Origin of the sequence: Coleofasciculus sp. (assembly GCF_046565525.1) — a bacterium.
Lineage (GTDB): Bacteria > Cyanobacteriota > Cyanobacteriia > Cyanobacteriales > Coleofasciculaceae > Coleofasciculus.
This window is the reverse complement of record NZ_JBKHUP010000020.1, coordinates 1-57,671: the sequence shown is the minus strand read 5'-3', so window position 1 is coordinate 57,671 and position 57,671 is coordinate 1. Positions and strand designations below refer to the sequence as shown.

Below are 57,671 nucleotides of genomic sequence, written 5' to 3'. Positions count from 1 at the left end.
CTTCGGCGGCTTTATCGATGGCGATCGCTCAACAAGCCCAAGCGATCTCGTTCAACTTTAATTGGCAGGGGGATACGGGTTATTCAGCAACGGGGATGTTCAGCTACGACGAAACCACAGCTCCAACCATTATTTCCGAGAGTGGTGCTGGAGCGACGAACAACCTACAATCCTTAATGGTTTCTTTCTTCGATCCAAACAACAATCCGCTCCAGTCGTTTAATACAGTGACTGACGGAGCATCTGAATCTCCTTTTTTCCAATTTAATTTTGATACTTCGACTCAAACCCTGTTTGGTAATTTTAACGTCGGAGGGGGTACGGGTGTAATCGGAGAACAATTCTTATCTGGAGAGATTGGTAGCTTCTTGGAATTGCGTCAGGATGTCGATCAAATAGCAACTTCAATTCAATTAGATCGAAATTCTGGGGAGATTACAGTTAGTGCCAAAACATCAGTACCAGAGCCTGCTTCTGTTTTGGGTGTATTGGCATTCGGTGCAATGGGAGTCGGTTCAATCCTGAAGAAAAAGCAAGCGTAGAGCGATAAAATGAATGCGATCGCTCTTTTCATAAATCTTGATTAGGAGGAGGCGATCGCAACAAGAACATACCTGTTCAATACGGTTCCCCAAACAACACCAATGAGCAGGTGAGTTCCTTTATCAATTGTGTGGTAATATCGCTCACCGCTAACCCAGCAATAGTACGGCGACGCAAAGAGCGCAAAATTACCATATCCGCTAACTGAGCCACCTTCAGAATCGCCAGCACCACATCGTCACTTTGAATCACTTGCACTGTTGGTTTTACATGATCTCCAGTAACATTCAACACATTAATATACTCGTCTTCAATCGCCGCCATTTCGGAGGATGCTGTTTTAACCGGACAAACGTGTAGCAGTTTCACCTCCCCTTGATGGGTATCAGCCAGGAGTTGAGCAAACCTCACCGTGCGGATTGTCTGCGGCGAGAAGTTTTTCGCGGGCACCAAGATTTTACGCAGGTTGACTGGCTCATCTAAGAGTCGCATCACCGCAACTGGACAGTGAGATGCCCAAAATACCCGGTTAATAATCGTACCAAACAAACGTGCCCGCAATCCTGTATTTTTGCGCCAACTCATGACAATTAAACTGGCATCTTGTTCCCGGGCGGTGTGAACAATTCCAGAGGCGATGTCATTCTCAATTCGCAGTACAGGTTTCGCCTCGGCTTCAAACTCAGAACTAACTGTTAGCGCTTTGTTCAGGAGTCGCCGACTTTGTCGCAGGTTAACCTGCATCTGGGGTTCATCCATGTAGGTATGAGATGGAGAGATAGATAGAGGTATAATTTGACCGGATTGATGATGCGCTAGCAGTGCTGCCATTTCCATCAAATACCCCTTGGTTTGACTTTTGCTAACAGGCACGACTATCGTAAACGGAACCGATTCTTGTTCCTCTAAACGTTCAAAGCGATGATTTTCCCACCACAGTTTAGACTGGTTAGTTTTCGGGCTGGGTTTGGGTAAAGGAAGTTTCGGGGCAAATTTTCCGGTGAGTAGGGGACCGAGGATAGAGGTGATCAGCATTAAAACAATGATGCTGTTAAATACGGTTTCCGTGATTAACCCTACCTGCAAACCAACCAAGGCGGCGGCTAGTGTGGCGGCGACTTGGGGTACAGACAGAGACCACATTACCATCATCTCGTCAAAACTGTAATGATAGAGGAATTTCGCGATCGCGGCAGCGAAAAATTTGCTCCCCAGCAATCCCACGACAATTGCCAGGGTTAGCCAAAAACTGGTGGTGAGGCTTTCGATAAACACGGGAATGTCTAGGAGTAAACCCATGTCTACAAAGAAAAAGGGGATAAATAAAACACTGCCCACAAACTCCACTTTTTCTTTAACGGGTGAGTTTCCCACCACATCATTAACCGCCAAACCCGCCATAAATGCACCAACAATCTGATCAATCTGAATAATCTCCGCCCCCACTGACGCTAGAAACACCGCCAGAAGTACGAACAAAAACTGATTACCCTCATCATCTCCCGTCCGCCGAAAGTGTTCCTTCCCCACCCAGTCAAAGCCAAATAAAACGATGGCTGTGTAAATGGCTAATGAAACCAATTGCTGAATCAAACTATAGAGAGAAAACTCTCCCGCATTAATCGAAACGCATAGTGCTAGGACAAGCAGCGCACTAATATCGGTAAAGATTGTCGCGCCAATGGTAACAATGACTGATTCTTTCTCAACTAAACCCAAGCGCTGGACGATGGGATACCCTAACAGAGTATGGGAGGCAAATAAAGAACCCATCAGCAGGGATGTATTCCACCCAAAACCAAATAATCGTCCAATCATCATACTGGTGACAAGTGGTACGATAAAGGTCATTAATCCAAAAACTAAGGAGCGATGTTTTTTCTTGCGGAACTGCACCAAGTCAATTTCTAGCCCAGCCACAAACATTAGGTAAATTTTGCCGATATCTGATAGCAGCTTCATGGTTTCGCTGTCAGCATCTAATAGCTGCAAACCATTGGAACCCAGAATGACTCCTGCCAACAGCAATCCGACTAACCCAGGCAATCCCAGACGCTCGAACAACGGCGGAATGGTTAAACTGACTAACAGCAGAATAGTAAACGCTACAATTGGACCTTCGGGTAGCCCTGTTTGGAAAAATGCTATCGATTCATTCATTACCTTTTGGCTTAAAAATCGCCGCTATTTTATAGACACAGGTTCTTCAATCAAGTTCTGTTTAACCTATTGCTTCCGAATTATTAGCGTAAAGACGTATAGGTAGATTGACTCGCCCAGGAAACTGCTAAATTGTTATTGTCTATAGAGGATTGATGTATAAAAATATTGTAACCAAAAGGCGCAAAATAAGGAAAAAACTTGTCCGACATCGCCCCTGACATGCTCCCTAGCCCATCCTCCCTCAAACCCATACAACCTTGGCATTGGCGCAAGCTTCCTTTGGCTAAGCGTAGTGGTTCCCACGTCTTCGAGGCGCTATTTCTTCATCCCACAGGAGATTCAGCTCTAGAAAGAAACTTGGCTGAAAATTATCACATTGCTACTCTCCTAGAAAGCCCCGTGACGCCAAATAATACCCATCTAGCTCGATATTCTATTTGTGCGGGTTTTCCTCGCTTTATTAAGCATCAACCTCAGCTCTGGACACCGTCTGTGGGAGACATTCTACCCTTCCTACGCCGCCTGCTTCAAGTGCAAAAGGCTCAATCACTGGTTCCTGCTCTCCTTCCCTTTACAGGGGGTTGGTTAGGATGGCTGGGATATGACTTAGCCTGGGAGATTGAGCAACTCCCCCAACTAAACACCGATCCCCTTCCTTTCCCCATCGCCTACTGGTATGAACCGGAATCCTTTGCTGTGCTAGATCATCACCAGCAAGTTCTCTGGTTAGCGACGACAGATTCGGCTCAACTTGACTCCTTGCAACGTCAGCTAAAACAAGCTGATAGAGAGATAGGAGTACAGGATTTACCAAAACCGGACAAAAGTAATCCCATTACTCCTATTTTTCAAATCTCTCAGCACGATTATATAGCAGCGGTGCAGCAAGCGAAAAACTATATTCAAGCTGGCGATATCTTTCAGGCAAATTTGTCGTTACGGTTTGAAGCACATACCGCTTTGGATAGCTGGTCAATCTATCGAGCGTTGCAACAGATTAATCCTTCCCCTTTTGCCAGTTATTGGCAAACTCCGTGGGGGGCAATGATTAGCTGTTCACCTGAACGATTGATTCAATTATCAGGCAAAAAAGTTGAGACTAGACCGATTGCTGGAACGCGAAAACGCGGTGCTACTTCGACTCAGGATGAACAGTTAGCCCAAGAGTTAATTGCCAATACTAAGGAAAGAGCCGAACATATCATGTTAGTTGACTTAGAGCGCAATGATATCGGCAGAGTTTGTGAATGGGGGACTGTACAAGTGAATGAACTTCTTAGTATTGAACGCTACAGCCACGTCATGCACTTGGTTAGTAATATTATTGGTACACTCAGCCCTAAGTGTGACCCGATAGACTTGATTCGCGGTGTATTTCCTGGGGGAACCATTACGGGTTGTCCTAAAGTTCGCTGTATGGAAATTATTGAAGAGCTTGAACCTGTCAAGCGCAACTTATTTTATGGTTCTTGCGGTTATTTAGATTGGCGGGGAAATCTCGACTTAAATATTTTGATTCGCACGTTGTTGTATCGTAAATCGGGCAATTCTAAACCTGGGGCAACGGTTTGGGGACAAGTTGGTGCTGGCATTGTTGCCGATAGTGATCCGCAAAAGGAATGGTATGAATCTCTACAAAAAGCCCAAGCTCAACTCAATGCGTTGAATCTGGGCAGCAAAAACACCATTGGATAAAGGGCGCACGTCGGTGCGCCCCTACAGATGGGATATTTTCATCATTACATCCTATTAATTAACCAGGGGTTGAGTCGCGATCGCGTCGAGTCCTACCGATTTTAACAAGTCTGCCCAAGCCACTTGAAAGGAGGAATCCTCTGAATTAGATTGTCTAAGTTGAGCCAGGGTTGTCAGAGTATCGAACCAAATACCATTTTCCCCATACCGGAGAGCCTGTTCCAGCAGAGGTTCTCCGTCTAGCTGATTTAATGTTCCATTCGGCTTAATCCGTCTAATCACTCCTTGAACTCCGGGACTATCTGGCATGACTTGCTCGCCACAAATCATCAGAAATGACCAATGATACGTTTTACCAACTTCTAGCCCTGATGCCTCATCCGGGAGGTTTACGCGGAGAATCCCTGCTTGTTTGGGCATGGGCAAGGTTGTTTCGTAATAATAATCTTCATTTTTATCCTTAAGCACAAAGAGTGCCTGCTTCGCCGTGGTTTTAGGAACGTAAACAAAAAAGGTAGGGCGTTCAGCCACGGTCAATCCTTGGTGAGTCGCGGGCATTACAGAAGTAATCGCCAGATTGAGTCCTTTAGCATCTTGAGGACATCCGCCATCACGAGTCCCTCCCCCCTCCCGATTACCGGGTAAGGGTTGCTCACCTGTCGGTGGCGGTGAGAATCTTACCGTCACTATCGAACGACTAGATAGGCTTTTACTCGGCGCAATCTCTTGCGCCTGCACGGATAACCCCTCAATCGGCAGGATGTTCAACAACAGACTGAGGAGAAATAAGCTGATATAAATGTAGTAACGTTGCCAAGTCACGATAATAATCCTCTTCAACAGTGAATGCCTTGGCGAGTGACACTATTATCTTAAACAATTTTGAAGCCCATAAAGGGTTTTTGATGAACCTTAGCTCCAATCTGGCACGATTCTCAATAAAAACCAGGGTATTCGTGAAAAAGCCGGGTTTTTCCATTGGATTATTCCCAATAATCCCCATTGCTCGCTGGAGTGCAAAATTTCAGTTTAACTTGCCCCCCAATGAAATTCCTCATAAAAATCCTTCGTTGTGGGAAACCCTGTGTCCCTTCGCTTCGCTTATCGGGCAAGCTTTAGACCAGGGAGGAACACGCGGTAGCGGTTTAAGAAGCATACCCCTTTCGGGGTGGAGGGGTATGGTTGCCCCTCCGGTTTTCACCCATTTCTGGGGTAAAGTTAGCCTCGCCAAGGTTATCGGTCGGTAACTGTCCAAAAAGCACTGTTTCAGTGACCGATAGACGAATGATCAAGCGGACATGATATTACACCAAGCGCCGCTCTAAAGCCAATTGCCCACCAAAACAAACGGCGCCCAATAATAAGGATGCTCATACTCAGGGTTTTTCAAGATAGAAAGCTGTGCCTGACGCAGAGATTCCGCTTTGCTATTCTCAGATTGAGTCAGGGATTGGTAAAACTCAGCCATGAGTTGAGCCGTTGATTGGTCGCGAACTGACCACAGGGTTGCCAGAGTGCTGCGAGCGCCTGAACGTACCGCAACACCCGCTAATCCCAAGGCGGCTCGCTGATCCCCGGTTGCGGTTTGGCAAGCACTGAGAACCAGTAATTCAATCGGTTGGCTATCCTCTCGTTCTCGAACTTGCAGTAATTGATCCAAATCATTGACATTGACTTGCCCTTCCCACGTCAAGATGAATGTATCTTCCACCTCGGAACTAAACTGACCATGGGTGGCAAGGTGAACTACTGGGAAAGAAACAGCACTAATTTCCTGCTTAAGTGTGGTTGTGGTAAATTCTTGATTGAAAAGCATCTCAGACGGCACTTTATCCGCAATTTTACTCAGTTCTAACTCGACTCCAGGTAAGGCAGAAAACCCCTGACGTTCCTCGCTGAGTCCACCAATTAATGCCTGAAGCCGTTCTCGATCTAGCGCACGCGGTTCTAATAGTTGCAATCCGGGACTCACCGCGATACTGTATTTTTCGATCAGATACTGTTCTCCATCGTAAAGGGCTGCCATGGGCAGATTTCGCAAAGCCCCATCCAGGATAAAGACGAGGGTTTTAATCTCACTGTCAGCTAACTCGACTTCTATGGGTCGAATCAGCCAGTCATAAATGTCTTGGGAAAAGCGTAATCGTTGTTTGTCCGACAACACGGGATTGAGGAATTTGCGGAGCTGGATAAAGGCGTTGTTGACCTCTGTTTCTGGTAATTGGGTTTCATAATGGCGCAGGGGTTGTCCTGGCAATGATAGGATCACGGCTAAACGGTCTGGCAGAATAATTGGATAAATTACCGCCGCCGTGGGATCAACCTGATCAATTTGCTGGGGTTGCGCCTGAATACAGGTGTTGCGAAAAAAGTTATCTAATTCAGCAAGCTGGAGAGATTCAATCACCTCACGGGCTTTTTGCAGGTTTTTCTGACTCGGATCAGATTTTAGGAGTAATCCCACCAGTTGACGATAGACGGGTTCAACCCGTTCTCGAAAGTAAAATTGTAAATTTGGCAGGGCAATCAAATCACTGCGGAGCGATCGCAAGGTTTCAACGGCTACGGTATAAGCGGCGACTGCATCCTGGGTATTTCCCTGCTTTTGCAGAATCCGACCCAGTTGCCACTCCCATAAATAGGCAATATCGCCAGCATTAATTCCTTGAACCAGACTCAGCGCTTGTTGCGTCAGCTTTTGCGCCTCGGCTAACTGCTGCTGCTGTTCGTAAAGTTTGCCTAATTCACCCAGAGCGTAGGATTCAGCTTTAGCGTCTTGAATCTGTCTGGCTTGTTGAATGGCTTTGGCTAATAATTGTGCGATCGCGCCGTTCGTAGTCAGCGCTTTAGCGCTTCCGGGATTGTCGGTTTCTGGGGTAAGGTTATCGGTTAAACCCACTCCTTGACATCCAGAGGTGCCATGGCACGTCTCTACATCGCTTGCCATCCTGATCAGGCTGTCTGCCAAATTCACCTGAGCATAAACAGCCGCCCGACTGGGGGATAGGGTGGCGAGGCGAACTTGGATTTGCGGTAATAGTGCGATCGCGGCGTCCTCTTGTTCCGTATTGATCAACAGACTCAGTTGGTTCAATTGAGCTTTGATTTGGATCAGCGAATCGGTTGCATTTTTAGCTGCTTTCTGGTAATAATCTAATGCTTTGTCATCTTCTTGTAAGTCTCTCGCCACATTCCCTAAGCTCAACAGAATCGCACTCGTATCCGGAGTTGGGTTTAGTGTTTGTGCGATCGCTAAACTTTGGGTTAAAAGGGTTTGGGACGTTTTAAGATCACCCAGCTCTTGCAGGGCAATTCCTAAACTCTGCAATCCTTGAACTTTTAGCAGGGAGTCAGGTTGGGCTTGGAGTTGTTGATTTGCCTGTTTAAGGAGGGTTTGCGCCCGTCGATAGAGTCCTAAGGTTTGCAGGGCTTGGGCTTGGTTAATTTGGCTTCCCAGTTTTCCGGTTTCATCCCCGGCGCGGGTGTAAGCGTCAGTGGCTTGTTTCCAGGTGTCCAAGGCGGCTTCAGCTTGTCCTTTGGTGAGTTGTAGGCGTCCTTGAGTATTCAAGGCTTGACCCAGAATCGCCAACCCCCCTGATCCCCAATTGTTTTGATGCTGCAACAGATCAAGACTTTGGTTAATCGCCTGTTCTGCTTCCTGGACTTGTCCCAAATTTTGATAAGCTAATGATAGATAACTTAAACTTAGGGCTTGATTTAGGCGATCGCTCTTTGCTTCATAGTCTTGGGCGGCTTGTTGCCACAGTTGTACAGCCTCAGCTAAACGTCCTGCTTCAAAGGCGGCAATTCCTTGTTCTAGGGGGGTTGGGGAATTGGCAATTTTGGCGTTTGGGGTTTGGCTTTTTAAGCGGTTGCTAGTATCTCTAAGCTGTAAGCTTTTATCGGTTTGGGCAATACGCCCTTGTTCCCTCTGCCATCTGCCTTCTACCTTGTCTCCACTAATGTGTAGAGATTCAACTGGATATGAGATTCCGGGTAATACACTGGTAACGAGAAACAGGGTTAGCCCAAACAGGATCACAGAGGAAGCATACTGTCTAAAACTCGACCGAACCTGTAGCCCGAAGAATTGACGAACCCACTTCATAGTTTTACCCAATTGTGATCATTCATGGTATTGAGAGGGAGTTTGGCACTGTCTTAACGTTCAGGAGGAAACCTCGAATTTTCCTAAACCCGCCCTGACTAGTCTGTTAGCATCGGAATTATGTTTTTTTAACGCAGAGGGGCGCAGAGGTTTACGCAGAGGGACGCAGAGGTTTTTTGTTTGATTTGAGATGAGCCCCAGTCAGAACTAAGGACATCAGACCAATGACGATTCCCCCCCCATTAATGTTAATTTTTCTACCTCCTTAAGGTGAACAAGTTTGTGGTTTATATCGAGGACTTTGAGGGGAACTTTCTGGTAAATTAGCTACCAATTCAACTTGACCTTTTTCATTGACAATCCAGCCTTGCGCTTCAATAATTTGAGGTTGAGGATTAGGTCGAGAAAATTGGAAATTGTTTTCTGTTTTAGCGACAGGCGATGGAGAAGACGCCACCGATAAATTGCGTACATCTGACCACACCGTCTCACTGGCAAGGGGTTGAGTCGGGTTAGCGGGTAAGCCACCACGTCCAGTTAGGGCGAAGTAATTTCCTTCATCGGCGGCACAGCCAATGGCAATAAGCGTGCTAGTATCTGTGAAATTTTCGGGGAAATCAACTAATCCTTGAGAGGGGTCAATCCCTTGGATAACGATATTCACAGTACCACTGAATTCAGGACCCAATTCAGAGGTGGCGGTAATATCGCTTAGGGGCGTTAGTTGCTCCCGAAACTCCGTACCAAAAATACCTTGAGCCGTAATACTAACCCGCCCGCCTCGACCTTGTTGAGCATTCGCGGTAATATCGCTATTTTCTTGAGCGACTAAGGTATCGGTCATGATGGTAATATTACCCCCATCTGTATTTCCGGCATTGGTGGTAATTTGACTTTCTCGGTTCATTACTAAGTTTTGGGTTTTTAGGGATAAGTTACCGCCTTGACCCGAATCCGTCGCCGCATTAATCGTTCCCTGATTGTCCAATTGAATCAAATCGGCGACAATTTCTAAGGTACCCGCATCCCCAGAACCCAGACTATTCACGGCAACTTGTGCCCCATCTCGGATAATGAGTTGACCTACATTTACGGTTAAAACACCCGCCGCACCCGTGGCTTGCAAGGCGGGAAAGTCAGCACGTCCGGAGGAAGAAACCAAACTACTAGGAATTTCTACGAGGACTCCTCCACCCGTAAAGTTTCCCGTACCAACGAGTTCCAGGGTATCCGACACCTTAACCGTCAATCTGCCTCCATCTCCTGCACTCAGAGTGGTGGTTGAGATATTGCCCCCATTGCGAATGATCATATTTCGGGTGGAAACGGTTGTGTCTCCTGCGGGCGCCCCACTAAAACTGGTGGTTCCTGGACCACTAATAAATTGAGAATCTGGGGATACACCGTCAACTTCAATAAAATCAGTTGCATTTATGACAACATCTCCGGCTGGACCCCCCACCGGGATTAACCCTAATCCCGTTGATGCACCTGTCTGGTTTCCCACTTGCGCCCCTTCGCGCATAATCATCCGGCTTGTATTCACGGTGATGTCGCCGCCTGTCCCTGTACCAAAGATACTGTTGGCAAAAATCCCCGTGGGAGCCAGGGCACCAATGGGTGTACTGTCCATTTGTACAGACTCAGAGGCGTTCACCTGCAAACTTCCGCCATCGCCTTGACCAAAGGTAATCGTTTGCAGGAGTCCCCCATTTTTTAGGGTTAGGCGTTGCGTATTCAACCTGATATTCCCCGCATCGCCTGTTGTTCCTTGAAACGCCCCAGTAACAAACGCCGAACCGGATATTTCCACGGATTCAGAAGCGTTGACCAAGACATCTCCCCCTCTCCCCGCACCGCCTGTGGGTGTAGACGCGATCGCGCCATTCCGCATCACCAAGCGAGTTGTATCAATGGTTAAACGACCGGCTGATGCTGATGCACTACTTCCTTGAGTACCCGCTAAAAGTCCGCCTCCAACAAATCCTTCTATATCGGACACTTGTAAGGGTGGGGGGGGTAAACCTAATACCTTTAGTAGTGCTGATAGTTCGGGTGTCAATGAGTCGGGTGTGGCTAACGCCCTTAAGATAATGCTGAATTGCAAAGCCTCAAATCCCGAACCACTCAGTTCTACGGAGTCTGAAGCCCGAATCGTTAGATCTCCTCCTGTTCCACCTCCAAAGGTTGAGGCGGAGACTAAGCCTCTACCCTGTACCCGCAGTTGTCCTGTGTTTATGGTTAAATCTCCCCCTGAGCCAGCACCGACTGTATTTGCCTTGATACTACTGATGGGAAAACCATTGGGGGAAGCGCCGACGACTTCGACTAACTCAGAAGCGTTTATGGTTAAATTACCTCCAGGTTGAGATCCTTGGGTAATTGACAGAATTTGTGACCCATCCTGGACGGAAACTTGTCGCCCTTGTACGAGGATCTCACCCCCGCCTTCACCACTCGCGTTAACAGTAGCTTGTTCTATTAGTTGAATCGTTCCTAATGTTGAACTTGTCGCATTGGGGAATGAGGATTGGGGAGAATTTAGGTTCCACTCTCCATTAAAAACAGAACCGAGTTCAATTTTTCCCCCAGGTGCGGTTAGATGACCCCCTGCTAACTCCACATCTCCACCAATTAAGGATAAGGTTTGACCAGTTTGCACAGCCAGTCCCACGACTTCACCCCCACTTTGGGCAACGGATTGATTGACAATAGTGCCGGGATTAAGTCCAAATTGCAAACCGATGGGAACATTAACGGTGAGCAAAGGGGACGGGGTTTGAGGATTTGTGGCGCTGAACTCCAGCCCATTCTCAAAAATAATGCTATCTGCTGTCGTGGCTCGAAATGCACCGGACACATCTAATCGAGCATTTTCGCCAAAAAAGATACCATTGGGATTCAGCAGAATCAGGTTCGCGGCTCCATCGACGCCTAAGGTTCCCAGAATATTAGTCGGATTGTTTTCACCGGTGACGCGAGTGAAAATGGTTTCAATCCCGCCAGGATTAGCGAAATCAACTCGTTGTCCATTTTCCACATTGAACTGTTCAAAACTGTGGAATAGGTGAGAATCCCGTTGAGCGCCGCCTTGAATCATAATGTCTATTGGGTTATCGCCCGGTGTCAATACCGACGTTTCATCACCCAAAGTAGTATCGGGAGTAATTTGCGCGATCGCAGGCTGATTTAAAACAACGCCAATCCAGCATCCCAACAGGCTTGTCGCTGTCCATGCCATTAACGGGAAGCTCATGCGATCGCGGCTTTTCTGATTCAAGTTTCGTGCCACTGCTACTCTACATTCTAAGTAACACCAAACAAGTTATCACTGTATTTGGCTACAATAGCATCTTTCTATAGGTAGATGCTAAAGACTAGAATAGGGGCACTACATCATATCGTGTCCCTACAAATAGTGATACCCCTGATCGCGGCGGTCAATTTATCTGCGACTTTGGCGTAGCGCGGCTAGCTGCTGTATTTGTTGGCTTTGCTGCTCCACTTGCAGGGAGAGAGTATCACAGACGAGATCGCACAATTCAAACAGAAACGGGTTAGCAATCTTATAGTAGACACAAACTCCTTGCTGTTCACGGGAAACAATTCCCGCCTGGTTAAGTATTTTGAGGTGCTTCGATACGTTAGCTTGTCCCAGTCCGGTTTCTTCAATAATCTCCGTGACGTTCTTTGCACCTGCTTTCAAGCAGCAGACAATCTGTAGCCGACTGACTTCCGAGAGTACCTTGAAAAAATCTGCCATCAAGGTCAACGCCACAGGAGAGAGTTGGGAGATTCCGCAATCGGATACTGAATTGGCTTTCTTGGTCTTGGTCGCTGTGCGATTAGGCATAAGGGGTAATGTTCTGCGGTTCGGTATCGTTGACTGATTAATCATATTATTACATAACACACATTTTCTTCGCCATTAGGCTGAGAGAGCAGGGGAGTAGGGGGAGCAAGGAGAAATCAGCCAGATGAGCGAAATCGGAGAGATAGGGTAGATAGGGGATGCGGTGAAGAGCAAGGGAAAGAAGGGGAAACTTTGTCACCCGAAAAAAATTTTTGAGTCAAAGCCTTAACATTATATAATTAATTACTCATATAATACACTCATCGACGATAGGCGTCACTCAGTCGCGCCAGTCAAATCGCGATCGCGCTCACGCAACGGTGGAAACCTTGGCGAACTATCAGGTTCAGGTATTAGGGGCAAATCACTGTACCGGAACAGCCGCGATCGCGTTTTTGTGGCATCATTTTCTCGGCAACTGTATAAGCTGCCATGTTGGTACTCGCTTAGGGTTTGACAGCTGAAGGTTGGCACTTTTTTTGCCGAGTGTGTGATGCGATCGCCTCGTAATCACCTCTAATTTAGAACGTCTGCCCCGTGTAAACCGAGCGAACTTCTCCATTACGTCGAATAATGGCTTCTCCGTTGTTGATATCAACTAACATCCAGCCACTTGTGCCAATGGCTTCACCCATGTTAATTCGCTGAGTGATCCCATCAATTTCAAATAAGGCAGCAGAACGTTCGCCTAACTCTAGCACTCCCACTAGAGTATGTTTGACCGGAGGCGGCGGTGGCGGTGCTGGTGGCGTTGGCGGTGCTGGTGGCGTTGGCGGTGCTGATGCTGTTGGCGGTGCTGATGCTGTAGGTGAGGTTGGAGCAACCGTTGGAGGCGGTAGTGGCGGTGTTGGGATAGTGACTTGAGGTGGTGGTGGGGTGGGTAATGGCGGATTGGCAGCAGGTGAAGGGGCTGGGGCTGGCGGAGAGGCTACCGAGGAGTTGGCGGGGGGTACAGGCGGTATCCAGGAATTTTGGGGTGGATAAACCGGATAGTAGATTCTTTCCAAAATTGTACCCGGTGGATTCGCACCTGAGTTGGTCGAAACTGGAGGATTTCCACCACCTGCGATCGCGGCTTGTTGTCTGTCTTTAGCTTTACTGTCAATTTTTTTTAGCGCATCCAAAGCATAATCTCCAAACTCGGAATCCGCTTCTGAGGGGAGTTGGGTTTCAGGAGACGATGAGGTGATAAAGTTGGGCAACCAGGGTGCAAACCGTTGTTTCTGGGTAATCAGTAGCAACAGTGCGGTTAGACCCACTGAAATCAGAGCCATTACCAATAAAAATTTATCAATAGACCAACCTGATCCTTTGCCATGGGAACGGCTATTCTTTGTCCCTTTCGTCTCTGAAGACTGGGTTTGGGACGTTTCCTTTTTCTCTCCAGATGGCTGTTCCACCAAGTCTTGAGCAGGTATCACGGCGGGAGGCGCGGTGATGGGGGGAATCACAATCGACTGTAAAGATACATAGTCTGGCTTAGTCGGTTCCGTCGGTAATTTGCTACTCCCTTCCAAGATACGGTCAAGATCTGCAAATAAATCATCCATTAACTTATCCGCATCGGCTTCGGCTGACCAAGCCGGGATAGTAGTGGAGGTGGTTGATGGCTTGTTTGCCTTTTCGTGAGTACTGACGTCCTGAGACATAATGGCTCGCCCTTATGGCTATAGAATTCTCTATATTAAGATGCTCTAAAGCATTTCCTATCGCTTAGATTAGCAATCAAATTACCGATCTGAGAAAAAATTCTCATCTTTTTACCAAAATTCTGTACGATCTTAAGTCCAATGGCGACATTGTTGGTCTACTTCTGTTGATTGGCTTTAGCGTTACGTCGCCACATCTGGGGTTTGATGCGTCGCAAGGCTGATGCCGGAAATCGTTGATGCCATTGGTGATCTGAAAGTGTCGCCAGTTCCGCTAACTTGGGCGCTACATTCCCAGGATAGGGTTCAAAGTCGGCTACATCCGTCCCTTGAGCAAAGCGTTGGTTCCAAGGACAAACATCCTGACAGATATCACACCCAGCTACCCAACCCTCTAAATGAGGGGTGATGGATGGGGGGAGTTCCTCCGCTCGATTTTCAATTGTATGATAAGCGATACAACGATTGGCATCTACGACAAAGGGTTTAACAATTGCTCCAGTCGGACAAGCCTCCAGGCAACGGGTACAGGTTCCGCAATGTTGGGTATGGGGAGTATCGGGTGTCAAAGATAAATTGGTTAAAACTTCTCCTAAAAACACCCAACTGCCATACTCTCGCGTAATTACATTACCATTTTTAGCGATCCAACCAATTCCGGCACGTTCTGCCCACACTTTATCTTGTACTGGACCTGTGTCTACATAGTAACGAGCTTGGATTCCTTCCCCTTGGGCTTGTAGCCAGTGGGTCAATGCTTTGAGTTTTTTGAGCATTACCTTATGGTAATCTCGTCCCCAAGCGTAACGGGATATCTTCGCGTAGTCGTTTCCCTGAGGACGTTGGTGAGGTGTGTAGTAGTTTAGGGCAACTGAAATAACTGATTTAACCCCTGGCATACAGGTATGGATATCCAAGCGGCGAGGATTCTGCATCCAGTCCATGTCAGCATGATTTCCCTGAGCGAACCAGGTTTTTAGGTGTTGAGTGGCTTGTTCGTCAGCATTCCCCTCTACCGCCGCAATACCACAGCGATGAAATCCTAGCGATCGCGCTTTTTGCTTAATTTGATTGCTTTTGTCATCTGTCATTGGTCATTGGTCATTTTTTATGGACAGAGGCGCAACAGCTACCGCCTACTTTGGCAAGTTTCTATATTATGAATGAATGAAAGTCATACCGTTACTCCCCCCTACCAACAACCTGAAATGACTATAGAGGGCATTACCCAGTCCGTGATTTTGCGTTACTTTGAAACGATGAATGCTAGCGATTATGAAGCAACAGCCGCCTTGTTTACTGATAACGGCGTGATGCAGCCGCCGTTTGAGGAACCCATTGAAGGAAAAGCCGCGATCGCAACCTATCTAAAGGCTGAAGCCATTGATATGCAGCTGTTGCCCAAAACGGGAGTTGTGGAACCCCAAGAAAGCGGGGATACTCAAATTCAAGTCAAGGGCAAAGTAAAGACACCGCTCTTTAGTGTCAATGTGGGCTGGATATTTATTCTCACTCCTGAACAAACGATTAGTTTCGTCAGAATTAAGCTGTTAGCGTCACCTCAAGAACTCCTCAGCTTCAGACGATCAACCAATGACCAATGTACTAATGACTAATGACTAATTAAGCCGCCACTTGCTCCCAGGAACGAGCTAGCCGTTGACGCCCCAACTCAATATCTCTGGGTGCACAAAGCCAATCGGGATGAGCTGTCATCAACAAACTCTCTAATGCTTCTTGGTCAAATAAATGCCAGACCGCCGCGCCGTCACTTTCAGTCGCGATCGCGTAGCAGTTGGCGCTGATACACTCAATGGTCAAGGTATTGGCAATTCGCACTACTTCCATGCGAGCGCCCGGTTGAAGACTTCGGAACCGCCGAATGCTTTGCTTCCATTCCTTGAGTGATGACACCGTTAATCCTGGAATCGCTACCTGGATATCCGGATCACCATTGATGGCAATCCAGTAGTGGCGTGATGGATCAATTCCTTCCAACCATGGGGAATCGTCATCTAGTCGGTAGCGGGGAGACAAGATAAACGGCTGTGTCATAGGAACAAAATTTTTGATTGCACTAAACTTAACGGCTAACTCTCGTTTAAAAATGCTCACCAGCAAGAGAACAAGGGGCATCCTTAAACAGATAGGTCAACTCGCTCTTGAGACTTAACTATTTAAAATCCTATATATTAAGATATCTAAATCAAGCAAATTTAACAAAGCTTATAGATTTCATTAGAAATATCGGCTTTTTTGTAAATTATTGTAACAATCACTGCCCCACATTCGATAAAGTGTTATATTTATACGTCTCAAAAAAATAGGGGCGATCAGCAATCATTCGTCAGCTTTAGGCAAGCTCGTTTCCATCTTGAGACAGTTGCGACCGTTGATCTGCAAGCGATACTCGACTCTATCCATAAGCTTTTGCATAATCAGCCAGCCATATCCGCTTTCCTGTTTAGCTTCTGGAGAGGGTTGATTATAGTTAGTGATGTCATACCCTTTGCCGTGATCCCAAATTTCCAAAGCAATGTCTCGCTCTTTGAGTTCCAAGCGAATCAAGATGGGTAAATTGGGTTGATCGCGATGAGCATGACGCACAACATTGGAATAGGCTTCCACTAACGCCAGTCTTAACCGACTCGATTGACATTGCCAATCCACTGAATCTCCTAATGCCACTTCCAAACTTCCCAGTAACCAGCTTTCGACAATGGTCAAAAACTTCAAGTCACTTGGTACATGCAGCTCCGTTTTCATCAACTATAGAACCTCCATCGAGAGAATCGTTTGATCATCTTCCTGAACATTGTTAGTCTCCTCGCGGATGCGAACTAATAAATGGGGTAGACTAAAGGGAGCTGGCTCCTGAAGCAGAAGTTGCCAAAGACCTAATGTTCCCAGCATTGAATTCGTCAGGGATTGACTAGATTTATGGTTTTGAGAATCAGAGCAATGCTTAACCTCCTTCACCGTTGCTTCTGTAATACCATCACTGATCAGCAGCAAAACATCACCTGTATGTAACGTCAAAGTTCCAGCTTTTGCCTGCCATTCAGGTAGAATACCCAAAGGAATCCCCCTAGCTTTTAGGTAATCCGGTTCTACTGTTACAGATGATTCCGGTGAAGATTGCTGTTGGGCAACTAAACGATGAGCCCAAACCAAAGGATAAATGTGACCTGCGTTAGCATAGACAAGCTGCCGCGAGGTTGGCGTATATCGTGCTAAAACCATCGTGATAAAACAGTTGGTACTGAACAGATCATCTGACATAATGCTGTTAAGATTTCCCATTACCACCTCAGGTTCTGGAGATATTTCTTGAGCCAATTCTCGGCGCAAAATAGAAATCGCACTTGCCATAAATAAAGCAGCCGGCACTCCCTTTCCCGACACATCACCCACGGCTAGCCAAATATCTCCCTGGGGATGCACGTATACTTCAAAAAAATCACCGCCAACTTCTCGTGCTGGGTAGCAGTGGGCTTGTACTCTAACCCCTTCCACATCGGGTAAACTTTGGCGCAACAAATTATTTTGAATTTGGCGAGCCACCTCCAATTCAGCCCGCATCTGTTCGGCTTGTAACTGGGTGCGTTGGTAAAGTTTTGCCTGAGAAATTGCTAAAGCTGCCTGTTCAGCGACAGCTTCAATGAGTTGAATGTCCTCTGACATCCAGGGATGATCACACTGTTGCTTATAAAGAGATAACACTCCCAATAGTTGTTGTTGCCAGATCAGAGGAACAACCAGATGCACCGCATGATTACCATCACTGAGTTGTTGAACAAGCTGAGTTTTCCGGAACTCCAGAACATTTTGAACAATCGGTTCAACATCAGGTAAAGATTTAGAGTCTTTTGTTGGCTCAGCTTGGTAAGAGAATGATTCTGAAATCAGGTGATTACCATCGACAGGTTGCAGGATACAACTCGTCGCCTCGAACGTTTGACCAATCGTGGTGACAACAGTTTGCAACATACTGCTATAGTCTAGCGATTCGCGAATGGCTGTTGTCACGACATTAAAGAGTTCTTCGCGACGTAAAGCGCGGCTCAGTTCATTGGTTCTTTGTTTGAGGACTCGGTAGGTATCCGCCGCCTGTTGAACGATGACTTTCAGGCTTTCCGGATTCCAGGGTTTGGTAATATACTTAAATACTTTGCCCGAGTTAATTGCTTCTACTAAATCTTCAACGTCTGTATACCCCGTTAAGAGAATACGAATTGTATCGGGGAAGCGATTAACTGTTTTCCCCAAGAATTCTGTACCATTCATCAGGGGCATCCGCTGATCAGAGATAATGATTGCCATTTCTCCCTGTTCATCCAAAATGCTTAGAGCGCTCATTGCTCCATCGGCTTTATAAACCCGGAACTCTCGCCGAAACGTTCTATATAATAAATCTAAATTGTCAGGCTCATCGTCCACTATCAATAATTTGAGTTTATCTGCCTGACTCATTCTGTTTACTCCGGTTTCTGCTTTAGTTAGAAACAATAAGTTAAGGGGATTAAAAGTTATTACCTTATTGAACTCAAAACTGGCTTTTTTTCTCTAGCTTAACCTTCTTCTGGGGCAACGTGGTTGCTACTCAGATTATACTTTCTCGTTTAAGGCAGGGGTGCAGGGGTGCAGGAGTGCAGGGGTGCAGGGTGTAGGAGTGCAGGAGTGCAGGGTGTAGGGAAAATCTTTTGTGAGTTAACTCAAGACTCTACCTTACCCTGTTCCCTATTCCCTGACAAATGACCGTTAGCGAGTTACTCCCTGCACGACTGGGCGAATGGCAGAACCATCAAAAAGTCCTGGATTCCCTGTCCAATTAAAATCATTAATCCGGAAGCTAATCGACCCTAACTCCTGAACTGGGTTGTAGCGCAGGAGAATACTGTAAGTACGACGGCTATATTCCAAAAATAAATCCGTACTGATTTCCTCACCCGTGTCCAAGTTGTAAGATGTCTGAAAACCAGCAAGAAACGGACCATAGATTTGTTGGGTGATGCCAGCAGAAAGAACAATTCGATCAGCAACTCGGTCAAAAGGAAATGGGGATAAGTTACCGCGTGCGATCTGAGTGTAGCTGAGGTTAAATCGAGTGTAGTCGAGATAGGGTCGAGAAAAATGCCCTAGCTGACCCACAAGCCCAATTGTACCACTGAGGGATTCCTGGGTATCGCCACTACTATAGGCACTAGCAACCCCTGTTGCTACTCCCTGTAGTGCCAAGAAAGGAACCACGGGTGTTGGCGTATATCGTAATCCTTCGGTGGGGGTTAAGGGTAACGCTTCACCTCGCCAGAGTGTAAAACTTCGGCTTAACGATGCACTGGCTTGATAGCGTGTCAGGTCGATCCGATTATTATTTCGTGGAGGGGGGGGTAGCAAGTCTGGTCGGTCTGTATCGGCTTTGATCGCCTGAATACCTGCTTGATAGAAGAGATTGATACCCGTGTCACCTAAGGGAATCACTGGGGAGGTGACCACAGCTCCCAGACTCTGTTGCACGGTTTGAAAGCCCAAGGAACCGTTAAAGAGGCGATCGCGAAAGCTATATTCCAGATTCAAGTTATGGGGTAAACCTGTACCGATAACCTGCTGGAGTCGTACACTAGCTCTGAGTTCTTCTTCAAACTCATCCGGATCAAGACTGGTGAAGATGGCTGAAGCCCGTAGGGTTGTCCGAGGGGTAAAGGTGGCATCCAGTCGGGCTTTGAGACCGAAAGACGAGGGGTCTAAAAGACTGCCACTATCATTTTCTGGGGTATTGGGGTTATTTTCACCCAAGATGGCTCTCTGGAGAAAGTATTGGGGAGTGACTTGAAATCGTACCCCTGGAGTGTTGACAATATTAAAGGGTCGCTCGATAAATAAACCGCCGCGATCATCATCATCGAAGCCAAACTGGATTAAACCAGGTTCCCGTTCGCGACGATCAATAATCACGCGATCGCGAAATGTTGGTACCGATAAACCTTGATCAAATACCAACCGTGGACGAGTGGCAACGATTTCATCCACTAAGGGTGAAATCCGGCGAAATCGAGCCGTTTGAGCTTGTAATTCTAGTTCAGGTGGGGAAAAGGGATCATTGGTGATCCGTACATTTTGGGCGATCGCTTCTGAACCCTCAAAATCAATGCGATCAGCTTCATAGCGGAATCGGTTGATTGTCCCTGCAGGAGGCGCACCCGAAACTACATTTGAGAGATTTCCGGTAGTTGTTGTGCCAAAACCTCCTCCAATTAAGAAGGAATAAAAGCCTGGATTGGTTACGCCTTGAAGGGGTTGATTGCTGATAATGCGATCGCTGATCGGTCGTTGTTCTTCTGGAGCATTCGGATCAGCCGGGGAGGGTAAGATCGTCAAATCAGTACCTGATGTCGGGACGTATAATTCACCACTGGCATCAAAAATCACGCCGCTATCCTGGACAAAGGAATACTCAAAGCGTTGACCCCGTAAAACCTGATTCCCTCGCGTCAAGGCTACATTATCCTCAGCCACCAAAATCCGATTCGGTAGGTTAACCTGGACGCGATCCGCTTCCAGCAAAGCACCGCGAAACTGCAACCTGACATCTCCCTGAGCGGTAATCACCTGTCGCTGTTGATCATATTCTTGTTGATCAGCAGTCAGTTCCAGCACCCCCGTGATTGGACCTGGAGCCGCCGATTCAGGAGTTTGTGAAGCAGAAGGATTGGGGGTTGGCTCGGAGGGAAGCGATCGCGGCTGTCGCTCATGGACATCTGGTACAGGGACTAGCTCTGGGTTAGGTATCGATGGAGTATCGGGTTGGGGGATAGTAAATTCAAACTCTCTCATCTCTCCTCCCCGCTCTTGAGTGATGATACGTTCAACGTTTGAGAGTTCCAGGGTTACGGCGGAAGAACCTATTGGGTTTCCATTCGTTGTCTTTGAGGCTAAGCTCACTGAAGTTTCTTCAGTGGAGGATTGAAACCCTTGCTCCTTATCAGTCGCGCTAACAAGAGTACTCAAGGCATCAGGAGCAATCCCTTGTGCCATCTGTTCTCGCGTTGAAGCCTTTGTTTGATCATTTATCCTTGGTGGTTGACCAATGGTCAATGACGGAGCTGGCGTAGTTGAAGTAGGGCTAAACTGGCCATGTTCATTTAGACTTGTGACAGGCTGCGGCAAATCCTCACCCGCTAAACCCTTGCTGACATCTTTGCTCCCCGACTCCTCGGCTCCCTGGCTCTGTGTGGGGGCATAACGGACAGAAATCGGTGGTCCGAGCAAGGCAGCCTGTGAGGATGTTATATCATAAGAAAACTCCGGTGCTAACGTTTCTGGTGAGGTTGGTGTCGCCAATCCCTTTGGAATTTCCTGGGGAAGGTGAGTCGATACTGAACTCACAGGTGAGGACGAAAGGGGAACAACAGCGTCCTCAGTTGTTAACGATTGAATAATGGCAGGAGTTTCAGGCGGCTGAACGGGTTGGGGCATTTTTCAACAATAACGGTCGAAGGAACAAATCCGAAGCGTACCCCCTTACCGCGCCTAATCAAAGCGGGGCGAGGTACGCCTCGCCCCTTTGAAAAATTCAGGGATGAAGCAAGTACAATTTACTCCAGATCCCGTCGCTTGGGGTTACGAGCCGGATCGTTTGACAGGAAGCCAAACACAAATAAAGCAACGAAAATACTAACAACGATATAGACCACAATCTTGAGTGTCAGCATCTTGAATATCTCCCAGAGGTATGAATCATCGAATTGGCGGTTGTGTTGCGTTTTGCAACAACTTTTTTAATCATACCCAATGGTGGTCTCCTTGTTGATAGGCAAAGTCTACTCACGCTCAGGATAAAGGTACGATACCCAACCGGGTTTTATCCTACGTCCTAATACACATCAGACTTTTTTAGTCAAGACTTTTTAGTCAGCAAGTGAGTTCCCTTACCTATAGCGTTTTTGCCGTCATCGAAAAATGAGCCTAAACCTTTTGCTGATGGGATTTTAGCCTTAAGCTGACACCGATACACCGAAGTCTGTCACTAAAACAGTATTAAAAGTCTCATCCTTTGTGTAAAAGTATGTACACAATGTTATCCGTGTAAGACTTGAAATTTTGTCGCTCTATGCAGCCTATTCGCACTTTTAACGTTTCTCCCGCTTTGCCAGAAGCCTTGGAACCCTTACGTAAGCTGGCATACAACCTGCATTGGGATTGGAATGTAGAAACGAAAGATTTGTTCCGACGCCTAGACCGTAAACTGTGGGAATCCACCCGTCATAATCCTGTTTTGATGTTGGGGATGATTAGCCAAGCCCGTCTGGAAGAAGTGGCTGAAGATGATGGGTTTCTGGCACAAATGGAACGGGCATCTCGACAGTTAGACGATTACCTCAAGGAACGAACCTGGTATCGTAAACATCGTGGCAACAGCGATGAAAAGGAATGCTATGCCTACTTCTGTGCCGAGTATGGATTAGTCGATTGCCTGCCCATTTATTCCGGGGGCTTGGGTGTCTTGGCTGGCGATCATCTCAAATCAGCCTCTGACCTCGGTTTGCCTTTAGTGGCGGTCGGTTTACTCTATCAAGAAGGATACTGCGCCCAATACCTGAATGCGGATGGTTGGCAACAAGAGCGCTATCCCATTAATGACTTTTACAATATGCCGCTGCACTTAGAGCGCAATGGTGATGGTGAACAAGTGCGGATTGCCGTAGAGTATCCAGGTCGTACTGTTTATGCTCGCGTCTGGCGCGTGCAAGTGGGAACGGTTCCCCTGTACCTGCTTGATACCAACATTGAACCAAATAATCCCTACGACCAAGATATCACCGACAGACTCTATGGAGGTGATCTGGATATGCGGATTCACCAAGAGATGATGTTGGGGATTGGTGGGATGAGAGCCTTAAAAGCCTTGGGATACAAGGTCAATGTTTATCATCTCAACGAAGGTCACTCCGCTTTCTTAATTCTGGAACGCATCCGTCGGTATATTGAGGAAGAAGGGTTAAGCTTTGCCGAAGCGAAACAATTGGCTCAGTCAACCCAACTGTTCACCACCCATACCCCTGTCTCGGCGGGATTTGACCTATTTCCTCCCGATAAGGCAATGTACTATGTGGGTCATTATGCGAATATCTTTGGTTTATCCCGGGAAGAATTTCTGGGGTTGGGACGAGAAGATACGGGCGATTTGGAATCCCCCTTCAGCATGGCAGCTTTGGCAATTAAAACCTCTAGTTTTATTAATGGCGTTAGTCGGTTGCATGGGGATGTGTCACGCCAGATGTTCCATGGACTGTGGCCCAATCTGCCTCTTGATGAAGTCCCCATTACCTCGATTACCAATGGGGTTCATGCTCGCAGCGTAGTGGCAAAGGCAAATCAGGAACTGTATGACCGCTACTTAGGTCCGAACTGGTCAAGCCGCAAAGCAGAAGATCCCTTATGGGATCGGGTGGCTTCGATTCCGGATGAGGAGTTGTGGCGCAATCACCAAGCCTGTCGTTCTGAAATGGTCATGTCTGTACGGGAATGCTTGCAGTACCATTTGCGCGATCGCGGCGCTACACCTGCCGAAATTGATCGGGCGCGTGAGGTCTTAGATCCCAGCATTTTGACGATTGGCTTTGCCCGTCGGTTTGCCACATACAAGCGGGCAAACTTATTCCTGCGGGATCTGGATCGGATTAAAAAAATTATCCAAGGCAATAAAGAACGCAAAGTTCAGTTTGTCATTTCGGGTAAAGCTCACCCCAAAGATATGCCTGGGAAAGATTTAATCCGCCAGATTCTTCATACGATTCGCGAAGCGGGATTGGATAACTCTGTCGTCTTTGTGCCAAACTACGACATTCACATCGCCCGACTGATGGTCTCTGGTTGTGATATCTGGTTAAATACTCCCCGTCGTCCCCGGGAGGCATCGGGAACCTCTGGGATGAAGGGTTCGATGAATGGTCTAATGAATGTCAGTATCCTTGATGGATGGTGGGACGAAGCAGATTACGTGCGAACAGGTTGGCCCATCGGACATGGGGAAGAATATGATAATCCTGAGTACGAAGATGAGGTAGAAGCTAACGCCCTTTACGACTTACTAGAACAGGAAATCGTCCCCCTGTTCTATAATCGCGACAATGAAGGATTACCGCGTGGGTGGATTGCCAAGATGAAAGATGCAATTCGGCTCAACTGTCCTGTGTTTAATACCGCTCGTATGCTCCGAGATTATGCGATGCGTGGTTATTTCCCAGCGAGCGAACGCTACAAGGCGATGACTAGCGAGGGATATCAACCGGTGAAAGAACTCGCTCAGTGGAAGCAACACTTATTTGAACACTGGTACAGTATTAAAGTTGAAGACATTGACATTGCTGCTCCCAGCGATCTCATGGTCAATCAATCGGTTGCTGTGAAAAGCCGCATCAACCTAGCTGGATTAACGGCTGATGATGTACAGATAGAACTCTACCAAGGTTCAGTCAATGCCAATGGGCAAATTGTTAATGGCGTACCAGTAGTGATGGATTACCAGGGAACTGACGCACATAATGTCAGTATTTATACGGCTGATATCAGTTATAGTGCCAGTGGATTACAGGGTTTGTCTCTCCGGGTATTTCCCAAACACCAAAACCTTTCTAGTCTCTATGAACCCGGCTTAGTCCTCTGGGCTTCCTAGTATTAGGGATGGGGGGAGTATGAAGTTTTAAGTTTTGAATTAACTCACAACTTTCTTATATCTTTCATCTCCCCCTACGTTTGGTTGAGAGTGCGTTCATTCTTGGTTTTCTCAATTTCGATGATTCCAGCAATGGTTTTTATACAGGTTTCTAGGGCATTTGATCCGGCTTTCAGGGTTTGAGGAATATTTACATAACTTAACATAGTTGATTTTATTTCCACCAACCGACTGACTCCAATTTGAAGTGCTGAATGTGGACTCTAAGATTGAGGTGACAATGTGCGTAAATCTTCTAACACCTTTGTCACAGACTGATATCTATCCATGAAGTAGTAGCGCACCATCTTTTCTAATATCTCAGCTAATTCATCACTCACATTTGCCAAATGACGCCAGCTAATTTCCCCTGTCTCTGAATCCAGGACTAACTGGTGAGGAGGAATACCTGTCAGCGCTTGAATCCCAATCACCCCAACAGCATAAATATCGCTACTCAGAGTCGGGTGTCCAGCGTATTGTTCTGACGGTGCATAGCCACGAGTACCAACCGCCACCGTATTGTGTTCTTGTGTATCGTGTTCCTGATCAAGCTTTTGTTGGGGTTGAATCTGTTTGACCGCCCCAAAATCAATTAACACCAATTGTTCATCGGCTTGGCGACGAATAATGTTACTGGGTTTGATATCCCGATGAATAACATGATGCTCATGGATAAACACCATAATTTCTAAGAGTCCTTTGAGTAACTCGACGACTTTCCCTTCTGGCATACGCTTATCCACAGGTAGCTCGTCGCTGAGTGATTCTCCTTTAATGTATTCTTCGACAAGGTAGAATTCCCGACTTTCTTCAAAATATGCCAGCAATTGGGGAATGTGAGGATGTCTGCCCAACTTTTCTAAGATTTCTGCTTCTGTGTGGAAGAGGCGTCTGGCAATGGCAAGAAATCGTTCATCACGACGGGCTGGTTTTAAATGCTTAACCACACATTTGGGTTTACCAGGTCTTTGGGTATCTTCAGCTAAATAGGTCAGACCAAATCCTCCAGAACCGAGAACTCGATTAATCTTATAGCGTCCGGCTAAGAGGTTGGGATTGTCTGAGGGTTTAACCGTTGGCGCGGGTTGGCTCGGAACTGCATCAGGCGTCCAAATTGCCGTTGAATCCCCTTCCTGGTGCGATGGGGCAATAGCCGTTTCTTCACTGAGGGTTACCTCTTGCTGTTGTGCAATCAGAGTCTTATCCTCATCTTCCTGAATGGTTATAGGAGCGCTGGTTCTACTATCCTGTAACATACCCTGAAGGGCGATGAGGTTATTTTCCTGTTCTTGGAGTAGACGGGCAAAATGGGCGCGTTCTTGCTGATTTTGGTAGGCGTTGTAAGCCAAGACACCCGTAGATGCCATCACCAATCCCAAGGCTGGTGTCATTACGGGTATCCAACCCGCCTCCAGAAAAACGATAAAGGATACGCCGCCCAAAAGACCCACCGCTAGCGTTTCAGCCAGGAGCAGTTGCCAGATATTGCGGGTGACTCGTACCAGAATAGCGCCTGTGAACGACCAACCCCAAATCCAGCTCACTTCGACCCAATTGGGCCAAAACCAAAAAAGCTGGCGTCCATTTAGAACAGTACTGAGCAGTTGACTAATGATTTGACCATGTATGACAACTCCCGGCATTGTCTTGATAATTAGCCCTTGTGAACTATAAGGAGTAGAAAATCTATCTTTTTCACTGGGGGCGGCGATTCCAATTAAGACAATGCGGTCTCGAACCAAGCTGGGATCAAGGCGACCTTCGAGAACCTCAGTCAAGGTCACGGTATCGGCTAGCTCGTCCGGAGAGCGATAATTCAATAAAATTTGATAGCCACCAGTATCAGCCTGTTGGTAACCTCCTGATGTTGGCTTTAGAGGCTTGAAAACCACATCACCCCATTTCAGGTACTCTTGCTCGTCTGGCGTAATAGTTGGTTCGATTCCTTTTTGTTCCAGATAGTGCTTGGCTAGCTGAAAGCTAAAGGAAAGTTGGGTTGTACAACCTGCGGGAATATCGACAGAGTGAAACAACAGCGCTCGGCGCACGACACCGCCTTTATCAATGGCTAAATCGGCAAAGCCAACCCGTGAATCGGGAACGCCTGGGGGTGGGAGAGTACCTCGATTCTCACTTTCACTAATTTGACAGATGGGGATAATATTATCACTCGTTTGCAGGAGCTGGGATAACTCAGCATGACCGGGGGGTATGGCAATATCCCGATAAATATCTAGACCAATCACCGCTGGCTCATACTGCTGTAGGGTTTGCAGTAGCTGCGTCATCACCGCATCGCTCATGGGCCACTGCTTTAGGGATTGAATATCTTTCTCAGTCACCTCGACCACCAACAGACGTGGGTCTGGCGGCAATGAGGGTCGCAACTGCATCAACCCATCATAGGCACTTATCTCTGCCTGTTCCAACTGATCGAGTAGAATCTTCAGTGCTTCAATTCTGAGCTGAACTCCGAGTACGTCAACATTTATCTGAGATCCTAGCTGAATCCCCACAAACAAACCTGTAATGGCTAAACTGGTCAGCCATTCTGGATATTTCAACGCAAAACTACCAATGCGCTTAAAGCGCGACCACAAGGCAGAGAGCTTTGACCCTTCGCTTCGCTTAAGGGCATGGTTTTGAGCTAACTCCCCACTAGTCTCTTTCACGTATCTGATTACTCACAACTAACACCTTAACGCTAGCAAGAATTTCCCTGAACTGTAACTGACATCAACACAGAATTGACGCAGACGCTGGTATCCATTATGACTCAAGCTTAGTTGAGCAATAATTCTCTGAAGAACGATAAATCAATAGGATGGGCAATGCCCATCCTATCCAAACGTTCAACCTTGTTTTTAGTCCTCATCCTTGAGGTGCTAGCTGTTTGATTTACTTTTCGGTCATCGTGTAAGCCCCATCCCACTCAGGAGGAGGTGGGTCTTGGAGAAAATGTTGACACCGATTCAGGTGTAACGCAGCGGCTTTGTCATTGTTGTCAAATTCTTCCAGAATAATGCCAAATTCACCCATTGCCCGGGTAAACTTCCGACTGAGATAATACTCCCGTCCTTTGTGGTAATGTTCGATAATTTCCTCTTTTTCGGCGGAAATGGGATCAGAACGCAGTCCCACCAATTCGTAAATTCTCACAGGCTTATTCTTGCCTTTGACACGAATGCAATCGAGTTCCCGATACCAAATCCTATCCTGGCAGGGAGCAAAGGTATATTCGCTAATGATAATGTCACAGCCGTATTGCTTGGTGGCACCTTCGAGTCGAGAGCCTAAGTTCACACCATCGCCAATAGCAGTGAACTCCATCCGCTTACTCGAACCAATATTGCCACTAATCACGCTGTCAGAGTTAATCCCAATACCAATGCGGATTTCTTCTTTTTTCTGGGCTAAACGACGGGCATTAAAATCTACCAGCCGATGACGCATTTCCACTGCCGTTTGTACCGCTTTCCAGGCATGATCCGGTAGGGGTAAAGGCGAACCAAACACCGCCATAATCGCATCACCGATATATTTGTCGAGGGTGCCTTTGTGCTTAAAAATAGCCTCGACCATCGATTCAAAATAGTCATTAAGCATACCCACCACTTCTTCGGCTTGGAGTTTTTCGGTCAAAGAGGTGTAGCTGCGAATATCAGAAAACAGCACCGAAACTTCTTTGCGATCGCCTCCCATCTTAGCATCGCCCAGTTTCAGCAGTTCTTCTGCCAACTCCTGAGTCATGTACCGATACATTGTACTCTTGAGCCGCTTTTCATCACTGATGTCGTCCATGACCACCAGTGCCCCATACACATTGGTCAAATCACTTGTATCGGCAATGGAGTTAATAGAAAGATGCACGCTATGTTCTTCATTGCTCGGCGTCAGCAATATCTGATCAGGGTAGTACTGATTACGGTCTTTCTCATTTTTCGCGTCTAAGGCATTCTGTAGCAATTTGGCAAAGCTGGCAAAACTGCCCTCTTTTTCTTTAATTTTGACCAACTCTGATACCGATTGCCCTTCGATACTATATCCCTTACTAAACCCCAACAGTTTCTTGGCACTTTCATTCGCCGCGATCACTTTACCAGCTTTGTCTGTCGAAATTACACCATTGGTCAGACTGCGAAGGATATCCCGCTGCATTTGCTCCTGCTGTTTCACCGTGGCAAACAGTTTGGCGTTTTGCAGCGCCACACCCGCTTGGATATTAAATGCTTCCATAAAGGCGATATCGCTTTGATCGAAACTCGCCTTCCAGCATTCGGGTGCGTCTTGTTCCTCCTTATTGGGATCGGGATTGTAAGTGGGAAAATCTCCCTTCTTTTTCTTGTTCACCAATTGGGTGACGCCAATTAACTCGCCATCGGCGTTATAGACTGGCATACACAGTAAGCTACAGGTGCGATACCCGGTATTGCGATCGGTTTCCCTAGCTTTCTCTGAATCGGGATGATTGTACAGGTCAAAGGGGATATTGAGAATTTCACCGGTCAGTCCGACTCGACCCGCAAAACCCGCTCCGATGGGAACCCGGAGTTCTTTCATCGAACCCCCAGCCTGAGGAATCTTCGTCCATAAATCATTGCGTTCGTGATCAATCAACCACAAGGTCGAGCGATCCGCATTCATCAGCTCCTTGGCTTCCTCCATCACCCGTTTGAGCGTTTCTTCCAAGTCTAAACTGCTCTTACTCAGGGATTCAGTCGCCTTCATCAGAGCATTCGCCGCTCGCTGTTGCTGAGTTGCCAAGTAAAATGATTTAGACGACTCCAGAATCAGGCGAATAGAGGGGGCAAATTCTTCAAAAAGTTTCTGATCGGTTTCGCTAAAACCTTGTTTATCGATTTTTTCTTCTAAGGGTAAAGAATCCTCTGGATCATGAGAGGGCTTAAGTTTATTCAACAGCTGAACCACAGCCACCAAGTCTCCCTTGTCATTGAGTAAGGGGAGCGTCAGCATTGTATAAGTTCGGTAGCCGGTTGTTTTATAGAGCTTTTTCGACCCTTCAGAACGCGGATCATCGAAGAAATCGTAGCGATTATTGACCACATTTTTAAATGTTGCCACTTGCCCAGCGATTCCCTGATCAGCAGGAATCCGCAGTTCTATGGTTTTGCCATTCTCACCCTCGGCGACAATCGAAAATAATTCATTCTTGTTTTCATCCAGTAAAAATATCGTTGTCCGGTCTGCACCCAAAAGCTCTGCGGTCTTCAGGGTGATAGCATTGAGCATCTCCTGGAGAATTGTCTCAAACCCTTGGCTGTCGAGGAGCATGGACAGGGTTTGATGAACCACTTCGAGCTTCTTTTCCACCCCCGTAACAACTTCTTTAAAACTGTCTTGGGTTAGGGGAGCAAGAAACGCCGTAAACGTTCCATTGGTGGTCGCTAGGGCACCATCAGACGCGGGTTGATGTTCATGCACGACTTGGTCTTCGGTATAGATCGGCTGTACTTCAATGGTGTTTCCATTGTTAGCCGCAGACCCGGTGGGCGATGTAGCTGTCATATCTCTTGTTAGGGTCAGAGAACGTTCCTGGCATACGAATAAGAGTACTCTATCAGTTAAAGTTTTACCACTCAGGTTAATTTAATCAGTGAGCTACGATTTAGACTACTCTGCTGTTGAGCTTAACGTTTGATTCGTTCTCTCAGCAAGTCGAGGACTCGGAAGCGGGGGAAGTTGGGGAAGCTGGGGAAGTTGGGGAAGCTGGGGGAGCTGGGGGAGCGGGGGGAGCTGGGGGAGCTGGGGGAGACGTGACCGTGGAACGTCTGGGAGATGAGGGAGAGCATTTAAAACTGGCTTGGGGCGGGCGCGAGTCGCATCCCTGGTGAGGGAAAAAAACGATAATCGTCAAAAGAGCCCCGACAAACCCGTTTCTACTCGCCAAACGCAGGATCAACACTCAATCCTCAAAACTAATTCTGACGCCAATGACGGGCTTGAGTCAGGAGCGAATCGGCAAAAGTCATGGCTTCCTGACCGGATTGCCCACCAGCTAGCTGGGCGATTTCTTCCTGGCGGTGAGAATGATGATCGAGGAGACTGACGCGAATGACTGTACGCAGGTCAATTTCAGGCATTTCTTCATCGGCTAGAGTATTCGTCTGGCTGTTTTTGATTAAGGGGGTTTGATCGATCACCTGTTTATCGACGCGGAAATGTCGATCTGCCATGGCGGCGATGATGGGTTGGTGCGTTACACACAACACTTGATTTTGCTGACTCAGGTGATGAAGTCGTTCTGCGATCGCACTCGCTACTCGCCCTGATACCCCGGCGTCAATTTCATCAAAAATTAAGCTTACTCCTTGATCCCCACTGCTGGAAAAACAGGCTTTCAACGCCAGTAAAAAACGGCTCATTTCCCCACCCGATGCCGTTGCTGCCAACGGTTGCAGGGGTTCGCCCGGATTTGGAGATAAATAGAACGTGACTTGATCAGCACCCGTCGCTGTCGGCGCGATGGGCGTGATTGCCACCTGAAATTGTACCTTGGACATGGCTAGAGGCTTCAGTTGCTCCACTAGACGATGTTCCAGTTCCTCCGCCGCGACTCGACGCAACTGGGTGAGCTGAGTACAAGCTGCTGTTAAGGTTTCCTGACATTGGCGGTAAGTTTTTTCCAACTCATCCAAGGATTGACCGTTACCCCTGAGTTCAGCCAATTCTGAGTTAAGTTTTTCGTAGTGCGCGATCGCATCGGTTAGAGTCGGTCCATATTTACGGCAAATTTGTTTAAGGGCGCGGATACGTTCTTCGACTTCTTCTAGGCGTTCGGGATCAGTTTCGAGTCCATCCCCATAAGCATTAATTTGGTGACTTGCTTGCACCACCTGCGCCAAGGCGCCACTGACTAACTCCAGGATCGGTTGTAACTGGGTGTCATATTGCGCCATATCATTCAACGTGGTTTCAGCTTCCCCTAGTAAATCGGCACAGGCAAATGCACCACTATCATTTTGGTAAAGTGACTGATAGATCTGATAACTGTGTTGTTGGAGTTCCACGACATGAGTTAACCGCTGAGATTCTTGTTCGAGTTCGGTCAGTTCTTCGGAATCAGTAAGATTAGCGGCGCTCAGTTCCTGAATTTGATAATCTAGCCAGTCAAGGCGTTGTAAGCGCTGCTGTTCTGACTGACGCCGTTTTTGCAGTGCTTGGAAGGTTTCCTGAGACGCCAGATAAGCCGTAGCGACAAGATCAAGTTGTTTGTTGAGGGGAAAACCACCGTAAAGATCCAGGAGTCGCCGCTGGCGGGTTGAGGCGAAAAGCTGTACCGTTTGACCTTGGGCGGTAATTTCCACCAAGCGATCGCGCAATTGTTCCATTAAGCGACGGTTTACTAAAATACCATTAATTCGCGATCGCGATCGCAGCGAGTTCTGTTTTGCCGTAATCTCTCGACTACAGACCAAATCCGCTTCATCGAACAAATCAATTTCCTGTTCACTCAACCAAGCCATCAACGTCGCATCGATGCGAAACGTCGCCTCAACCAGCGCCCGTTTTTCCCCCGTGCGAATCAGACGATGGGTGACTTTTCCTCCCAACGCCACATCAATGGCATCCAGAATAATTGATTTACCAGCACCCGTTTCGCCCGTCAAGACATTCAGACCCGCCGCAAATTCCAGTTCCAAGTGGTCAACTAAGGCAAAGTTTTGAATCCGTAATGATAGCAACATAGTATTTAAAGTAATAAGTCATAAGTAATAAGTCATAAATCAACCGTCCGGAAAAAAATTCACCGGGAAGGAAGAGGCGACAACAGCTAATCCAGAGAGATACTGGGATGTAGTAGATATACCCAATTGGTGCGAGCGTACCCCGTCTCGTCACCGATATGGTGACCCTTTCACAAAATACTACCTTGCTTGTCGAGCCAGCCAACCTTGTTGCTTAAGCCTACGCCCTAATCAGGATAAACTGAGTGGCGTGGTATCTCAATCATTTTTTGTTACAATTCTTTACATAGTCGCTCCTGCTGGTAAAATCCTGAATTAATATGAATCTTAAAACAATTCCCCCATCCACTCCCCACCGAGATTCAATCACCGAACTCAATCCCTCAGTTGTTCCCTTACCCCCTGAGCCAATTGTGGTTGAGTATGAACAGACGCCTTCTTCTTCATCAGCGCTACCACAGGAGTACTGCGAAAACAAAACAGAAGCGCTGCGCTATGATCCAGTGGCGATTGAAGCCCAATATGGACGAGCGCCGCTACAAGTCCTAGGACGGCTACTCAGGATTACTTTACCGACAGCCGCCTTTGCCATCAATCTATGGTGGGATCGCAAGTGGGGGCGCCGACCGATCAAAGAACGGCGACGAGCGATTCAGTTGCGGGAACTCTTAACCCAACTCGGACCTGCGTATATTAAGGTAGGGCAGGCACTTTCGACGCGACCTGACTTAGTGCCACCCATTTACCTGGAAGAGTTGGCGTTGCTACAAGATCAACTCCCTCCCTTTGCCAATGAAGTCGCTTTTCAATTCATTGAGGAAGAATTAGGCGCTCGCCCTGAAGAAATTTATGCCGAACTTACCCCATCACCAGTAGCCGCCGCCTCTTTAGGACAGGTTTACAAAGGGAAACTCAAAACTGGAGAAACCGTCGCCGTAAAAGTGCAGCGACCTGGCTTAGCACGGCGCATTGCCCTAGACGTTTATATTTTACGCCGCTTAGCTCAGTGGGTACAAAAGAATATCAAGCGGGTGCGGAGTGACTTGGTTGCGATTATGGATGAGTTTGGTACCCGCATCTTTGAAGAAATGAATTATACCCAAGAAGGGTGTAATGCAGAACGCTTTGCCAATCTTTACGGACACCTTCAGGATATTTATGTACCCAAAATTTACTGGGAATATACAGGACGGCGTGTCTTGACAATGGAGTGGATCAGTGGTACTAAACTGACTAATCTGGAAGCGATTAAAGCTCAAGGAATTGATGCCAAGTATTTGATTGAAGTTGGCGTGCAATGTTCGCTACGCCAGTTGTTGGAACATGGATTTTTCCATGCTGATCCCCATCCTGGAAATTTATTAGCTACACCAGAAGGTAAACTGGCTTATCTAGATTTTGGGATGATGAGCGAAGTCAAACCCTATCAACGCTATGGGTTGATTGAGGCGGTTGTTCATTTAGTTAACCGGGACTTCGCGGGTTTGGCTCATGACTATGTAAATTTAGAGTTTCTCACGCCGGATACAGATTTAACCCCGATTATTCCAGCGCTGGCTAATGTATTTAGCAATGCTTTAGGCGCTAGTGTTGCCGAACTCAATTTCAAGAGCATCACAGATCAACTCTCGGAAGTGATGTATGAATATCCATTTCGAGTTCCAGCCTACTACGCTCTGATTATTCGTTCCTTGGTCACTTTAGAAGGGATTGCGATTAATGTTGATCCGAACTTCAAGGTTCTCAGTAAAGCCTATCCTTATGTGGCGAAGCGTTTGTTAACCGACTCTTCCCCCCAATTACGCGCTTCTCTAAAAGACTTACTGGTCAAAGAGGGCAATTTCCGCTGGAATCGCCTGGAAAATTTATTGCGGAATGCAGCCAATTCCCAAGACTACGATTTGAATAAGGTTTTGAATCAAACCTTAGAATTTTTATTCTCAGAACGTGGTGCTTTAATTCGGGAACAGTTGATCGAGGAAATTATCAAAGCTGTGGATATGTTTGGGCGTCGGACTTTTGATAATGTTACGGAGTCTCTGCGCCAACGAGTGGGATTACAGCAGACAACGACATCTACTAGCAAAGTTGTAGAACTGCCGCAAAGTGCAGAACATATCAAACGAATTTGGCAAATTCTGCAAGATACGCCCGGTTTCGATCCCTTCCAACTTGCCCCCTTGGTTCCCCAACTCTTGATGAAGCAGGAAACTCAGCAAATGGGACAAAAAATTGCTGGCGGTTTAGCTCAACGGGTGATGGCACGGTTAATTCGGGAAGTTTTACTTCAGGAGACTCAAGCTCAAGGTGCAAAGCCCTCTAATGGTTCTAGCGTCAAGAGAGCGCCTAAGCTCGTCCTGCCACCAGCAGCGGCGATTCACTGAGTTAAGTTAAGCTTTGAGCCGGGAAATTAATTTCCCGGCTCTTGTCTAATACCTAATCCTTACCCGACGCACTAGTTGTGCCGCAAGAATTGAGGCAATTGAGTGAATGAGAATTAGTAACGACGCGAAAAGTTACCGTTTTTGCGGTTACCGCCTGAACCCCCCTTGTTTTCGCGAGGTCTGGCTTTATTCACCTTCAGATTGCGCCCCATCCATTCAGCCCCATCGAGTGCCTCAATAGCGGCTGTTTCTTCGTCGTCTGTCTCCATCTCTACAAAACCAAAACCCCGGGGACGTCCGGTTTCCCGATCAGTGGGTAATTGCACCCGCTTGACAGCACCATAATCTGCAAAGACAGCATTCAGGTCTTCTGCAGTAACGTCGTAGGATAGATTGCCTACGTAAATTGACATGATTGTCTCCAAACTCAAAGTTGTATAAAGATGTGGGTATCGGAGACAAGTCTGTCAAGTCGAAAGGAAAAAAGCCCATCTGTACTAAGCACAAACACTGAAACCGAACACATTCTCAATGATTAAGCTAGCACAGCCTTGAAGGTTTGGGTACGGAATGTCTGGATTACACTCTATTCAGTGCCGTGGCGCGATCGCAATTTTCCAGATCAGGGGTTGACGCCTGCCAACTGGGTAGAATATGAAAGACCCTGTAACTCAAGACTATCTGTGGCTCAGTCAAAACCAACTGTTGCAAGAACTCCCCTATTTGACCTCGCGGTTGAACAAAATGCCCGCTTCACTGGCTTTTCGGGTTGGGAAATGCCCGTCCAATACAGCAGTATCGGACAAGAACACGAAGCAGTACGCACCAATGCGGGTATGTTTGATATCTCCCACATGGGGAAATTTGCCTTTACCGGAAAGCAGCTCTGGCAAGAGTTACAGCGATTAGTCCCCTCAGATTTGAGTCGATTGCAACCGGGTCAAGCCCAATACACGGTGTTATTGAATCCTCAAGGGGGCATCATTGATGATGTGATTGTTTACCACCAAGGGGAGGATGAAACAGGCGAACCCCAGGGGATGATGATTGTTAATGCGGCAACCTGTCAGAAGGATAAAGATTGGTTGTTAGCGCAACTGGAAAACACCAGGGTAAAATTACTAGACCTTTCTAGGGAAAACGTCTTAATTGCTTTGCAAGGACCCCAAGCTGAGACTTATCTACAACCCTTTGTCCAGGAAGACTTAACCGCGCTGAAATCCTTCGGACATCTCAATGCAACAATTCTAGGTCAACCCGGATTTATCGCCAGGACAGGGTACACCGGCGAAGATGGGTTTGAGGTGATGGTCAAACCAGAGGTTGGGGTTGAACTGTGGCGTCGTCTATTCCAAGCGGGAGTGACTTCCTGTGGCTTGGGGGCGAGAGATACGTTGCGATTGGAAGCAGGGTTGGCACTTTATGGGCAAGATATTGATGATACGACGACTCCCCTAGAAGCAGGTTTAAGTTGGCTGGTGCATTTGGATAGTAAAGGGGATTTTATCGGACGTTCTGTATTAGAAGCCCAAAAAGCTAAGGGCGTGGAACGTCGGTTAGTGGGGATTGAAATGCAGGGGCGACATATCGCTCGTCACGGATATTCGGTGCTATCCGATGGCAAAGTCGTGGGAGAGGTGACGAGTGGTACCTATTCACCAACCCTAGGGAGAGCGATCGCGCTTGCTTATGGTCCCACATCCTTAGCTAAGATAGGTCAACCGTTAGAGGTGGAAATTCGCGGTAAGACTTATCCCGCCGTTGTTGTGAAAAAACCCTTTTATCGCACCAAAAAACGTTTTTAAACGGAGTAGTATTGTCTTGATCCGCATACAGGGTTTGCTGTGGGTTGATGCAACCTGTAGGGGCGGGTTTTACTACTATCTTTTCGTTTCACCAAGATGTGACTAAACCCGCCCCGACTAGAGCGTCGGTCTACTAATCAATGGATAATTAATAATTGATAATTGACAATTGATTAATTGGGTCTAAGACCTCTTCGTTTACGAAGAAATTAAAAAAGATTTTCCTTGATTTCAATCCTCTTCTTTTAAGGAGAGGTCATTATCCATTGTTCATTATCCATTGTCAATTTGTGAATTTGAGGAGCGATCGGAAAATCCTGGGGCTAGGGGGGATGGAGAGAGGTTTTCCAGAAAGGTTTTCTAGATCCTGTGAAAAGTAATCTACACATTTGCGTGCCAAGGAAAGTCTTTATTTTTAAAGTAATTGCTTCAGTTAGCCAAATTGCCAAATTGCCAATTCTCTACCTACTTTTAACTTGGCATTGTCACCAAATGTGAAGGTTTTTTCCGGATGCGGTTTATCTTTCATCGTGCAAACAACCTGGCGAATTCGATACCTTGGAGCAACGTTCTGGGATACTTGTACAGTAAAACCATCACAACGATAGATCGTCTTATCTCCTACGCCAGATGAGTGATAGCCAAAGGCTCGCAGCAGTAATGCGAGTTCCTCATGTTCCGATACAGTTAATTCAAGATGAACCTCTGATATGTCCTCAAATAAAGACGTTTCGGAAGTATCCAAGGTTTTCAGATACGCCGCACGGTCAAAGCAACCTGCAGGGGTAAGTTTGATGTTTTTATAGTCTAAATAATCCTGATGAAATTCCATTAACCACGCAGCGAAGGCTTCTCTCTCTGATGGGTTGAGCGTCAAGTAATGAAACCAGGGTACTTTTCCATTTTCAGTTTGACGAACTTGCAAATCAGAAAACGTTTCTTCGGCGCCTAAGGCTCTTAGTTTTTCTGCTACACTATCAATTTGTCCTGCTTGTTGAGTATTGAACCCAATACCCGAAAACCCTTCCTTCAATCCTTCAGCTCCCCCTGGAGGAAAAAGTTCAAGATAGGCATAGTTTCCCCTAAGATAAATTCCTGACCAACTTTCTGTATCTGTTTCTACGGTATCTCTGGATATTGTGCAGAATGATTGGTTAATGAAGTCGGATTGGGCGATTGATTCTAGGGTGTCTGTGTCGAGAGTAACATATAAATGGTTAAATTCTATTCCCATGTTCGTAGTAGGGGATGCGAGCCCCAATACAAGTTTTCTTTTCATATAGGGCTTCCTCAGCTTCCCCAGCTCCCCCAGCTCCCCCTGCTCCCCCTGCTTTTGGCGCTTAAGTTGACACCTATGACAAATGACAAATGACAAATGACAAATGACGATCCCCTCATCAACTGACAGACTTGCCAGGGATTGACCAGCGCTTGATCCGACCAATGGTGACGGGCATATTCAGCGCCACATCTAGGGTAAACCGGAACACCCGACGCGATCGCCGACCGTTTTCGGGGTCAAAGAAGATCAGTAATACATCCCAGCAATCGCTGTTAATCCGACAGTAGGGGCTTTTCTTCACCTCAATGGTGTCCAGTTGACGCTCAGAGGCGATCGCTTCGGCAAAGACGGAGGCGGATTGGAAGATGTTGGTGGCGGCGAAATTCAGGGCGCGATCGCGTGAGGTTTGTCCCAGGTTACGCAAGTCGTGGTAGACGCGATTCAGGAAGGCGCTTAAGGCTTCCCGGATTAGGGGTTCTTGTTCGGGGTCAAATCGGTTACTAATGGCGGCTAGGGCAGCGTTTACTAGGGCGTTAACCGTCCAACCATACATCCCACGCACGTTATTTACGGTTACAACAGGCACAACTTCCCCGGAAAAGAGTTCCACGGTGCGGGTGGTGCGGTGAGCCGGCAGACTGATCCGTTCCACAAAGTCATCGCTGGTTTCTGGCTCTAATTGCCCTGCCAACATTTGCAGGAACATTTCATAAATATCCTCGGCAAAGGGTCCTTTGGGTTCTAAGACATAGAGGGTGTTTTGATCCAGGTTGAGTGTCCAAATTAGGGAGCGCCGTTCGTCGGGGTAGCGATCCAGGTGTTCCAGCATCTGGCGCGGATCGTAGGGGTCTGGCGGTACCATGATGCCGTCAATTTCGGCAGGTGCCATCAGTTGCTTGAATGTATCGCGGCGGGCTTCATCGCCAAAGTCGTAGCCGAGGGTGCCAAGGGCGTAAACGTTACCGGAATGGGCGGTGCTGGCTTCAACGGTGGCGGGGTTGGCTAGTGCAGCATCGGAGTCAGCCGCCGCGATAACTGAGGCTTCTGTGGGTGTAGCGGGTTGTACGGCGGGGCTGGTGGCAGTAATGCTGGCGGGGGTTGGCATGGCATAGCCAGCCCGTTCGGTGCGGGTTACTTGATCGCCGGCAAAGGAAATGGTGAGGGAGGGTTGCCCAAATAGCACGTTCATCGCGCCAGGGATATTGACAAAGCCGCGCAGACAGCGTTCTGGTTTTTCTGCGTCGCAGGGAATCGCGGTATTGAGCAGTGCTATTCGGACGGCTTCGGCATCAATGGGTTTACCCTCTTGCAGTTGCAAACTCATCAGCAGCGCAGAAATACCCGTGATCACCGGAGCTGCCATGCTGCTTCCTGTTACGCGCACGGGTTTTTCGGTGCAGGGTTGCGCCCCCAAGACATCTACACCCGGAGCGAGGATGCCTTCGTCGGTGTTGTTGCCGCCCCAGTTGCTAAAGTGAGCTGGTGTACCATCAATGTTGGCGGCGCCTACGGCTAGAGGACCCGATATCACCGCAGGCAGACACCAGCATTCATTTGAATTGTTCCCCGTGGGCGCGACGATTAAGACGTTGTTATCTTGGCATTTTTTAATCGCTTGGACGAGGATTTCTTCCCCTTCACTGGTTTGGGTAGGGCGACAAAAAGCACAGTGGATAATATTTGCACCTAATTCTAAGGCTAAGTCGAAGGCACGGGCTAAGTTAAGGGGAGAGAGCAGATCCGCATAGTCCGCAGAAGTTACGGCATCGTGGGGCATATTAATCACCCGGCAGTTAGGAGCAATGCCAAAAACAGGGCTATGTTCTTGACCTACGATGTTACTGGTGACGTGACAGGCATGGTCGTTGAGTTCAACACGCGCTTTGACATCTTCTGAGAGGGCAGCATTAAGCGCCTCTTCTTTCTCTTGACCCTTGAGTCCTTTGTCCCGGATGGCTTGGAATGTGGCGTAATCTTCTGGGCTGGGGGGTTCTGCGGGTTCATGCCAGTAGGGAACAACTTTAGAGACTTGAGCGCCGGCAAAACAGGATAATGTGTAATCTGGGTCGCCGTCTAGAATTACAATCGTGATCCGGGGGTCACCCAAGGTTTGATTGTGGAGTTCAGCTAGTCCGGGAATGCGATCATCCAGGTCATGGGGATGGAGTGCCACTGATATTTTAGTCGCAGAACTCTCGATTTCACTAGCTGAAACCGCCGCCGACTCTATTTCACCTTCCACACTATCGGATTCCACCTGGCTATCCCCAGCCTCTGATCCTGTAGGTTCAGATAGAGATGGGGTTAACCCAGATTCAGCAGAATCCGCTGCATGACTTGATGCGTCTAGAGTATCAGTTGGACTCTCTGAAGCGTCTAACTCAGCAGATTCAGCCCCTGTTTCCTCAACTGGCGCTGAGGTATTTTCCGACATTTCCCCAGCTTCAGTCGGCTGAATTTCTGCTACTAACCCGGCTGGCTCAACCTCAGTTGCCCACATTTGTGCTGTAGCGGACTCGGATTCGGACTCAATCCCATTAACTTCAGTCTCACGGGTTGATACAGTTGCTTCAGCCGACTTTTGTGAGTCATCCACCTCACTCGACTCCAGCCCACTGGCTTTGATACTACTTTTAGGCAGCGACCCCAGCGCAAACTCTCCGACAGCCGACTCTTCCACATAGTTTAGACCCGTCGCCCGACCAAACGCATCGCTATCCCCAACCCCCACCGCACAGGGAGCCAGACCCATATTAGTTGCCACCAAGTAAAAGTTTTGCTGTAGCACCCCAACGTGCTTAAGCAGCACCTCATAACCGACAGAGCGATAGCGACGAAATAGCCTACCGAACCGTGCTGTAATCACTAATAGCACTTGTGGACGTGGACTCACCAAAATCCGGACAGAACTATAACCTAACAGATCTAAAATATCATCCTTCGATTCGACAATCTGCTCTAGCTGGTGATTCAGCGGGTCGTAGTGATACACCCCTTGGTTCAAACCTTGACAATGCAGTATCACTGGATAAATTTCTAATTCGTACATTGCCCCGCCACCAGGATAGGGGCGACGGCTCAACTCGCCATAGTCAATATCTGCTTCAAAACCGAGTATTTCTCGCCAATTTTTACCGAACCACTCCTCTGTGCTAAGTAGTTCCTTGACACGGGCGGTGCGATAAAGGAGTTCGCCCAGTTGCTCGATCGCGATCGGATGGTTATCGTCATAGTCTCGAACCGATTTTCGGGTTTCGATCGCTTCTGTGAGCGTGCCATCGTTACATATCAATGCTCCCAGATTCGGATGCGGCAGCGGCACAATCTGAGCGCTCATGGGCGGCTTCACCACTGGAAAATCTGACCACTGGTCAACGCACCGCTTTTCATCCATTTCCCGATAGTCATGGCGACCTCTGCGACTGCGGCTGTGGAACAGCAGGTTATGAAAGTCCCAAAGCTGAAGCGAGGGGGGTTCGGGATCAGCCGTCAGAAACCCCGCCGCCCATAACAAGTTGAGGAACTGATAGGCGGTTTCTGGTCCGAGTAAGGGTGGGGGTGTGAGTGTGGTTAGGGATTGGGGCTGAGCGAGTTGAGCCAGGATCGCGCTCGCTCGCCAGTCAAGCAGCTTGACCCGAAACTTTGACAGGGGCGACTCCAGTACCATTGTGCCGTCGTAGGGATGTTGGTAAGCAAAGCGAGAGAGGGTGACATGGGTTTTTGTCCAGTAGGGTTCAGTTAGATTCAACTCGGCGGAATCCACCATCGGAATCGCCACGGCTAGGGGCAATACGGCATAACTCAACCAGCCTCGTTCATCCAATTGTTTTAGCATCAGGGCGAACTGTTCCCTAGCTGCCCCACCATCGAGTTTGGCTAACCCTTGCATGAGAAATTCGGTGGTAGTGTTGCCCGCTTTGAGATGATCTAGAGCCATACTGATTCCGGGCGTTGTGGCAAGGGTAAGCCAAGCCGTCGGATCAGATTCGGCTGAATGCACGGTGTAGTGATCTCCAGTGCTTGTGACTTGGATATCGGGGTTGAGGGAAACAGCGAAAGGGTGATTGCTCATGGATGATGGATAATGGGAAACGATGATTGGGTAAGTGAGTCAATGGCAAATGACCGTAGGTAATAGAGGATCAAGTTTCGATCCTCCCAACGCCTCTTAACAAGGGGAGCTAGAAATTTCTGTTTACCCTCATCTGGAGTCAAAAATTTATTCATCTGACTCCCCCCTTAATAAGCTACGGTTTACACACAAGTATCGGTTATGTCGTTTCGACACCCTAGATCCCCCTAAATCCCCCTGATGAAGAGGAACTTTGACTCCAGTTCCCCCCTGATGAAGAGGAACTTTGACTCCGGTTCCCCCCTTATTAAGGGGGGCTAGGGGGGATCTCAGGATTTGTTCAGTGTACCGTAGCCTTTTAAAGGGGGGCTGGGGGGGATCAAAAAGGGTAAGGGAGAGACGATCTGACATATATTTTATAACTTAAAGGAGAAATATTATGGCAGCCGCGATCGGTGAAATTATCAGAAATGGAATTTTATTTGATGTTAAGAATTGGAGCAGTTTAATGTCAGACGGTTATGATTTTTTTCAGACGGTTGAACAATTATTTGATAGGCTGAATGAACGAGAGATTCCTTATGTATTGGTTGGTGGGGTAGCTTTACTCAGCTATGTGGAAGGTCGCAATACCCAAGATATTGATCTAATCCTAGATCGGGCTGATCTTGATAGTTTACCAGAGATTGGTATCCAAAATGAAAATAAAGATTTCATTCGGGGAACATTTGAGGGATTACAAGTTGACCTGTTATTAACCAAAAACCAACTCTTCCGACAACTATCGCAAGACTTTGTAACAGAACAGAGCTTCGGCAACCGACAAGTTCGCTGTGTCACAGTGATAGGACTCCTAGTTTTAAAGTGTTATGCATTACCATCTCTCTATCGTCAAGGACAATTTAGTCGCGCCAGCATTTATGAAAATGATATCCTTTTATTGCTGTTAAACTATTCAGTTGATTTAGATTTAGTTATTAACATTTTATCAGACTATTTATTGGCAAGTGATTTAAACGAGGTAGAAAGTATTTTAGGCGATATTCAAAGACGGATTCAACGATTTTCAACGCAGCAGCAAGCATTAGAGGAAGAGTAGGAAAAGAATAGTTTTAAATCATCGCGTTGTGGCAAGAGGGGGAGTAGGGGACTGGGTTATGGAGCCCGTACATTTTTATTATGGGTGAGACAGCCGGACATCATACGATAGAGGTATATGTGAGGTAAACCAAAATGTAGGGGCGCAAGGCTTGCGCCCTTACCGAACCTAGTCAAACTGAGAATTGCTATAGTCGTTTTCAGTTTTGATGGGAGCATGTCAGTTTTGCACAAAATATTCTCGTAGGTTGGGTAGAGCGCAAGCGAAACCCAACACCATCGTATGCCTGTTGGGTTTCGTTCCTCAACCCAACCTACTGGCGTGACACAGCTAAAATTGTGGAATAGATTTGACGATTTTCTGGGCGCACGCCGTGCGCCCCTACAATTCCTGGATGTAAGGCTAATCCACCAAATTCGGTGTGCCACGCCACTACAAAGGTGACATGATCCTGTTTTGATCGCCTTGTCAGAGTCATGTTCAAGAAAAGTCATAATCCGGATGCGGTTGACACTCGTCACGTTGATCGTAGTAGAAACAAAAATTTTCTAATCGACTCTTCTCTAACTCTTGCTCTGTCACAGCAACAGCCGCATCTATGATGCAACTTTGACTTTGACAAAAATCATAGATTCGATCACCTATGCTGTTAAATAGAAAGTATTTTGGTATGTCTTTTATTTTTGTGAAATAAAAAAATAAGAGTGGCTTGGCATAGGCTTTAGAGAAGCATGGCATCAGCAGATAAGATCCCCTGAAAATATAATTTACTTTCTGTGAAAAGTATTTTTGTATGTAGGGAGTAAGATACTTTCCTCGGGTTCCTAATGCTCCTGGCTGTGCTGGAGCAACTGGACCTATATCGACTCGACTACGACCATCAAAGAAAAGTTCAAAGCCAATTACCATCGTATCTCTAATCAGTACCTGTGTTAATTCATCTGAGTAGTAACCACCATCAAGAGCGATCGCGGTTCTGGCTAATTCTTCAGGATCTTCGTCGTTTTCGATATGGATATACAGCATCACACTGGAATCTTCAAGCTTTGAACCCAAGTGAATGCCAATCGTATTATTCATAATTTTGCCAGAGCCACTATGTGCTGCGGCAAACTGCTCAAACGCGTTTCGATTAATACGAACGCCTAACCGGTTATCAACCTTATCTAATAGCTTAAACGCATGAGTTAGGGATTCGGGCCACGTCGTTCCCTGATCGTTACAAACCTCATAACGTCCGGCTAGCAGTCGCCCCCCTTCAACTTGGCAAGAGGATTCCACACAACAAGACCCTTCGATCTCCAGAATAGCCTGTTCAAAAAGAGGAAGAGGGAAGGTTGGCTCAACATCAAAAGCCTCTTGATGAGTTCGGACAAACTGAAGACGGCGGTTTTTGAGCTGATTCTGTTGTAGCCGAGAAATTAGGGTCATAGTCTTAGTCAGATATAGTATTTCCCAATGAAACGTAGAAACTTTACCCTTGTCAATTTCTCCCCTTAGCCCGGGGAGGGCAGGGGTGGGGTTACCAACTCAACTGAAAACGCGATGGATTGCCTCACTATCATTTTTGTTGCTAATCTCAATAGAGTGCCTAACTCTAAAAAAGAGTAAGGATTGCCTTGCGATCAGCCCAAAGACTTAAAAGAAGACGAGGTAGATGAAGAAAGCTAACAAAACTCAGGATCAAGTAAAGTTTTGAGCGCAATTCAACATCTTTAACCTCGTCAACAACGCACAGTCTAGGAAATCACGGCGATGGCAACTGGAGGTTAACTCTCGTGCCACTCAAGTGATCTAAACCGTATATCCTTATTCGTAGGCGCACGCACATGCAGTTGCAGACGCTTCCGCACCATCGTAGGCGCACGCACATGCAGTTGCAGACGCTTCCGCACCATCGTAGGCGCACGCACATATACTTGCAGACGCACCTACACCAGCATCACCGAGAGCTTCCTCGGAGAGTTCAGCCAAGTAGCTGGGGAGTTTACCCGTGGTGGTACGGAACACGGGCTTGCCTTGTTGGGGCAGAATGTTTTTCTTATCCATTGAGTAATCCTCATGTTGTTGTTTACTTTATTAACCCGTTAGGGTGGGTTAGTCCCCTTCCACCTTTCGGCGAAGCTTGTTAGTTGGCACCTGGTTTGAAGGGAATGATCAGTTGCCAATCAAATTCTTAAATATTTGGTGGATGCCAATTTTCAGCCACCCAAATTCGGCGTGATGTGGCAAGATGGGAGGCGCTAAAGCGCTCACTACGAACTAAAACGGTATCGTCATCGGGTTCATCTCTGCTTCAGCCAGGGGCACCGTTCGCCACCCCAGCTTCACTGGCACGTCATAGAGTCGCCCTGAACCCAACCGCAACCATAAGCCTCGCATTCCCGGTATAATCACCTTGACCACATTCAACCCGATATCCGGTCGTGTCTGGTCTAGCACCAGGGTTTCTAGCCCTACCCCTTGGGCAATCTCTACACAAGTCATCACATCGGTATAGATGTCATCACTCCAGCGTTTGGGGTAATCCTGGGCAGTCTTCAGCGGCTGGGATGCATCTGGAACTAAACAGGGATGACTAGCTCGAGTCACTTGTAGCAGCCAGTCTTTCGACTCACCCTGAAGCTTATCGTCAGGAATTTTGTCCAGTTCCAGCCCAATTTGATTCACCTCAGTCAGGGCGCGAAGAATGGCAATTTTCGGGTCAAGGTGAGCGCCAAAGCCAATCGCGATTCGCTCTGTTCCCACCGTGCGATAGGACAAACCCGCAAATGCCGGAATCCCCGTGTCCGCCGTCAAATCCAGCACCCAGATTTCCCGGTTCTGTTTTCGGTAGAACTGCTGCAACTGGATAAAATACGGCTCATCAAAGCTGCTCAAATCTACCCCAGGGCGGATCAATTGGTTGTACCACCACAGCGCTACACTGTCGCGCTCCACCAATTCCAGAAACCCTTGCAAAATTGCCTCTTCCAAGGTATTGCCTGTAGCATTCCCATTGGAATCCGCCTTACAGAAGCGCTCGGCGTCTGGCATGGGGTAGAGGTAGTAGCAAAAGGCAGTGGGGAGATATTTGTGCTGCTGCTGTGTCAACGACCAAACTGGTGTCCAGTCAATCGCTTGACTTGCATCAAACCGATTAGGAATCCAGCGATAGGCGGCGGCTGAACCCTGGGCATTTAACTCGTCCCGATTGGCATATTGCGCCTCACTAAAGCACAAACACCGCTCAGGATGAATCGCCAAGTCTCTCAACTCAGCCAGGGTAGCCCGTTTCCGGGGTTCATCTCCCTGAAAGATCCCCGAATACCGTTCCACTGCCTCACACAACCCACTCGCCCGGGATTGGCTATCAGTTTTACCCTTACCGGAACTCTTGTGTTTCAATGTATTCCGTAGTCCCCGTAGGGAGGTGGCACTGCCGAAGCTATGCCCTGCCTTGTAAGTATGAACCAAGGGATTCGCGGGGTCAGAAATCCGCACCAGTTCCGTCACCACCCCCGTCACGGGACTAATTAAATGCTGGTATCTCTGCACCGTCTGTTCTGGGGTAGTGGCGCGATGACCGCCATCGCTGGTGAACTGCTTGGGGCGCGACTCTAGTTTGAGCGGCTCAAACCCCCGCCGTTGCAAGATTTTGGGGTCTCCACAGGTGGGACATTGGGGACGCTTAATCAGGATATGGCGTTTCAACTCCAGAATTGTCTGGTTGAACGTGATAATCGTACCCTCTAGGGTGGGGAAGCCTGCCGTTTCCGATGTCGTGGTATTGATATAGTGCTTAACCACCCACTTGGCAATCTCCGTCGCCGCCAACTGTAACCCCGTTTGCCGAGTCGAGGGCAGCGTCGCCCGTGCTGTGGGAAAGCAACCCAGCATCCCCTGCCCATTCTCACCATTACGCTGCTGTTGTGCCTGTTTTTGCCGCAACACCGAGGACTCCACTTCCCGGTTGCCCCGGAGAGGATGGGCAAGACAGTGCCAACACCCCGTCTTCCCCGGCACAAACACAGGACCCAGCCACAGGACACTACCCACCGGCTTCACGAGCAGCCAGGGTTGCTGACGCTCTAAAGCCTGCTGGTTAATCGTCGCCAGTTCCGGTTGCAAATAGTCATCGGTTAAGACAACATTCAGTGCCGTTGGCGAACCCGCGTCTGTGGCAGTTGCCACGGAAATGCCCACGTCCCCCAGCGCGGCTTTCAGCGCCGCCACCGTCACCTCACTAATAGCCTGACCCACCGTTGTCAGCGTCACCGACTGCCGTAGCCCCTGTTCCGCCACAGGCGGGGCAATCCCTAACTCACTCCAAAATGCCGCCACCTCTGAAGATAGCTCCGGCGCCGCTTCGGTGAGATACCCCTTCTCTGCCAAGCGATTTAGCACATAGTCGATGTAGTCTGGGGGGACTTCCCCATCCAGCTTTTGGACAATCTGCTCGATAGTGTATTGCCCATTTAACAGGGGCAGAATCTGGCAATAGAGTTGTCCGGTGAGGGCGTGATTGCCCTGTTCACCCAGGAGATACACCTGCTTCGGCTCGATGATCTCCACATGGAAGTGGGGCTTAATTTGGGGCAGTGTAGTGGATTCCATAGCGCGAACAGTCAGTAATGAAGTGTGAGTGCAAGAAGGCAGAAGGTGGAAAAGGTAAGGAAGGTGGGGCTGACTTTTCACCGTATGTGGCACAAGGTGAGTGTGAATTGTGTAGGGGCGGGTTTCACCACTATCTTTTCGGTTGCAACCCTAAGTAACTAAACCCGCCCCGACTCAGCCAAAACCTTTGATATCCCGTAGGGTGGGCATTGCCCACCAGCCTCATCTAAGCGTGCCATTCGGTTAAGCCCAGATACGCCCCCGGCGGAAAGACTTGGATTTGCTCCCGGATTTTTTTGCCTCCTCCCTAGCGTAGTCCCACCAATAGGAGTAGTCTTGCAGTCCGGTCATCGACGTTGGCACGTAGGACTTTGGGGGTTCAGGCGTAGGCTTCTCGTTGGCTGGAGGGGCTTCTGGCGCCTGATCTTCAGATGGTTGACTGGTCGATTTCTTGCTCATGTTAATCTCCTTATAGATAGGGGTCTGGCTACCACAGATGATTCTGACTTTTCACGGGAAGTCGTCAAACCTGAGTCGGGGCGGGTTTAGTTACATCCGGGTGTCACCGAAAAGATAGTCGTGAAACCCGCCCCTACGCAATGGAACACTCACATTGCGCCAGATTGGGTGAAAAGTCAGAACTATCCCTAGGTTTCAGCCGCCACGGTGCTTGCTTTTGGACGTGCTAAACTTTCAAACCATTAACCGATTAAAAGAAGCTTCCCATTCCGCCAAAGCCACCCCAGCCTGAGCTGGCACTTGAGTGCATCACTTGGTTAAAACTGCGGTTGGCATAGGCGGCAGGATCGTTATAGTTAGCGCCATGGAGCAAATCCATGCGAATATGCACTAAATCTTCGAGCCGACCATTTTCCACATCCACGCATAGTGCTGGCTGGACGAAATGGGGTCGTTTGACCGGGGGAGACAATACAGGTAGTCGCATGGTTGAAAATCCTCCACATTTAACGTATAGAGTGAACAGCGGTGTAGGGTTCGGCATTTATCGTCGGGACACGGCACTGCCTATTGGTGTCAACGTAAGGTTAAAAGCGTTCCTTGTGAGACGTTGAATCTCGTCAAATCTCCTTTTAACCCCCCTTAGTCCCCCCTTATTAAGGGGGGAAATCAAAGCCGTTCTTTTTCCCTTCCGGTTCCCTCCCCTTTAAAAGGGGAGGGTTAGGGTGGGGTGATATCAAGCTATTGCTTTCTTTTTTAGCTTAAGTTGACAACAATGAGTACTGCCGTACCCCTACAACAATAAGCCCAACCCTCACCCAAATTTGGCTGTCCCTTAGTAAGGGGAAGACCAGGAACGGACTTCGCCCAAGGTAACCGGAACCAGGTCACTTACATCAATCGTAAATCGGAAAATCTTCTTGGCTCGACGATTATTTTCCGGGTCGAAGAATTTCAGCTTCACATCCCAACAGTCACTATCCAGACGACAGAAGGGACTTTTCTCTACGGTGACACTATCGAGTTCCATCCCCACAGCAACGGCTTGGCTGAAGGTTTGCGCCGCTTGGAAGGCGTTGGTAACAGCGAAGTTGAGGGCGCGGTCTTGGGAGGTGGTACCCAAGTTGCGGAGATCGTAGTAGATGCGGTTGAGGAAGCCATCCAACGTCTGACGGATGCGATCTTCGTCGGCAGTCCCAGGTTCAGTTTGTACGGCTTCCATCGCCGCACTCACCAAGTTGTTCACCTTCCAGCCGTAAATGCCTCGGGTTCCCAGAGGTTCAATCACCGGGATAACTTGACCGGAAAAGAGCTTAACCGTGCGCTTGGTTAAAATACCCGGAATGCTGACCCGCTCCACGTATTCAGCATCATTTTCAGCTTGGATTTGACCCGCCAAAAGTTCCTGGAGGGCGCGGTAGGCATCGGCAGCAAACGGACCCGTGGGCGCGATCGCATAAACTGGAGTCAGTTCAATATTAAGCGTCCAAATCAGCGATCGCGCTTCCGACATATTATCTCCCAGATAGTCCACCATCTGGCGGGCATCGTAGGGGTTTGCCGGCACCATCGTCCCCTGAAAGTCAAAGGGTGGCATCAGTTGCTTAAATGAGTCCCGACGGGCTTCTGTGCCGAAGTCATAGCCTAGAGTTCCCAAAACATAGACGACTTCACCGAGAGAGGGGATCTCGCTGGGGGCTTCGCTGGCAGTAACGGAATGAGCAGTAAGATTTGGCATAGTGGGCATAGCAGGGGGTTGGGGTACAGAATTCATCAGGTTTTGCAGGTTGGGAGTATTTGTGGGCATTGCCCCTGGGGGTGAAGACGGGGCTGGCTCAGCGCTTGGGGCTTCCGTCCCACTCGTCAATCCCCCCCCACAACCGCAACCTGCGCCTTCCACGCCTGCTGCATCAACGGTGGCTGCATCAACGGCTGATGCAAGTTCCTCTGGCATAGTTCCTCCTGTTAGTAACGTTACAGCTCCAGATATGTTGAGTTTGCCCGCCAGACACCGCTCGGCATCAGGGGGCAGGTCAAAGTCGCAGGGCAATGCACTCTGCAACAACACTTGACGCACTCTTTGGGGGTCAGGGGTTTCCCCCCGTTCCCGTTGCAGACTTAGCAGCAGTGCCGCCACCCCCGACACAATCGGCGTGGCAAAGCTCGTACCACTCAGCGTCTGAGTTCCCCCACCGGGTTTTGCCCCCAAGACATCTTTGCCGAGGGCAAGGATGCCTTGGGTTTTATAGGTGTCACCCCAGTTACTAAAGTCCAAGGGCTTGCCGTTGGCATCCATGGCGCCAACAGCCAGGGCAGCGGGCAGGGCAGCGGGGACATGGAGACATTCGCAACCATTGTTACCCGCCGCCGCCACCAGCAAGACATTTTGCTGCTCACATAAGCGCACCGCATTCTCCAGCCAGCCATCGGCTTCCCCAAAATCCGTGAGTTGACCCCCACTAATGTTGATGACGTGCGCTCCGGCGTTCACTGCCCGCTCAATGCCCCGCGCCAAGTCTAACTGCGATACACGGCGGCGACTATCGGAAAAGATGGGGACAATCACCCCTTTGCATTGCGGTGCAATCCCGGTCACCGGACTCCCCGGTTGACCCAAGATAATGCTGGAAACATGAGTACCGTGAACCGACATATTGCCATCGGGATGAGCCTCCTCATTCACCAGAGACGGCAAGCGCGTCAGGGCTTTGTCGGCAAAGCAGGGATGGGTTTGGTCAACCGGTCCATCCAACACGGCAATGCAAATATCCTTGTCACCCTGGGTCATCGCCATCAACTCCGGCAATGCGGGTATCGCCAAAACAGCAGACATAAATCAGTTAAGTCGGTGGGGACAATTAAAGTGAACGGTGGGGATCGTCATTTGTCATACTCGCTACCCTTGAGAAGCAACCTAAGTCATTTGTATTTGAGGGCTATTTACACAACTAATATAGGTGGGTTTATTTTTATCAACCTATTTAGTTAGTTCGGTCGCCCCACACCCCCTAAACGACTCGGATAGATTGAATATAAACTGTCAACGCCATTGGCGCTTAAAGGTCTTTAACTAGCTATTATTTGGCTATTTTAACCAGTACTTCTGGTATTGTTTTTTAGTTATCATTTATCTTTTTTTTGACAGGATTGAATTTCATATACTTTTTATAGCATCTCTAAATATCCTTGACAACCTTTTGAGTTATTAAAAAAAATTATATATCGACAGATAGTGATAGCTTAGCGACTTGAAACCCAAGCCTAGTCTTGATCGCGTTCTTAAATTACTACAACCGATTGAAGATTTATATATCTATAAATTCCATTTGAGTTGTACAGATCCATCTAACCCACAAAACCCAAATTTATAAGCTGAAAAGCTTGATTTACAGGCTTTTTCACGCCTATTCAGCATCAAAACCTACCCTCTCTTATTTGTACAAATGATTTAGATAAACATTCTTCAATTTCTTTAAAACTATGGAATCATTAATGGCAACTTCATCTGAGTTGTCTAACTTATATAGAAAACCCCTAAAAACCCATCACAATTTTGGACATAGGAACAAGAAATTCCTTGTCAGCAATGAGTTACTCAAACGGCAATAACCGTGAGTTGATTGAGGGCTTGGTCACCAAGCCCCTACGGTGGCTTGCTCGCCTCTTGAATAATGCATTCCGAGCGCGTTGGCGAAGCCTGTTCCTTCAGAACGTATCGCACCTTAAACCCGCAAAAAACACCAACTTGTCAGTTGAATACGCCATTGATTGTGTAGACATGGCACAAAACAAATGCGGCACTGACCAGCGAAGTCACAACTATCATACTTGAGTACGATGATTGTTGTGCTAGTGGGTGATATTCGTGAATTGTCTCATAAGTCGGTTCACTTGACCCCTACAACCGTTCATTTTTGTAATAAAACTTGACACTCGTTGTCATTCGTCATTTAGTCGGGGCGGGTTTAGTTACTTATGGGTGCAACGGAAACGATAGCTGTCAAACCCGCCCCTACGACTGTCATCACTCTACATGGCTTCCCCATCTTCTCGATGGGGATTGGGCGAAGCATTCGCGTTGAGATGTGAATAGAAAACCGATAGATTTGGGCGCGAATGCGAGAGCCCCTACGAATACCCCATCTCCCTCATCTTCTCTACCCCCCTCCAGATGCTACAGGTTCGGCTTGATAGCGAATCCCGGCTTGCTTGAGACGTCGCAATACCTCAGCCAAGCGATCGCACTCAGCAATCAAACTTACCCGCACATACCCTTCACCGCCGACACCAAAGGCATTTCCCGGCGTTACCACCACACCCGTTTGCTGCAAGACATCCAATGCAAAATCCGTTGAATTGTGACCCGATGGACAAGGAACCCATAAATACATCGTCGCCTTTGATTTGGGAATCTTCCACCCCAATTCAGCTAACCCTTGAATCAAAAAATCTCGGCGGCGACAGTACCGTTCTTGTACCTGATGCACATAACTATCTGGTAAATCCAATGCCGTTTCTGCGGCTGTTTGTAATACGGCAAAAATTCCGTAATCTAAATTCGTCTTTAACGTCCGTAATCCTTGAATAATATGGCGATTTCCGACAACAAATCCCACCCGCCAACCTGCCATATTATAAGTTTTTGATAACGTATGAAATTCCACGCCAATTTCCTTCGCGCCAGGAATTTCTAATAAACTCGTCGGTTGATAGCCATCAAATGCCAGTTCCGCGTAACATAGATCATGCACCAACAGAATCGAGTAACGACGGGCAAAGGCAACAATCTCCTCAAAAAACTCACGGGGAGCCGTCGCCGTTGTCGGATTACTCGGATAGTTAAAATAGAGAATCTTTGCCCGTTCGGCAATCTCGTCAGGAATAGCGGCTAAATCAATTAGCCAATCATTTTCCGCCTTGAGAATCATACTGTGAATTTCTGCCCCAGCAATCAGGGGACCTCGGAAATGAGCCGGATAAGCTGGACTCGGCACTAAGACCAAATCCCCTGGATTGACATAAGCTAGGGCAAGGTGAGTCAATCCTTCCTTAGAACCCAACAGGGGTAGGGCTTCACTATCGGGATCGAGAGTAACCTGATAGCGGCGGTGATACCAACTGGTAATGGCTCGGCGAAAATTCGCTGTGCCTTCAAAGGGGGGATAGCCGTGGTTACTCGGATAATTTAGGGCTTTGATGGCTGCTTCAATAACTGGTGCAGGTGCTGAACCGTCAGGATTCCCCATCCCTAAATCAATTAAATCCAACCCTTGCTCACGGGCACGGGCTTTGAGTTCATCCAAACGAGCAAACACATAGGGGGGCAGTGCGCTCAGACGCTTTGCTGGGGTAATCCAATCTAAGTTCATTTAAAAATGCAGCCTTCCTAAACTAGAAAATTATATCGGCATTATCGGGAAATTGCCCAAGCTCCCAGAACTTTAGCCCCTAGAACATCGGTTTAATAATCCTTGTGCCGGTTTCGAGACTTCCGGTGAAAAGTCAGCTATTAGTAGCTAATTTCCTCGCCGTCCACAAGTTTACCAAAACGCAAAAGATGAATAAGACTCATCACGTTGTCCATAAGCTTGATGACATTCTTGAAGGTCGAATAGCGAGTCTTTTACCAACGATGACCAATGAACATCTCCCCTGTCACTACCCCTAACCTCGCTACAATAAGAAGACTGAAGCATAACGCTTCCTATAAGTAAGGGGGATAAGGACGATGGTTTTGCCAGTAGTTGCTGTAATCGGACGCCCTAATGTGGGCAAATCAACCCTTGTCAATCGGTTGGCAGGGGTGATGGATGCGATTGTCCATGATCAACCGGGAGTCACGCGCGATCGCACCTATCGTCCAGCCTTCTGGCAAGACCGCGATTACGTGGTTGTAGACACGGGGGGCCTGGTTTTTGATGATGATACCGAATTTTTGCCCCTGATTCGAGAACAGGCAATGGCAGCCCTGAGCGAAGCCAGTGCCGCTATATTAGTGGTCGATGGTCAAATGGGTTCCACCGCCGCCGATCACGCGATCGCAGATTGGCTACGCCATCACCCTGTCCCCGTTGTCCTGGCTGTAAACAAGTGTGAATCCCCCCAACAAGGACTGATCCAAGCCGCTGAGTTTTGGGAACTTGGTTTAGGCGAACCCTTTCCCGTCTCCGCGATTCACGGTGGAGGCACCGGGGAACTCCTGGATCAACTGATTACCTATTTGCCCACGGTGGGAATGCTTCCCGACACCTCAGAAATCAACGTCGCTATTGTCGGGCGTCCGAATGTGGGTAAGTCCAGCCTATTAAATGCCCTAACCGGAGAAAAACGCGCGATCGTCAGTGCCATTTCCGGTACTACCCGCGATGCTATTGATATGGTCGTCGAACGCCCCGGTAATCCAGAAACTGGGAGTGCACCCCAAACCTATCGTCTCATTGATACGGCAGGGATTCGCCGGAAGAAAAATGTCGAATATGGACCGGAATTTTTTGGCATTAATCGAGCCTTCAAAGCCATTCGCCGTTCCGATGTGGTTCTGTTCGTTGTTGATGCCCTAGATGGTGTCACCGAACAAGACCAAAAACTAGCCGGACGCATTGCTGAAGACGGACGGGCGGCGGTGATTTTGGTAAATAAATGGGATGCGGTTGAAAAAGATACCTATACGATCTACGAACAGGAAAAACTGATTCAAGACCGCCTCTACTTTATCGAATGGGCGCCAATGATTTTTGTCAGCGCCTTGACGGGAAAACGAGTAGACAAAATTCTGGATTTAGTGGATAGTGTCGCCGAACAACACCAGCGCCGCGTCAGTACGTCTGTGATTAATGAAGTCCTCCAAGAAGCCATTAATTGGCATTCACCTCCCACCAACCGCCAAGGGCGCCAAGGCAAAATTTACTACGGTACTCAGGTCAAAAGTAAACCGCCAACGATTGCCCTATTTGTCAATGATCCGAAACGGTTTAACGACAACTATCGCCGCTATATTGAGCGTCAATTTCGTCAACAACTGGGTTTTATAGGTACACCTTTGCGTCTGTTATGGCGTGGGAAGAAAGTCCGCGAGGTTGAAAGCAGCAATGCTAATCGAGCAATTCGGGTTTAATTGTCTTTTGTCCTATAAATATTCCTCAAACCCGTCCAAATGACGAATGACAAATGACCAACCATGGACTTACTGCGATCGCTCCCGTTAGGGCTATACCTGGAACAACCTGTAACTTGGCTACATCACCTGGATTCTCGGGTAAAATTCATTTGGTTAATGAGCTTTTTGGCAGTACCCTTATTAGCTAATCCCTATTGCCGTTTGGCAGTTGTTGTGCTGCTCATTTTGCTGACCCTCTCAGCCGCTATTCCGTTGCGGGTTTGGCGTCAGCAAATGGGTTGGCTGCTGATGCTATCGGTATTTGTATTTATTCTCACCGCGATCGCACCCGATGGATTGGCGGTTGATCATCAGCCTCGGCTTCCTGAGGCGGACATTATCGTGGCTGAGTCTGCTGAAACCTCCGTGCAGGCATCGTCTCAATCCAGACCCTGGTATAATCCCTTTGGTATCGGGCGGGAATCGGTTCGGGAGGCTTCTTTTAGTGAAACACTTATCCTGACCAATTTACCCCAACCGACGGACTACAGCTACATTCTCCTAGAAGCAGGTCCGGTGACGATTACCCGTCGCTCATTAGATCTGGCGGTTCGGGTGAGTACGGTAATTTTTACCTTAATTTATAGTACCAATCTTTACTTGCTCACCACCGCCCCAGAAGAAATTACCGCCGGGTTAGAAAGCCTCATGCTCCCCTTACGGCGTCTGAATATTCCGGTTACAGAAATTGCCCTGACGTTAACCTTATCCTTGCGTTTTATTCCCTTAGTTTTGGAAGAAGTCCAAAATTTAGTCCGTTCGATTCGGACTCGTGCGATTAACTGGAAAAAGTTAGGGGTTCGCCGCAGCGCCCAAGTTTGGATTATGGTAACGGAACGGTTATTAGAAAATCTACTCATGCGAGCCGATCAAATTGCTAAAGCCATGACGGTGCGCGGCTTTACCAGCCCTAACCAGCATCGCGTCCAATGGCACCAGCTTCGTTTACACTGGGGTGACTGGATCGCGATCGCGAGTTTAGCGCCGTTTTGGGTAGCCCGGTTGATTTGGGGAGGAATGGGATGATGGAGGATTTGTAGGGGCGGGTTTTACAGATAACTTATGGCTACACACTGATAACTTAACTAAACCCGCCCCTTGCCCCCCTTTGAAAGGTGGGTAAAAGAAGGGGAACTTTTCTCTTGTTTATTGTACCTGCACGCATTCGCTGTAGGGGCGCATCGACATGCGCCCTCCGTATCGACATGCTACTATCAAGACTTAGAAATTGAGGATATTCGTGCTTGCTTGGGTTATGCGATCGCACTGTTTGTAGTAGGCACTAAAGTGCCTTAAAATTAGGTTCATAAGGAATGAATGGCTCGCATCCCTTACTACAAACTACGAACTACGAACAGCGATAATCCTGACCAAAATTAATCAGGGTTTCTCGATAAAATTCTGGCATTCCGGTATCAAAATATCGCCCTTTGACCCAATATCCAATCAATTCCTCGTCTTGGCGTAAGGTATCCAAACAAGTGGTTAACTGAAATTCACCCTTATAGCGCCGATTCTGGTTAATACTATCAGCGAGAATATCAAAGATTTTCGGCTTGAGTACATACATGCCAAAAATCCCCAAAAACTTATCCTCCGCCATCCCTTCCACACGCAGATGCGATCGCGCATAATCTAGATCGGGTTTTTCACAGACTTGTGTCACCGCTAAAACTGAATTAACCTCCTGCCAAACTCCCGCCACACAACCCGCTTTATGAATAATCTCGGCAGACATTTCTGTCAAACCAATTACACTTTGACCCATTTTTTCATAAATCTCTAGCACCTGACGAGTACAGGGAATCTCTGTATCCGAGACATACAGATGATCGCCGAGTAACAGTAAAAATGGCTCTGGATTCACCCAATCTTTGGCACAGAATACCGCATGACCGTAGCCTTCTTGCTCCGCTTGGGTCAAAATAGTAATACGCCCTCCCAACTCTTGCAAATACTGACAATACTCCTGATTTTCATCAGAGAGTTTGTCCCAGAGTTCTTGTTTAGGGGGAGTTTTAAAGAACGCCTCAAAAATGGCGCGATCGCTCGGTTGCACCACAATCCCGATTTCTTCGATACCGCCACGCCTTGCTTCCTCCACAATCGCCAAAATCACTGGCTTAGTTCGCCCATCGCGATCGATAATAGGAAACAGTTCTTTCTTCACAACCTTTGTGGCTGGAAATAGACGAGTGCCAAATCCGGCGGCGGGAATTACAGCTTTACGAACAATCTGGCTGGACATGATCTAAAGTATGAATTATGAATCAACGTATCGCGGGAGTCCCCACCCTCAGCGTTAGCAGGGTGGGGAGGGATAGCGGATTGCCGGAGGAACGAAGGCAATCAACCCTTCGACTTCGCTCAGGGTTAATCTTGAG

Annotated in this window: 40 protein-coding genes (1 of these 40 running past the window's edge); 11 read left to right on the top strand and 29 right to left on the bottom strand. The window is 47.9% G+C overall.

Annotation, left to right across the window (positions count from 1 at the left end; translation table 11 throughout):
• Nucleotides 1-542 carry the 3' portion of a PEP-CTERM sorting domain-containing protein gene (locus tag ACLGGO_RS09630; RefSeq protein WP_446419137.1) on the top strand. The gene continues 40 nt to the left of window position 1, outside the view, so 542 of the gene's 582 nt are visible here — the last part of the coding sequence; its start codon lies beyond the left edge, outside the window; the stop codon is at nt 540-542.
• Nucleotides 543-618: 76 nt separating this feature from the next.
• On the opposite strand, the gene ACLGGO_RS09625 is transcribed toward ACLGGO_RS09630, so the two are convergent.
• Nucleotides 619-2,703, bottom strand: coding sequence for a cation:proton antiporter (locus ACLGGO_RS09625; protein WP_446419136.1), 2,085 nt, complete (start codon nt 2,701-2,703; stop codon nt 619-621).
• 222 nt (nt 2,704-2,925) lie between these two features.
• Here ACLGGO_RS09625 and ACLGGO_RS09620 point away from each other — a divergent pair, with 222 nt between their 5' ends.
• The gene (locus tag ACLGGO_RS09620; protein WP_446419156.1) at nt 2,926-4,401 is read left to right on the top strand and encodes an anthranilate synthase component I; all 1,476 of its coding nucleotides are present in this window, start codon (nt 2,926-2,928) and stop codon (nt 4,399-4,401) included.
• Nucleotides 4,402-4,455: 54 nt separating this feature from the next.
• On the opposite strand, the gene ACLGGO_RS09615 is transcribed toward ACLGGO_RS09620, so the two are convergent.
• From ACLGGO_RS09615 to queG, 7 genes are all read right to left on the bottom strand, one after another.
• A complete protein-coding gene (locus ACLGGO_RS09615; protein WP_446419135.1) occupies nt 4,456-5,223 on the bottom strand; it encodes a DUF928 domain-containing protein in 768 nt (255 codons plus the stop codon).
• Nucleotides 5,224-5,722: 499 nt separating this feature from the next.
• A complete protein-coding gene (locus tag ACLGGO_RS09610; RefSeq protein ID WP_446419134.1) occupies nt 5,723-8,509 on the bottom strand; it encodes a CHAT domain-containing protein in 2,787 nt (928 codons plus the stop codon).
• A 265-nt stretch (nt 8,510-8,774) separates the two neighbouring features.
• On the bottom strand, nt 8,775-11,801 hold the full coding sequence (locus ACLGGO_RS09605; protein ID WP_446419133.1) for a two-partner secretion domain-containing protein: 3,027 nt from the start codon (nt 11,799-11,801) through the stop codon (nt 8,775-8,777).
• 153 nt (nt 11,802-11,954) lie between these two features.
• Entirely contained in the window at nt 11,955-12,362 is a 408-nt protein-coding gene (locus tag ACLGGO_RS09600) for an ArsR/SmtB family transcription factor (RefSeq protein WP_446419132.1), read from the bottom strand.
• Between the two features lie 276 nt (nt 12,363-12,638).
• Nucleotides 12,639-12,836 carry a hypothetical protein gene (locus ACLGGO_RS09595; RefSeq protein ID WP_446419131.1) on the bottom strand — a complete coding sequence of 66 codons (198 nt, stop codon included), beginning with the start codon at nt 12,834-12,836 and terminating at the stop codon, nt 12,639-12,641.
• A gap of 47 nt (nt 12,837-12,883) precedes the next feature.
• On the bottom strand, nt 12,884-14,011 hold the full coding sequence (locus ACLGGO_RS09590; protein WP_446419130.1) for a hypothetical protein: 1,128 nt from the start codon (nt 14,009-14,011) through the stop codon (nt 12,884-12,886).
• A gap of 158 nt (nt 14,012-14,169) precedes the next feature.
• The gene (gene queG, locus ACLGGO_RS09585; RefSeq protein ID WP_446419129.1) at nt 14,170-15,102 is read right to left on the bottom strand and encodes a tRNA epoxyqueuosine(34) reductase QueG; all 933 of its coding nucleotides are present in this window, start codon (nt 15,100-15,102) and stop codon (nt 14,170-14,172) included.
• Between the two features lie 72 nt (nt 15,103-15,174).
• Here queG and ACLGGO_RS09580 point away from each other — a divergent pair, with 72 nt between their 5' ends.
• Complete coding sequence (locus ACLGGO_RS09580) at nt 15,175-15,627, top strand: ketosteroid isomerase family protein (protein WP_446419128.1); 453 nt, start codon at nt 15,175-15,177, stop codon at nt 15,625-15,627.
• A 7-nt stretch (nt 15,628-15,634) separates the two neighbouring features.
• Here the strand turns inward: ACLGGO_RS09580 and ACLGGO_RS09575 are convergent, their stop codons facing one another.
• From ACLGGO_RS09575 to ACLGGO_RS09555, 5 genes are all read right to left on the bottom strand, one after another.
• Nucleotides 15,635-16,066 (bottom strand): hypothetical protein, encoded by a 432-nt coding sequence (locus tag ACLGGO_RS09575; protein ID WP_446339452.1) that lies wholly within the window; start codon nt 16,064-16,066, stop codon nt 15,635-15,637.
• 285 nt (nt 16,067-16,351) lie between these two features.
• Entirely contained in the window at nt 16,352-16,777 is a 426-nt protein-coding gene (locus ACLGGO_RS09570; protein ID WP_446339444.1) for an ATP-binding protein, read from the bottom strand.
• Nucleotides 16,778-16,780: 3 nt separating this feature from the next.
• Nucleotides 16,781-18,484, bottom strand: coding sequence for a SpoIIE family protein phosphatase (locus tag ACLGGO_RS09565; protein WP_446339443.1), 1,704 nt, complete (start codon nt 18,482-18,484; stop codon nt 16,781-16,783).
• Nucleotides 18,485-18,772: 288 nt separating this feature from the next.
• Nucleotides 18,773-21,487: a DUF3769 domain-containing protein gene (locus ACLGGO_RS09560; protein WP_446419127.1), complete on the bottom strand. Its 2,715-nt coding sequence runs from the start codon at nt 21,485-21,487 to the stop codon at nt 18,773-18,775.
• 119 nt (nt 21,488-21,606) lie between these two features.
• Nucleotides 21,607-21,723, bottom strand: a complete 117-nt coding sequence (locus ACLGGO_RS09555) for a photosystem II reaction center protein I (RefSeq protein WP_006099131.1) — start codon at nt 21,721-21,723, stop codon at nt 21,607-21,609.
• 398 nt (nt 21,724-22,121) lie between these two features.
• On the opposite strand from ACLGGO_RS09555, the gene glgP reads away from it, so the two are divergent.
• Nucleotides 22,122-24,686 carry an alpha-glucan family phosphorylase gene (glgP, locus tag ACLGGO_RS09550; RefSeq protein WP_446419126.1) on the top strand — a complete coding sequence of 855 codons (2,565 nt, stop codon included), beginning with the start codon at nt 22,122-22,124 and terminating at the stop codon, nt 24,684-24,686.
• Nucleotides 24,687-24,760: 74 nt separating this feature from the next.
• Here glgP and ACLGGO_RS09545 read toward each other — a convergent pair whose 3' ends face one another.
• The 3 genes from ACLGGO_RS09545 to ACLGGO_RS09535 form a co-directional block, all read right to left on the bottom strand.
• Nucleotides 24,761-24,892: a hypothetical protein gene (locus tag ACLGGO_RS09545; protein WP_446419125.1), complete on the bottom strand. Its 132-nt coding sequence runs from the start codon at nt 24,890-24,892 to the stop codon at nt 24,761-24,763.
• 57 nt (nt 24,893-24,949) lie between these two features.
• Nucleotides 24,950-27,400, bottom strand: coding sequence for a CHASE2 domain-containing protein (locus tag ACLGGO_RS09540; RefSeq protein ID WP_446419124.1), 2,451 nt, complete (start codon nt 27,398-27,400; stop codon nt 24,950-24,952).
• A 226-nt stretch (nt 27,401-27,626) separates the two neighbouring features.
• Nucleotides 27,627-30,254 (bottom strand): GAF domain-containing protein, encoded by a 2,628-nt coding sequence (locus ACLGGO_RS09535; protein ID WP_446419123.1) that lies wholly within the window; start codon nt 30,252-30,254, stop codon nt 27,627-27,629.
• 116 nt (nt 30,255-30,370) lie between these two features.
• On the opposite strand from ACLGGO_RS09535, the gene ACLGGO_RS09530 reads away from it, so the two are divergent.
• Nucleotides 30,371-30,580: a hypothetical protein gene (locus ACLGGO_RS09530; RefSeq protein WP_446419122.1), complete on the top strand. Its 210-nt coding sequence runs from the start codon at nt 30,371-30,373 to the stop codon at nt 30,578-30,580.
• A gap of 84 nt (nt 30,581-30,664) precedes the next feature.
• On the opposite strand, the gene recN is transcribed toward ACLGGO_RS09530, so the two are convergent.
• A complete protein-coding gene (recN, locus tag ACLGGO_RS09525; RefSeq protein WP_446419121.1) occupies nt 30,665-32,434 on the bottom strand; it encodes a DNA repair protein RecN in 1,770 nt (589 codons plus the stop codon).
• Between the two features lie 320 nt (nt 32,435-32,754).
• Here recN and ACLGGO_RS09520 point away from each other — a divergent pair, with 320 nt between their 5' ends.
• Complete coding sequence (locus ACLGGO_RS09520) at nt 32,755-34,818, top strand: ABC1 kinase family protein (RefSeq protein WP_446419120.1); 2,064 nt, start codon at nt 32,755-32,757, stop codon at nt 34,816-34,818.
• 113 nt (nt 34,819-34,931) lie between these two features.
• Here ACLGGO_RS09520 and ACLGGO_RS09515 read toward each other — a convergent pair whose 3' ends face one another.
• A complete protein-coding gene (locus ACLGGO_RS09515; RefSeq protein WP_446338281.1) occupies nt 34,932-35,231 on the bottom strand; it encodes an RNA recognition motif domain-containing protein in 300 nt (99 codons plus the stop codon).
• A gap of 270 nt (nt 35,232-35,501) precedes the next feature.
• Between ACLGGO_RS09515 and gcvT the strand changes: the two genes are divergently transcribed.
• A complete protein-coding gene (gene gcvT / locus ACLGGO_RS09510) occupies nt 35,502-36,623 on the top strand; it encodes a glycine cleavage system aminomethyltransferase GcvT (RefSeq protein ID WP_446419155.1) in 1,122 nt (373 codons plus the stop codon).
• 433 nt (nt 36,624-37,056) lie between these two features.
• Here the strand turns inward: gcvT and ACLGGO_RS09505 are convergent, their stop codons facing one another.
• Both ACLGGO_RS09505 and ACLGGO_RS09500 read right to left on the bottom strand, forming a co-directional pair.
• The gene (locus ACLGGO_RS09505; protein WP_446419119.1) at nt 37,057-37,857 is read right to left on the bottom strand and encodes a DUF5829 family protein; all 801 of its coding nucleotides are present in this window, start codon (nt 37,855-37,857) and stop codon (nt 37,057-37,059) included.
• A gap of 163 nt (nt 37,858-38,020) precedes the next feature.
• On the bottom strand, nt 38,021-41,977 hold the full coding sequence (locus tag ACLGGO_RS09500; protein ID WP_446419118.1) for a PatA/PatG family cyanobactin maturation protease: 3,957 nt from the start codon (nt 41,975-41,977) through the stop codon (nt 38,021-38,023).
• Between the two features lie 439 nt (nt 41,978-42,416).
• Between ACLGGO_RS09500 and ACLGGO_RS09495 the strand changes: the two genes are divergently transcribed.
• On the top strand, nt 42,417-43,076 hold the full coding sequence (locus tag ACLGGO_RS09495) for a hypothetical protein (RefSeq protein WP_446419117.1): 660 nt from the start codon (nt 42,417-42,419) through the stop codon (nt 43,074-43,076).
• A 313-nt stretch (nt 43,077-43,389) separates the two neighbouring features.
• On the opposite strand, the gene ACLGGO_RS09490 is transcribed toward ACLGGO_RS09495, so the two are convergent.
• The 7 genes from ACLGGO_RS09490 to ACLGGO_RS09460 all read right to left on the bottom strand — a co-directional run bounded on the left by ACLGGO_RS09490 (nt 43,390) and on the right by ACLGGO_RS09460 (nt 50,964).
• Nucleotides 43,390-43,554, bottom strand: a complete 165-nt coding sequence (locus tag ACLGGO_RS09490; protein WP_446419116.1) for a hypothetical protein — start codon at nt 43,552-43,554, stop codon at nt 43,390-43,392.
• 2 nt (nt 43,555-43,556) lie between these two features.
• Nucleotides 43,557-44,507 carry a LynF/TruF/PatF family peptide O-prenyltransferase gene (locus ACLGGO_RS09485; protein ID WP_446419115.1) on the bottom strand — a complete coding sequence of 317 codons (951 nt, stop codon included), beginning with the start codon at nt 44,505-44,507 and terminating at the stop codon, nt 43,557-43,559.
• A 378-nt stretch (nt 44,508-44,885) separates the two neighbouring features.
• Nucleotides 44,886-45,125 carry a microcyclamide/patellamide family RiPP gene (locus tag ACLGGO_RS09480; RefSeq protein ID WP_446419114.1) on the bottom strand — a complete coding sequence of 80 codons (240 nt, stop codon included), beginning with the start codon at nt 45,123-45,125 and terminating at the stop codon, nt 44,886-44,888.
• 213 nt (nt 45,126-45,338) lie between these two features.
• The gene (locus ACLGGO_RS09475) at nt 45,339-47,672 is read right to left on the bottom strand and encodes a TOMM precursor leader peptide-binding protein (protein ID WP_446419113.1); all 2,334 of its coding nucleotides are present in this window, start codon (nt 47,670-47,672) and stop codon (nt 45,339-45,341) included.
• A gap of 243 nt (nt 47,673-47,915) precedes the next feature.
• Nucleotides 47,916-48,131, bottom strand: a complete 216-nt coding sequence (locus ACLGGO_RS09470) for a cyanobactin biosynthesis PatC/TenC/TruC family protein (protein WP_446419112.1) — start codon at nt 48,129-48,131, stop codon at nt 47,916-47,918.
• 250 nt (nt 48,132-48,381) lie between these two features.
• On the bottom strand, nt 48,382-48,618 hold the full coding sequence (locus tag ACLGGO_RS09465) for a cyanobactin biosynthesis system PatB/AcyB/McaB family protein (protein ID WP_446354951.1): 237 nt from the start codon (nt 48,616-48,618) through the stop codon (nt 48,382-48,384).
• A gap of 348 nt (nt 48,619-48,966) precedes the next feature.
• The gene (locus tag ACLGGO_RS09460; protein ID WP_446419111.1) at nt 48,967-50,964 is read right to left on the bottom strand and encodes a S8 family peptidase; all 1,998 of its coding nucleotides are present in this window, start codon (nt 50,962-50,964) and stop codon (nt 48,967-48,969) included.
• Nucleotides 50,965-52,057: 1,093 nt separating this feature from the next.
• On the opposite strand from ACLGGO_RS09460, the gene ACLGGO_RS09455 reads away from it, so the two are divergent.
• On the top strand, nt 52,058-52,213 hold the full coding sequence (locus ACLGGO_RS09455; RefSeq protein WP_446338295.1) for a hypothetical protein: 156 nt from the start codon (nt 52,058-52,060) through the stop codon (nt 52,211-52,213).
• A 75-nt stretch (nt 52,214-52,288) separates the two neighbouring features.
• Here the strand turns inward: ACLGGO_RS09455 and ACLGGO_RS09450 are convergent, their stop codons facing one another.
• On the bottom strand, nt 52,289-53,500 hold the full coding sequence (locus tag ACLGGO_RS09450) for an aspartate aminotransferase (protein WP_446419110.1): 1,212 nt from the start codon (nt 53,498-53,500) through the stop codon (nt 52,289-52,291).
• Nucleotides 53,501-53,859: 359 nt separating this feature from the next.
• Between ACLGGO_RS09450 and der the strand changes: the two genes are divergently transcribed.
• The gene (gene der / locus ACLGGO_RS09445) at nt 53,860-55,245 is read left to right on the top strand and encodes a ribosome biogenesis GTPase Der (protein ID WP_446338297.1); all 1,386 of its coding nucleotides are present in this window, start codon (nt 53,860-53,862) and stop codon (nt 55,243-55,245) included.
• 63 nt (nt 55,246-55,308) lie between these two features.
• The gene (locus ACLGGO_RS09440; RefSeq protein ID WP_446419109.1) at nt 55,309-56,313 is read left to right on the top strand and encodes an energy-coupling factor transporter transmembrane component T family protein; all 1,005 of its coding nucleotides are present in this window, start codon (nt 55,309-55,311) and stop codon (nt 56,311-56,313) included.
• Between the two features lie 322 nt (nt 56,314-56,635).
• Here ACLGGO_RS09440 and ACLGGO_RS09435 read toward each other — a convergent pair whose 3' ends face one another.
• Nucleotides 56,636-57,535 carry a sugar phosphate nucleotidyltransferase gene (locus ACLGGO_RS09435; protein WP_446419108.1) on the bottom strand — a complete coding sequence of 300 codons (900 nt, stop codon included), beginning with the start codon at nt 57,533-57,535 and terminating at the stop codon, nt 56,636-56,638.
• Nucleotides 57,536-57,671: the final 136 nt, after the last annotated feature.

What these genes read in the sequence shown, in the direction of transcription:
- ACLGGO_RS09625 (WP_446419136.1), bottom strand. Translation starts at nt 2,703, where the DNA reads ATGAATGAATCGATAGCATTTTTCCAAACAGGGCTACCCGAAGGTCCA.
- ACLGGO_RS09620 (WP_446419156.1), top strand. Translation starts at nt 2,926, where the DNA reads ATGCTCCCTAGCCCATCCTCCCTCAAACCCATACAACCTTGGCATTGG.
- ACLGGO_RS09610 (WP_446419134.1), bottom strand. Translation starts at nt 8,509, where the DNA reads ATGAAGTGGGTTCGTCAATTCTTCGGGCTACAGGTTCGGTCGAGTTTT.
- ACLGGO_RS09600 (WP_446419132.1), bottom strand. Translation starts at nt 12,362, where the DNA reads ATGCCTAATCGCACAGCGACCAAGACCAAGAAAGCCAATTCAGTATCC.
- ACLGGO_RS09590 (WP_446419130.1), bottom strand. Translation starts at nt 14,011, where the DNA reads ATGTCTCAGGACGTCAGTACTCACGAAAAGGCAAACAAGCCATCAACC.
- queG (WP_446419129.1), bottom strand. Translation starts at nt 15,102, where the DNA reads ATGACAGATGACAAAAGCAATCAAATTAAGCAAAAAGCGCGATCGCTA.
- ACLGGO_RS09580 (WP_446419128.1), top strand. Translation starts at nt 15,175, where the DNA reads ATGAATGAAAGTCATACCGTTACTCCCCCCTACCAACAACCTGAAATG.
- ACLGGO_RS09575 (WP_446339452.1), bottom strand. Translation starts at nt 16,066, where the DNA reads ATGACACAGCCGTTTATCTTGTCTCCCCGCTACCGACTAGATGACGAT.
- ACLGGO_RS09570 (WP_446339444.1), bottom strand. Translation starts at nt 16,777, where the DNA reads ATGAAAACGGAGCTGCATGTACCAAGTGACTTGAAGTTTTTGACCATT.
- ACLGGO_RS09565 (WP_446339443.1), bottom strand. Translation starts at nt 18,484, where the DNA reads ATGAGTCAGGCAGATAAACTCAAATTATTGATAGTGGACGATGAGCCT.
- ACLGGO_RS09560 (WP_446419127.1), bottom strand. Translation starts at nt 21,487, where the DNA reads ATGCCCCAACCCGTTCAGCCGCCTGAAACTCCTGCCATTATTCAATCG.
- ACLGGO_RS09555 (WP_006099131.1), bottom strand. Translation starts at nt 21,723, where the DNA reads ATGCTGACACTCAAGATTGTGGTCTATATCGTTGTTAGTATTTTCGTT.
- glgP (WP_446419126.1), top strand. Translation starts at nt 22,122, where the DNA reads ATGCAGCCTATTCGCACTTTTAACGTTTCTCCCGCTTTGCCAGAAGCC.
- ACLGGO_RS09545 (WP_446419125.1), bottom strand. Translation starts at nt 24,892, where the DNA reads ATGTTAAGTTATGTAAATATTCCTCAAACCCTGAAAGCCGGATCAAAT.
- ACLGGO_RS09535 (WP_446419123.1), bottom strand. Translation starts at nt 30,254, where the DNA reads ATGACAGCTACATCGCCCACCGGGTCTGCGGCTAACAATGGAAACACC.
- recN (WP_446419121.1), bottom strand. Translation starts at nt 32,434, where the DNA reads ATGTTGCTATCATTACGGATTCAAAACTTTGCCTTAGTTGACCACTTG.
- ACLGGO_RS09520 (WP_446419120.1), top strand. Translation starts at nt 32,755, where the DNA reads ATGAATCTTAAAACAATTCCCCCATCCACTCCCCACCGAGATTCAATC.
- ACLGGO_RS09515 (WP_446338281.1), bottom strand. Translation starts at nt 35,231, where the DNA reads ATGTCAATTTACGTAGGCAATCTATCCTACGACGTTACTGCAGAAGAC.
- ACLGGO_RS09505 (WP_446419119.1), bottom strand. Translation starts at nt 37,857, where the DNA reads ATGGGAATAGAATTTAACCATTTATATGTTACTCTCGACACAGACACC.
- ACLGGO_RS09500 (WP_446419118.1), bottom strand. Translation starts at nt 41,977, where the DNA reads ATGAGCAATCACCCTTTCGCTGTTTCCCTCAACCCCGATATCCAAGTC.
- ACLGGO_RS09495 (WP_446419117.1), top strand. Translation starts at nt 42,417, where the DNA reads ATGGCAGCCGCGATCGGTGAAATTATCAGAAATGGAATTTTATTTGAT.
- ACLGGO_RS09490 (WP_446419116.1), bottom strand. Translation starts at nt 43,554, where the DNA reads ATGACTCTGACAAGGCGATCAAAACAGGATCATGTCACCTTTGTAGTG.
- ACLGGO_RS09485 (WP_446419115.1), bottom strand. Translation starts at nt 44,507, where the DNA reads ATGACCCTAATTTCTCGGCTACAACAGAATCAGCTCAAAAACCGCCGT.
- ACLGGO_RS09480 (WP_446419114.1), bottom strand. Translation starts at nt 45,125, where the DNA reads ATGGATAAGAAAAACATTCTGCCCCAACAAGGCAAGCCCGTGTTCCGT.
- ACLGGO_RS09475 (WP_446419113.1), bottom strand. Translation starts at nt 47,672, where the DNA reads ATGGAATCCACTACACTGCCCCAAATTAAGCCCCACTTCCATGTGGAG.
- ACLGGO_RS09470 (WP_446419112.1), bottom strand. Translation starts at nt 48,131, where the DNA reads ATGAGCAAGAAATCGACCAGTCAACCATCTGAAGATCAGGCGCCAGAA.
- ACLGGO_RS09465 (WP_446354951.1), bottom strand. Translation starts at nt 48,618, where the DNA reads ATGCGACTACCTGTATTGTCTCCCCCGGTCAAACGACCCCATTTCGTC.
- ACLGGO_RS09460 (WP_446419111.1), bottom strand. Translation starts at nt 50,964, where the DNA reads ATGTCTGCTGTTTTGGCGATACCCGCATTGCCGGAGTTGATGGCGATG.
- ACLGGO_RS09450 (WP_446419110.1), bottom strand. Translation starts at nt 53,500, where the DNA reads ATGAACTTAGATTGGATTACCCCAGCAAAGCGTCTGAGCGCACTGCCC.
- der (WP_446338297.1), top strand. Translation starts at nt 53,860, where the DNA reads ATGGTTTTGCCAGTAGTTGCTGTAATCGGACGCCCTAATGTGGGCAAA.
- ACLGGO_RS09440 (WP_446419109.1), top strand. Translation starts at nt 55,309, where the DNA reads ATGGACTTACTGCGATCGCTCCCGTTAGGGCTATACCTGGAACAACCT.
- ACLGGO_RS09435 (WP_446419108.1), bottom strand. Translation starts at nt 57,535, where the DNA reads ATGTCCAGCCAGATTGTTCGTAAAGCTGTAATTCCCGCCGCCGGATTT.